General features: G+C 69.8%; 49 protein-coding genes (1 of these 49 cut by a window edge). 17 read left to right on the top strand and 32 right to left on the bottom strand.

The window, feature by feature from the left end; all coding sequences use genetic code 11:
* Positions 1 to 149: 149 nt before the first annotated feature.
* A complete protein-coding gene (locus VXJ25_RS01180; protein WP_330957376.1) occupies positions 150 to 1,112 on the top strand; it encodes a 3'-5' exonuclease in 963 nt (320 codons plus the stop codon).
* 197 nt (positions 1,113 to 1,309) lie between these two features.
* Here VXJ25_RS01180 and VXJ25_RS01175 read toward each other — a convergent pair whose 3' ends face one another.
* On the bottom strand, positions 1,310 to 1,549 hold the full coding sequence (locus tag VXJ25_RS01175) for a hypothetical protein (protein ID WP_330957375.1): 240 nt from the start codon (positions 1,547 to 1,549) through the stop codon (positions 1,310 to 1,312).
* Positions 1,550 to 2,169: 620 nt separating this feature from the next.
* Here VXJ25_RS01175 and VXJ25_RS01170 point away from each other — a divergent pair.
* The 3 genes from VXJ25_RS01170 to VXJ25_RS01160 all read left to right on the top strand — a co-directional run bounded on the left by VXJ25_RS01170 (position 2,170) and on the right by VXJ25_RS01160 (position 6,029).
* Complete coding sequence (locus VXJ25_RS01170) at positions 2,170 to 3,114, top strand: DegV family protein (RefSeq protein WP_330957374.1); 945 nt, start codon at positions 2,170 to 2,172, stop codon at positions 3,112 to 3,114.
* A gap of 502 nt (positions 3,115 to 3,616) precedes the next feature.
* Positions 3,617 to 4,531: a hypothetical protein gene (locus tag VXJ25_RS01165; protein WP_330957373.1), complete on the top strand. Its 915-nt coding sequence runs from the start codon at positions 3,617 to 3,619 to the stop codon at positions 4,529 to 4,531.
* Between the two features lie 799 nt (positions 4,532 to 5,330).
* Positions 5,331 to 6,029: an HAD family hydrolase gene (locus VXJ25_RS01160; RefSeq protein WP_330957372.1), complete on the top strand. Its 699-nt coding sequence runs from the start codon at positions 5,331 to 5,333 to the stop codon at positions 6,027 to 6,029.
* Positions 6,030 to 6,111: 82 nt separating this feature from the next.
* On the opposite strand, the gene htpG is transcribed toward VXJ25_RS01160, so the two are convergent.
* Entirely contained in the window at positions 6,112 to 8,079 is a 1,968-nt protein-coding gene (gene htpG, locus VXJ25_RS01155) for a molecular chaperone HtpG (RefSeq protein WP_330957371.1), read from the bottom strand.
* 373 nt (positions 8,080 to 8,452) lie between these two features.
* On the opposite strand from htpG, the gene VXJ25_RS01150 reads away from it, so the two are divergent.
* Entirely contained in the window at positions 8,453 to 9,175 is a 723-nt protein-coding gene (locus VXJ25_RS01150; protein WP_330957370.1) for a DUF554 domain-containing protein, read from the top strand.
* Positions 9,176 to 9,246: 71 nt separating this feature from the next.
* On the opposite strand, the gene VXJ25_RS01145 is transcribed toward VXJ25_RS01150, so the two are convergent.
* The 10 genes from VXJ25_RS01145 to rsxC all read right to left on the bottom strand — a co-directional run bounded on the left by VXJ25_RS01145 (position 9,247) and on the right by rsxC (position 19,250).
* A complete protein-coding gene (locus VXJ25_RS01145) occupies positions 9,247 to 10,482 on the bottom strand; it encodes a phenylacetate--CoA ligase family protein (protein WP_330957369.1) in 1,236 nt (411 codons plus the stop codon).
* A gap of 26 nt (positions 10,483 to 10,508) precedes the next feature.
* On the bottom strand, positions 10,509 to 11,144 hold the full coding sequence (locus VXJ25_RS01140) for an indolepyruvate oxidoreductase subunit beta (protein ID WP_330957368.1): 636 nt from the start codon (positions 11,142 to 11,144) through the stop codon (positions 10,509 to 10,511).
* Positions 11,141 to 13,030: an indolepyruvate ferredoxin oxidoreductase subunit alpha gene (iorA, locus tag VXJ25_RS01135; protein ID WP_330957367.1), complete on the bottom strand. Its 1,890-nt coding sequence runs from the start codon at positions 13,028 to 13,030 to the stop codon at positions 11,141 to 11,143. Before iorA ends, VXJ25_RS01140 begins: the two co-directional genes overlap by 4 nt.
* Positions 13,031 to 13,155: 125 nt before the next feature.
* Positions 13,156 to 13,851 (bottom strand): 2-phosphosulfolactate phosphatase, encoded by a 696-nt coding sequence (locus tag VXJ25_RS01130; RefSeq protein WP_330957366.1) that lies wholly within the window; start codon positions 13,849 to 13,851, stop codon positions 13,156 to 13,158.
* A 38-nt stretch (positions 13,852 to 13,889) separates the two neighbouring features.
* The gene (locus VXJ25_RS01125) at positions 13,890 to 14,708 is read right to left on the bottom strand and encodes an RnfABCDGE type electron transport complex subunit B (RefSeq protein ID WP_330957365.1); all 819 of its coding nucleotides are present in this window, start codon (positions 14,706 to 14,708) and stop codon (positions 13,890 to 13,892) included.
* Between the two features lie 11 nt (positions 14,709 to 14,719).
* On the bottom strand, positions 14,720 to 15,310 hold the full coding sequence (locus tag VXJ25_RS01120; protein WP_330957364.1) for an electron transport complex protein RnfA: 591 nt from the start codon (positions 15,308 to 15,310) through the stop codon (positions 14,720 to 14,722).
* On the bottom strand, positions 15,310 to 16,218 hold the full coding sequence (locus tag VXJ25_RS01115) for an electron transport complex subunit E (RefSeq protein ID WP_330957363.1): 909 nt from the start codon (positions 16,216 to 16,218) through the stop codon (positions 15,310 to 15,312). Before VXJ25_RS01115 ends, VXJ25_RS01120 begins: the two co-directional genes overlap by 1 nt.
* Positions 16,218 to 16,796, bottom strand: a complete 579-nt coding sequence (locus VXJ25_RS01110; RefSeq protein WP_330957362.1) for an FMN-binding protein — start codon at positions 16,794 to 16,796, stop codon at positions 16,218 to 16,220. Before VXJ25_RS01110 ends, VXJ25_RS01115 begins: the two co-directional genes overlap by 1 nt.
* Complete coding sequence (locus tag VXJ25_RS01105; RefSeq protein ID WP_330957361.1) at positions 16,789 to 17,901, bottom strand: RnfABCDGE type electron transport complex subunit D; 1,113 nt, start codon at positions 17,899 to 17,901, stop codon at positions 16,789 to 16,791. The genes VXJ25_RS01110 and VXJ25_RS01105 overlap by 8 nt, the downstream gene beginning before the upstream one ends.
* A 5-nt stretch (positions 17,902 to 17,906) precedes the next feature.
* The gene (gene rsxC, locus VXJ25_RS01100) at positions 17,907 to 19,250 is read right to left on the bottom strand and encodes an electron transport complex subunit RsxC (protein WP_330957360.1); all 1,344 of its coding nucleotides are present in this window, start codon (positions 19,248 to 19,250) and stop codon (positions 17,907 to 17,909) included.
* 542 nt (positions 19,251 to 19,792) lie between these two features.
* Here rsxC and VXJ25_RS01095 point away from each other — a divergent pair.
* The gene (locus VXJ25_RS01095; protein ID WP_330957359.1) at positions 19,793 to 20,998 is read left to right on the top strand and encodes an iron-containing alcohol dehydrogenase; all 1,206 of its coding nucleotides are present in this window, start codon (positions 19,793 to 19,795) and stop codon (positions 20,996 to 20,998) included.
* 82 nt (positions 20,999 to 21,080) lie between these two features.
* Here VXJ25_RS01095 and VXJ25_RS01090 read toward each other — a convergent pair whose 3' ends face one another.
* The 3 genes from VXJ25_RS01090 to VXJ25_RS01080 all read right to left on the bottom strand — a co-directional run bounded on the left by VXJ25_RS01090 (position 21,081) and on the right by VXJ25_RS01080 (position 22,815).
* The gene (locus tag VXJ25_RS01090; RefSeq protein WP_330957358.1) at positions 21,081 to 21,860 is read right to left on the bottom strand and encodes an SDR family NAD(P)-dependent oxidoreductase; all 780 of its coding nucleotides are present in this window, start codon (positions 21,858 to 21,860) and stop codon (positions 21,081 to 21,083) included.
* A 163-nt stretch (positions 21,861 to 22,023) separates the two neighbouring features.
* Complete coding sequence (locus tag VXJ25_RS01085) at positions 22,024 to 22,242, bottom strand: hypothetical protein (protein WP_330957357.1); 219 nt, start codon at positions 22,240 to 22,242, stop codon at positions 22,024 to 22,026.
* 9 nt (positions 22,243 to 22,251) lie between these two features.
* Positions 22,252 to 22,815 (bottom strand): flavin reductase family protein, encoded by a 564-nt coding sequence (locus VXJ25_RS01080; RefSeq protein ID WP_330957356.1) that lies wholly within the window; start codon positions 22,813 to 22,815, stop codon positions 22,252 to 22,254.
* A 123-nt stretch (positions 22,816 to 22,938) separates the two neighbouring features.
* Between VXJ25_RS01080 and VXJ25_RS01075 the strand changes: the two genes are divergently transcribed.
* Entirely contained in the window at positions 22,939 to 24,153 is a 1,215-nt protein-coding gene (locus VXJ25_RS01075) for a glycerate kinase (protein WP_330957355.1), read from the top strand.
* Here the strand turns inward: VXJ25_RS01075 and VXJ25_RS01070 are convergent.
* Entirely contained in the window at positions 24,134 to 27,295 is a 3,162-nt protein-coding gene (locus tag VXJ25_RS01070; protein ID WP_330957354.1) for a VaFE repeat-containing surface-anchored protein, read from the bottom strand. The two genes, VXJ25_RS01075 and VXJ25_RS01070, sit on opposite strands and share 20 nt — an antisense overlap.
* 342 nt (positions 27,296 to 27,637) lie before the next feature.
* Here VXJ25_RS01070 and VXJ25_RS01065 point away from each other — a divergent pair, with 342 nt between their 5' ends.
* From VXJ25_RS01065 to VXJ25_RS01035, 7 genes are all read left to right on the top strand, one after another.
* Complete coding sequence (locus tag VXJ25_RS01065; RefSeq protein WP_330957353.1) at positions 27,638 to 29,410, top strand: FAD-binding protein; 1,773 nt, start codon at positions 27,638 to 27,640, stop codon at positions 29,408 to 29,410.
* Between the two features lie 60 nt (positions 29,411 to 29,470).
* Entirely contained in the window at positions 29,471 to 30,844 is a 1,374-nt protein-coding gene (locus tag VXJ25_RS01060) for an L-cysteine desulfidase family protein (protein ID WP_330957352.1), read from the top strand.
* Positions 30,845 to 30,850: 6 nt separating this feature from the next.
* Positions 30,851 to 31,474 (top strand): hypothetical protein, encoded by a 624-nt coding sequence (locus VXJ25_RS01055; protein WP_330957351.1) that lies wholly within the window; start codon positions 30,851 to 30,853, stop codon positions 31,472 to 31,474.
* A gap of 151 nt (positions 31,475 to 31,625) precedes the next feature.
* Positions 31,626 to 32,558: a CobW family GTP-binding protein gene (locus tag VXJ25_RS01050; protein ID WP_330957350.1), complete on the top strand. Its 933-nt coding sequence runs from the start codon at positions 31,626 to 31,628 to the stop codon at positions 32,556 to 32,558.
* Between the two features lie 84 nt (positions 32,559 to 32,642).
* Positions 32,643 to 32,882: a thioredoxin family protein gene (locus VXJ25_RS01045; RefSeq protein ID WP_330957349.1), complete on the top strand. Its 240-nt coding sequence runs from the start codon at positions 32,643 to 32,645 to the stop codon at positions 32,880 to 32,882.
* Positions 32,883 to 33,896, top strand: coding sequence for a permease (locus VXJ25_RS01040; RefSeq protein ID WP_330957348.1), 1,014 nt, complete (start codon positions 32,883 to 32,885; stop codon positions 33,894 to 33,896).
* Between the two features lie 60 nt (positions 33,897 to 33,956).
* On the top strand, positions 33,957 to 34,253 hold the full coding sequence (locus VXJ25_RS01035; protein ID WP_330957347.1) for an ArsR/SmtB family transcription factor: 297 nt from the start codon (positions 33,957 to 33,959) through the stop codon (positions 34,251 to 34,253).
* 66 nt (positions 34,254 to 34,319) lie between these two features.
* Here VXJ25_RS01035 and VXJ25_RS01030 read toward each other — a convergent pair whose 3' ends face one another.
* Positions 34,320 to 35,096 (bottom strand): radical SAM protein, encoded by a 777-nt coding sequence (locus VXJ25_RS01030; protein ID WP_330957346.1) that lies wholly within the window; start codon positions 35,094 to 35,096, stop codon positions 34,320 to 34,322.
* A gap of 241 nt (positions 35,097 to 35,337) precedes the next feature.
* Here VXJ25_RS01030 and VXJ25_RS01025 point away from each other — a divergent pair, with 241 nt between their 5' ends.
* Both VXJ25_RS01025 and VXJ25_RS01020 read left to right on the top strand, forming a co-directional pair.
* Positions 35,338 to 35,952 carry a GIY-YIG nuclease family protein gene (locus VXJ25_RS01025; RefSeq protein WP_330957345.1) on the top strand — a complete coding sequence of 205 codons (615 nt, stop codon included), beginning with the start codon at positions 35,338 to 35,340 and terminating at the stop codon, positions 35,950 to 35,952.
* A 163-nt stretch (positions 35,953 to 36,115) separates the two neighbouring features.
* Positions 36,116 to 36,976, top strand: coding sequence for a 4Fe-4S binding protein (locus VXJ25_RS01020; RefSeq protein ID WP_330957344.1), 861 nt, complete (start codon positions 36,116 to 36,118; stop codon positions 36,974 to 36,976).
* 67 nt (positions 36,977 to 37,043) lie between these two features.
* Here VXJ25_RS01020 and feoB read toward each other — a convergent pair whose 3' ends face one another.
* The 4 genes from feoB to yedE form a co-directional block, all read right to left on the bottom strand.
* Entirely contained in the window at positions 37,044 to 39,449 is a 2,406-nt protein-coding gene (feoB, locus tag VXJ25_RS01015; protein ID WP_330957343.1) for a ferrous iron transport protein B, read from the bottom strand.
* Between the two features lie 356 nt (positions 39,450 to 39,805).
* Complete coding sequence (locus tag VXJ25_RS01010; RefSeq protein WP_330957342.1) at positions 39,806 to 40,060, bottom strand: DUF3343 domain-containing protein; 255 nt, start codon at positions 40,058 to 40,060, stop codon at positions 39,806 to 39,808.
* Positions 40,061 to 40,062: 2 nt separating this feature from the next.
* Positions 40,063 to 40,269: a sulfurtransferase TusA family protein gene (locus tag VXJ25_RS01005; RefSeq protein ID WP_330957341.1), complete on the bottom strand. Its 207-nt coding sequence runs from the start codon at positions 40,267 to 40,269 to the stop codon at positions 40,063 to 40,065.
* A 58-nt stretch (positions 40,270 to 40,327) separates the two neighbouring features.
* Positions 40,328 to 41,422 carry a YedE family putative selenium transporter gene (gene yedE, locus VXJ25_RS01000; protein ID WP_330957340.1) on the bottom strand — a complete coding sequence of 365 codons (1,095 nt, stop codon included), beginning with the start codon at positions 41,420 to 41,422 and terminating at the stop codon, positions 40,328 to 40,330.
* A gap of 254 nt (positions 41,423 to 41,676) precedes the next feature.
* Here yedE and VXJ25_RS00995 point away from each other — a divergent pair, with 254 nt between their 5' ends.
* The gene (locus VXJ25_RS00995; protein ID WP_330957339.1) at positions 41,677 to 42,831 is read left to right on the top strand and encodes an aminotransferase class V-fold PLP-dependent enzyme; all 1,155 of its coding nucleotides are present in this window, start codon (positions 41,677 to 41,679) and stop codon (positions 42,829 to 42,831) included.
* Positions 42,832 to 42,971: 140 nt separating this feature from the next.
* Here VXJ25_RS00995 and VXJ25_RS00990 read toward each other — a convergent pair whose 3' ends face one another.
* The 11 genes from VXJ25_RS00990 to VXJ25_RS00940 all read right to left on the bottom strand — a co-directional run.
* The gene (locus tag VXJ25_RS00990) at positions 42,972 to 43,679 is read right to left on the bottom strand and encodes an ABC transporter ATP-binding protein (RefSeq protein ID WP_330957338.1); all 708 of its coding nucleotides are present in this window, start codon (positions 43,677 to 43,679) and stop codon (positions 42,972 to 42,974) included.
* Entirely contained in the window at positions 43,679 to 44,566 is an 888-nt protein-coding gene (locus VXJ25_RS00985; protein WP_407941890.1) for an ABC transporter ATP-binding protein, read from the bottom strand. Before VXJ25_RS00985 ends, VXJ25_RS00990 begins: the two co-directional genes overlap by 1 nt.
* A complete protein-coding gene (locus VXJ25_RS00980) occupies positions 44,559 to 45,701 on the bottom strand; it encodes a branched-chain amino acid ABC transporter permease (RefSeq protein WP_330957337.1) in 1,143 nt (380 codons plus the stop codon). Before VXJ25_RS00980 ends, VXJ25_RS00985 begins: the two co-directional genes overlap by 8 nt.
* A 10-nt stretch (positions 45,702 to 45,711) precedes the next feature.
* Entirely contained in the window at positions 45,712 to 46,587 is an 876-nt protein-coding gene (locus tag VXJ25_RS00975) for a branched-chain amino acid ABC transporter permease (protein WP_330957526.1), read from the bottom strand.
* 175 nt (positions 46,588 to 46,762) lie between these two features.
* Complete coding sequence (locus tag VXJ25_RS00970) at positions 46,763 to 47,953, bottom strand: ABC transporter substrate-binding protein (protein WP_330957336.1); 1,191 nt, start codon at positions 47,951 to 47,953, stop codon at positions 46,763 to 46,765.
* 227 nt (positions 47,954 to 48,180) lie between these two features.
* A complete protein-coding gene (locus tag VXJ25_RS00965; RefSeq protein WP_330957335.1) occupies positions 48,181 to 48,684 on the bottom strand; it encodes a VanZ family protein in 504 nt (167 codons plus the stop codon).
* A gap of 3 nt (positions 48,685 to 48,687) precedes the next feature.
* Positions 48,688 to 50,265, bottom strand: a complete 1,578-nt coding sequence (locus VXJ25_RS00960; RefSeq protein WP_330957334.1) for a hypothetical protein — start codon at positions 50,263 to 50,265, stop codon at positions 48,688 to 48,690.
* Positions 50,266 to 50,487: 222 nt separating this feature from the next.
* Positions 50,488 to 52,470 carry a transcription termination factor Rho gene (gene rho / locus VXJ25_RS00955; protein WP_330957333.1) on the bottom strand — a complete coding sequence of 661 codons (1,983 nt, stop codon included), beginning with the start codon at positions 52,468 to 52,470 and terminating at the stop codon, positions 50,488 to 50,490.
* Positions 52,471 to 52,760: 290 nt separating this feature from the next.
* Entirely contained in the window at positions 52,761 to 53,438 is a 678-nt protein-coding gene (locus VXJ25_RS00950) for a MarR family transcriptional regulator (protein ID WP_330957332.1), read from the bottom strand.
* Between the two features lie 424 nt (positions 53,439 to 53,862).
* Positions 53,863 to 55,707 (bottom strand): arginine--tRNA ligase, encoded by a 1,845-nt coding sequence (gene argS, locus VXJ25_RS00945; protein WP_330957331.1) that lies wholly within the window; start codon positions 55,705 to 55,707, stop codon positions 53,863 to 53,865.
* 82 nt (positions 55,708 to 55,789) lie between these two features.
* Positions 55,790 to 56,504 carry the final stretch of a nicotinate phosphoribosyltransferase gene (locus VXJ25_RS00940; protein ID WP_330957330.1) on the bottom strand. The gene runs 773 nt beyond the window's last position, so the window shows 715 of its 1,488 coding nt (coding positions 774–1,488); its start codon lies off the right edge, out of view; the stop codon is at positions 55,790 to 55,792.

The raw sequence follows: 56,504 nt of genomic DNA, 5'->3' as shown, positions 1-56,504 counted from the left end.
GTGGCGCCCGGGGCGCACGTCCTTGTCCGCCCGAGACGGCAGAGGACGCCCGACGCCAGCGCCGAGCGCGCCAAGCGCCGTCGTGCTACGCTTTAGGGCCGCTCCGCTTCGCGCGGGACGGCCCTACCGCTATCTCTTGGAGGCGCAGCATGGATCTGAGTCAGGCAATCGAGCAGGCGAGCGCCTTCGTGATTCCCGGCTTCCTCTCCGGCGACGAGGCGCTGACCGCCGAGCGCCGCAAGAACGAGGAGGCCATCTCCCTGCTGACCGACGCATGGATGAGCGCGCCCGCCGGCTCCGAGCCCTTCTCCTTCGACCTCGTGCGCAACCTGGCTGACAGGAACCGCGCCATCTGCGACAGCTTCGGCATCGAGCGGCTCCGCAACGAGAGCGGCACCAGCCTCGCGCGCCGGCTCTCCGACGAGGACCTCATCCGCTCGGTCGCCGTCCTGCAGCACCGTCCCGTCGAGGAGGTCCGTAGGAGCGCGGGCCCGCAGGCGCGCGACCTGAACGTCGCCTACGTCGAGGCGCCCGTCTCCGGCATGATCTGCGGGATCGACCTCGAGACGACCGACCGATACCCCGACCGCGGCTACATCGTCAACGTGGGCATGGAGTTCGTGAAACTCGCGCCGAAGGGCAAGGCGGAGCGCGGCTACGTCGCCTATTGCGGCCTGCCCGACATCTACGAGGAGAAGGGCGTGCCGCTGTCCGAGGTCCACCACATCTCGTGGGGCGACCTCGCTGGCAAGCTCCCCTTCCGCGAGAACCGCGACCTGCAGAAGGCGATTCTCAGCTCGCTGGAGACCTTCCCGTTCATGGCACACAACGCCGCGTTCGAGGACTCGTGGCTCATGCTCAACCTGGACGGGTACGCCGAGGGTAGGAAGGCGGGCCGAATCATCCCCATCGACACGCGCGACATCTGCCGCAGGATCGACCCCGAGTATCGGACGCTTCCGCACGACTCGCGGCCGGCAACGCTCGAGAACTGGGCCCGCAGGCGCGGCACGCTGAAGAAGGACGAGAAAGAGCGTCATCTCGGCCTCGAGGACGTCGACCTCATGTTTCGAACCGTCGAGGCGGAGTTCGCGGCGCGGAACATGTTCTGATCGCCTGGAGGGATATCATAGTGGAGCCGGGGTATTATCCCGGTTGCCCCGAGCGGCCGTCCGACCGTAGGCTGGGCTTACAGATGAGGGCCCGGGGAGCGACTCCCCCGGGCCCTCATCCTGTTTGGGCACGGCCAGCAATGGACGTGCCGGGTCGAGCGACTGCCACGCACTTCGCAGGCGGGAGCGTGCCGCCGCTACTTCTGCCAGGCCGCGGCCTCCTTGGCGGTGATCGGCTTGATGTCCTCGCCGTCGGCGTACTTGGACTCGGCGCCGCCCTTGCCGGTGAGGAAGAAGAAGCCGGAGCGGTTCTTGTAGAGGGCCTCCTCGTAACCAGCCGGATCGCCGAACTCGCCAAAGGTCTTGTGACCGAGCTCGACGCTCTTCTCAGTGTCGTAGACGTGACGCTTGCCCTCGAAGGTCTTGGTCTTGCGCATGATACGGACTCCTAACATACTGACTGCATGATTACAAGCAAATCTCGGCGGCAGGCAATCTGCAACCAAGCAAGCATTTTGCACGTGTTGAACATGAGGCGCAATACCCGTTCACAAAACTGTCGACTTTCTTGCTCGACATGTCGAGTTGGTTGCTCGACATGTCGAGTTCGTCGTTCGACATGTCGAGTTCGATTACATAGTCACTGGTCAGCGACTTGCGCCTACTCGACGCGTCTCTAGAACACGGGTGTCCGGCCAGGGTGGCCCGGCGAGGACGCGACTTCGGGAGCCCGGGGCCCGGGGCCCGGCTCCCGAGAAGCCCAGGGCTTGCGGCACGGGCGTCACGATGTCACGTGTTGAGAAATCGTTCGTGTTGGGCCCAACTAGGCCGGGGCACGCGAACGAAGACTCACCATTCGTTGGGTATGCACCGCACGGGGCGGCAGCCGCACGAGGTGCCAGCGTTTACCGCCATGCGCCGTACCTGAGTGGAGGGTCGCTCGGCGAGATGCGGTATCTTAGGTCACGTTCGATGAGTCCGCGAGACTGTACTTCTCATAAGGGAATTCGGCCCATGCAAGCCGCGCCGCAGGACGCGCGGCGACCAAGGAGACCAAATGGCGACCAAGTGCAACATCATGACCGATTCGTGCTGCGATTTCTCTGCCGAGGAGGTCGAGGAGGCCGGCATCGCCTGGATTCCCTACACCTACACGGAAGCAGGCAAGGAAGACGGCCTCTCCGGCTACGACGACCTCTTCCAGTCGCGCAGCGCGCACGAGTTCTACGCGGCCATCAAGGGTGGCGCCTGCCCAATGACGTCGCAGCCGTCACAGATTGCTTACGAGCAGGCCTTCGAGCGAGTGCTCGCGACGGGCGTGCCGACCGTTCACTTCTGCCTGTCCAGCGGGATCTCCGGTTCGTACAACGGTGCCGTCACCGCGCTCGATCGCGTCCGCGAGAAGCACGGGGGAACGCTGCCCACGCCGATCTACGTTGTCGACTGCCTCATCGGCTCGACCACCCAGAACCTCTTCATCCATCGTGCCGTCCAGAAGCGCGACGAGGGCCTCACGGCCGAGGAACTGGTCGCGTGGGCCGAGGACGCGCGCTTCCACGTGCACACCATCTTCATGGTGGACAATCTGGACGCCCTGCACCGTGGAGGCCGCATCCCCAAGTCGGTCGCGGTCGTCGGCGGCATGCTGGACGTGAAGCCCCTCCTTACCTTCAGACTCGACGGCTCGCTCGCCGTCATGGGGGTGGCGCGCGGACGCCGCAAGGCGATGCGGAAGATGCGCGACTTCTACGAGGCGCTCCATTTGCCCACCTGCGAGGAGAACGCCGTCGCCATCGGCGATGCGGACTGTGCGGGTGACGGCGACTCCCTGAGGGCCTCCCTCTTGGCGGGAGATGGCGACCTCAAGGTGTACCGCTCCACCATCGGACCGACGATCGGCTGCCACGTCGGTCCCGACATGCTGTCATGCTGCTTCTGGGGCGAGGACCGGCGCACGCCTGGGTTCGACGACTCCAAGAGCAAGGGCAAGGCCTCGAAGTAGCCGGCGGAAGCACTGCGGCCCTCGGCCAAGTACGCCGCTCGGATCACGTTCGGGACGCCGCGTGAGGTGCCACGCGGCGGAAAGGTGAGGTTTCGTTCGCTCGTGCACGTACTTGTCGCTCGAAGGCGAACGAAAGCTCAACAGATGGAGTGCGGAGCAAGCGACGAGGCGTCGAGGGCACCGGCCCAGTGGTGATACGAACAACCGTTCGCCGATTGCGATGTTTCGCCACCCAGCGGCCACGCCAGCAGTAGTACCCTTCTGCCCACCTTCCATCGCTAGAGGGAGCGCGGACGGGAGATGAGCCATGGGTGGCCGGGATGTGCTGGAGATACGGCTTGACCAGGCGGTTGCGTGTGGAACTTGCCTGCGCGCGCAAAGTGACGCCGAGCGTCAGCGCCTGCGCCGCATGGTGAGGCGCGGCACCGTCACGTCGCCTGCTCGAGGGCTCTTTGTCCGGACCGAGGCGTGGACCGCACTCAACCCGCGCGCACGCGCGCTCATGCTCATTCGCTCCATCGCGGCCCTGCATCCGGACTGGGTGTTCTGTGGCGTCAGCGCCGCAATCGTGCACGGGCTCGCCGTGTCCTTCCACTTGCTTGGGCAAGTGCACATAGCCGTGCCCCGTACACGCCACGGCAGGAGCACAAGGGTGGTCGTCCGGCACGCGATCGGAGAAGTTCCGACCGTACGAGTCGACGGCATGCTCGTGACCTCGCTTCCCCGCACCGTCGTCGACTGCTTGAGGCACCTGAGCTTCGCCGAGGGGCTCGTCATAGCAGACTCCGCGCTGCGTGCAAGCAGGATGTCTGCGGAGCCGTTCCGGGAGCTCGTCAGAAGCGCCGGCCGCGGACTGCGTGGGATTCGTCATGCCATCTCGACCATGTCTTGGGCCGACGCCAGGAGCGAGAGCGGGGGCGAGTCGCTCGCGAGGGCCGTCATGGCCGAGCTAGGATTCCGATTGCCTGAACTCCAGGTAAGCGTCATGAGTGCCTTGGGCGATGGTCACATCTACAGGCCCGACTTCACATGGAGACTCCCGACCGGCACCGTCTACGGCGAGTTCGACGGCAGGGCAAAGTATTCAGATCCTGCGATGACCCACGGTAGGTGTTCCGTCGACGTGCTGGCAGACGAACGCATTCGAGAGTCTCGGCTCGCAGCGAGCGGGCGCGTGCTGCGCCTCTCCTACGCAGACCTTCGCCCGGACCGACTGGCGAGGGTGCTGGACGCCTTCGACATACCGCATGACCGCCCGATGACCTCGCTCGACCTTCGCCCAGCATCGCTTCGCGATCACCGTAGTCCAAGCTGCCGCACGCTACGGGACGCCAACGCCCGCGCGAGCAAGCCGAGGCGGCGCAGTACCAGCCCTGCTGCAGCGTCACGACAGGAGCGCCCGTCGCCATCGCGATGACACGCCGCCGACAGACGAGCGCGGTCCATGAAGCCCGGCTAGCCGATGTGAATCTGAGCTAGGCTTGCCTGGGCGACCACCGCCCCGACTCCACGGGCTGGCACCACTGCGGCGCGGCCATCACGGTGGCGCCAGCGCCACTGCGTGCAGCCATCACGGCGATGCGGACATCACGACAACGTAACAAGTGCATGCGACATCTGCGGGCATTCATCTTCGGCTTCGAGCAGGAATAACAGGACGACTCCGCTCACAAGACATCAAGATAGTCTGGCCTCAAGAGGGTCGGTTGCCAACTGCAGCCGGTTGCCAACTGCGGCCGGTTGCAAACTACAGTTTGCGTCGCATCGGGCGGCCCACATACCGCAACACTCGTCTATGGAGAGATATCGTTCGTCTTGGCCTGATCTGAGCGGTTCGAAGCAATCGGAATCTCACCGTATCGCCGGATCGCTGCCCGGTTGGCCTCCGAAGACGTGCCACGAGCCTCGGTCCGAGAGACCCCGCTTCATGACGCCCGGCGAATCGTAGGCACCTTGCGGGCAATGCTAGAATCACCCCGATGGAGGAGGGGCTTTCCGGGGGACGTCCCAGCTGCGACCGGACGTCCCAGCTGCGACCGGGCGTCCCAGCCGCGATCGGGCGTCCCAGCTGCGACCGGACGTCGGGCGTCCCGGCGAAGTGAAATAGCCCGCCAGGAAGCCCCGACACCACCCGGCGGCCGTGCCCGAAGCCCCTGCCGCCAAGCCCGCAGCGCCCGCCCGCCTCGTCGCGAGACCGACCACAAGGAGAACAGCCCATGCCCGAAGCCACTGACCAGACCTCACCTGCACCCGTCCTCGACGGCGTCATCTTCGACATGGACGGCCTGATGGTCGACACCGAACCAATCTGGACCAGAGCCTGGGCGCCGACGCTCGAGGAGTTCGGCATCCATGAGGTCCCCGAGGGGCTTCCGGACGCCTGCCGCGGTACGGCCGGAAGCTCCACTGCCGAGCAAATCGAGCGGTACCTCGGGAATGGCGTCGACGCCCTCGCCATCTTCCGACGGCTCGACGAGGTCGGCAGCGAGCTCACCCTCAGGGAGGCCACCAAGAAGCCGGGGCTCGACGAGATTCTCGCCTACCTGGAGAAGAGAGGCATCCCGACGGCGGTCGCCAGCTCCGGCGGAATCGACAGGATCATCGCCCAGCTCGAGAGGCTCGGCCTGCGCGAGCACTTCGCAACAATCGTCAGCGGCCAAAACCTCGAGCACCCCAAGCCGGCACCCGACGTCTTCCTGCTTGCCGCAGGCCAGTTGGGGGTGCAGCCCGAGAAGACCATCGTGCTCGAGGACGCCCCTGCGGGCATCACCGCGGCGCATGCAGGTGGCTTCGTGCCGATCATGGTCCCAGACCAGGTCGCCCCTACGCCAGAGATCAGGGAGAAGGCCTTCGCCGTCTGCACCGACCTCCTCGCGGTACGCGACCTCATCGACCGGACTTGGCCCGAGCGCTAGCCACGCGAACCGCCCGACACCTGGGAGCACGCCGGATGGCGGCTCCCGGTGCCGGGCGTGACGGGCGGACGCCGCCCGGTGGCTACATGAGCTGCGTGACGTCCTTCGCGAACTCGACGGGGTCGTCGATCGGCAGCCCCTCGACGAGAAGCGCCTGGTCGTACAGGATGTGCCCGTAGAGCTTGAGCCTGTCGGCGTCGTCCTTCGCCGCCTGCAGCTTGCCGAAGACGGGGTGCTTGGGGTTGAGCATGAGCACGCGCTCGGCCTTGGGGGCGTCGCCCATGCCCGGCTGGCCCTGCAGGCGGCGCTCCATGTCGAGCGAGACGGGACCGGCGGCCGAGACCGTCGCGGGCGTGTCCGCGTCGAGGCTGGCGGAGACCTTGACGTCGGTCACCTTGTCGTCCAAGGACTCCTTAATCGCCGCGAAGAGGTCCTTGTTCTCGTCGTTGAGCCTCTCGGCCTCCTTCTTCTCGTCCTCCGTCGCGAGGTCGAGGTTCGCGTCCGCGACGTTGGCCAGCTCGACGTCGCGCGCCTCACTCCCCTTGTGCTCGGAGTCGCCGGCGACGGCGTCGACGTGGTAGCTGCGCATGAACTGGAACATGAACTCGTCCACGTCCTCGGTGCATACGAGCACGTCGTAGCCGTGCGCCAGCGCGCCCTTGACCGCGGGCGTCTGCTCGACGAGCTCGCGCGACTCGCCCGAGGCGTAGTAGACCTTGTCCTGGCCGTCGGCCATCGAGTCCACGTACTCCTTGAGCGTCACCATGCTCTGGTTCTTCGCGGACCAGAACAGCAGCAGGTCGGCGAGCTCGGAGGCCTTGGAGCCATACGAGCTGTAGATGCCGAACTTGAGGCCGCGCCCGAAGTTCTCGAAGAACTTCTCAAACGACTCGCGGTCCTTATCGCGCATGTCCTCGAGCTCGGAGGTGACCTTCTTCTCGACGCGGCGGGCGATGGCGCGCAGCTGCGCGTTCTGCTGGAGCGTCTCGCGCGAGATGTTGAGCTTCACGTCCGGGGAGTCCACGATGCCGCGCACGAAGTTGTAGTAGTCGGGCAGCAGGTCGGCGCATTTCTCCTGGATGAGGACGTTGCTGGTGTAGAGCGCGAGGCCCTTCTCGTAGTCCTTGCTGTAGAGGTCGAACGGCGCCTGGCTGGGGATGAAGAGCAGCGCGTCATAGGAGAGCGTGCCCTCGGCGTGGAAGCTGATCGTGCGCAGGGGGTCGGCGAAGTCGTGGAAGGTGGACTTGTAGAACTCGTCGTAGTCCTTCTGCTCCACGTCGCCGGAGCGCTTCTTCCAGATCGGCGTCATGGAGTTCAGCGTCTCGAGCTCCTGGTAGTCCTCATACTCGGGCTTGTAGTCGTCGCCCGCGTCGGCCGGCTTGGGCTTCTGGCGGCTCTTGGTCACCATCATCGTGATCGGGTGACGCACGTAGTTGGAGTACTTCCTGACGAGGTCGCGCAGCCCCCACTCGGAGAGGAAGCGGTCGGTGTCATCGGCGTCCGTGCTCTTGCGCAGGTAGAGAATCACGTCGGTGCCGTGGTCGTCGGCTCCGGAGCGCTCGCCCTCGGCCGCGGGCTCGATGGTGTAGCCCTTGACGCCGTCGGACTCCCAGGCGAAGGCCTGGTCGGCGCCGAAGGCGCGACTCACGACACGGACCTTGTCCGCCACCATGAACGCGGAGTAGAACCCGACGCCGAACTGGCCGATGATGTCCATGTCATCGCCCTGGTGCTCGGCGTTCTCCTCCTTGAACTGCTCCGAGCCGGAGTGCGCGATGGTGCCGAGGTTCTTGTCGAGCTCCTCCTCGGTCATGCCGATGCCGTCGTCCGAGACGGTGATCGTGCGCGCGTCCTTGTCGAAGGACAGGCGGATCGCGAGCGCGGCCTGGTCGACCTTGATGTCGGGGTTGGTGAGGCTCTCGAAGCTCAGCTTGTCGATGGCGTCCGACGCGTTCGAGATGAGCTCCCTCAGGAAGATCTCCTTGTTGGTGTAGATCGAGTTGATCATGAGGTCGAGCAGCTTCTTGCTCTCGGTCTTGAACTGCTTCATCAGGCAGCGCTTCCCTTCTGTACGACGTGAACAGATTTCCTTGTACCCGGTCAGATAACCTCTATGCGTCGTCAAGAGAAAATCTCATGCATAGCCGCTTAGATGTCTTTAGGCCTCCGTGCGAGAAGGACCGGCGCCCGCGACGGTCCGGTGCCGGCGGCCCGACGTCCGCGGTGCCCTGCGCCCGGCCACCCGACGTCCGCGGTGCCTGGCGTCCCGGCGTCCGTTGCCGTATCGAAACGCCGCGCCCGAGCAGGCGGTGCGTCGTCTCCCGAAGCTGTACCATCTCGACCTGCCGCAGACGATAAGCCGCGCGCGAGAGCCGCGGGCGAGAAGGACGTCGGGCCCGAGGCAACGAGGGACGGAGGGTGCCATGCCGGGTGTGGGGACGATAGCGAACGTGGCGGGCGTCGCCGTGGGCGGCTGCCTCGGCGTGCTCGCGTCGCGCTGGATCACACCGCGCCTTCGCGAGACCCTCATGGTCGTGATGGGCGTGCTCGTGGTCTTCGTCGGAGTCTCCGGCACGCTGCAGCGCATGCTCGTCGTCGGTCCGGACGGCGGTCTCGCCACGACGGGCACGTGGATGGCCATCGTCTCCCTCGTGCTGGGCTCGACGGCGGGCGAGCTGCTCGACCTCGACGGTCTCGTGGAGCGCTTCGGCACCTGGCTGCGCGACCGGACGGGCAACGGGGGCGACGGCGAGTTCGTGGACGCCTTCGTGTCGGCGTCGCTCACGGTCTGCGTCGGCGCCATGGCCGTCGTCGGCTCCATCCAGGACGCCCTCTTGCACGACCCGAGCGTCCTTCTCGCCAAGATGGCACTCGACCTGGTGATCGTTATGGTGATGGCGGCGTCGATGGGCAGGGGCTGCATCTTCGCGGCCGTGCCGGTCGGCCTGTTCCAGGGTGCGATCGAGCTGCTCAGCGGCCTCGTGCGCCCCGTCATGACCACCGCTGCGCTCGCGGACCTCTCGCTCGTCGGCAACATGCTGATCTTCTGCGTCGGCGTGAACCTGCTGTTCGACCGCAAGATCCGCGTCGCGAACATGCTGCCGGCGCTCGTGGTCGCCGTCGCGTGGGCCAACCTGCTGGGCTAGGCGACCGCACCCCTGCGCCGGGCCGGACACGACCCGGCCTTCCCGCCAGAGCCGTGGCCGACGGCGCGCCCCTACTCGTAGCGCTCGTCGTACACGCGCCTGGTCTTCTTCTCGCTCCTCGGCAGGAGGCCCATCTCGACGACCTTGACGATCGGCGTGAACCCGATCCGGCTCTTGACCTCGTGCGCGACCTCGTCGCCGAGCTCCAGGAAGTTCTGCGTGCCGTCCGTCTCGACGTAGATGCGCATGGTGTCGCGCCCGTCGAGGTGACTGATGCGGATCTGGTACTCGCTCGAGAGCTGGGGGAACCTCTGGAGCACCTCCTCGATCTGCCGCGGGAAGACGTTGACGCCCTTGATCTTCATCATGTCGTCCGAGCGGCCCTGGATCTGGTCGATGCGCGGGTGCGGGTCCCCGCAGGGGCACGGGCCGGGGATGATCCGGCTGATGTCGTGCGTGCGGAAGCGGATCAGCGGCGCGCCCTCCTTCACGAGCGTCGTGTAGACGACCTCGCCCCACTCGCCGTCGGGCACGGGCTCTCCGGTCTTGGGGTCCACGATCTCGAGGTAGTTGAAGTCGTCCCAGGTGTGGATGCCGCAGCCGCACCTGCAGCTGATGCCCGTGCCGGGCCCGTAGACCTCGGTCAGGCCGTAGATGTCGTACAGCTCGATTCCGAGGAGCCCCTCGATGCGCGAGCGCATCTTCTGCCCCCAGCGCTCGGAGCCGATGACCCCGCGCCTGAGGTGTATCTGGTCCTGCATCCCGCGCTTCTCGACCTCCTCGGCGAGAAGGAGCGCGTAGCTCGAGGTGGCGCACAGGACCGTGGTCTCCATGTCGCACATGAACTTGAGCTGCTTCTCGGTGTTGCCGGGACCCATCGGGACCGCCATGGCCCCGAGCCTCTCGACGCCGGCCTGGAAGCCGACCCCCGCCGTCCAGAGGCCGTAGCCGACGGTGATCTGCACGCGGTCCTGGCGGGTGACGCCCGCCATCTCAAGGCAGCGGGCGAACTGCGTGGCCCAGTCGTCGACGTCCTTCTGCGTGTAGGGGATGATCACGGGCGTGCCCGTGGTGCCCGAGCTCGAGTGGATGCGCACGATCTCGTCCTCCGGCACCGCCATGAGCCCCAGCGGGTAGGCCGCGCGCAGGTCGGCCTTCTCCGAGAAGGGCAGGCGGCAGAACTCCTCCGCGGAGGAGACGCCGGTGACGCCCGCCTCCTTGAGGCGCCTGCCGTAGAAGTTGTCGGACTTGCGCAGGCGCTCGATCTGCCTGTTGACGAGGTCGAGCTGTCGGTCGGAGATCTGCATGGGCCTTCCTAACCTCGCGTCTTGTTCTAATCGTCCCGCGCCGGACCCGCGCCGCGCGCAGGCCCCGCCGTGGTCTCGCCCGCGCCGTGCGCGGCCGCCCAGCCGAGGGCGCGCTCGTTGAGCTCGCGGAAGCGCTCGGGGACGCGCTCCCCCACCGCCGCGCGCAGGTCGCCCTCGGTGAGCCCGGTCGCGCCCGCGCTGACGGCGGCGCCGAGGAGGACCACGTTCATGACCCTCGCCGTCCCGAGGTCTGCCACGGCGGCGTCGGCGTCGACCACCGTGAGGCGCCTCACGTGTGCGGCCAGGTAGGACATGATCGCCTCGAGGTCATAGGCGGGCCCACCGATGGTCGCCGTGACGGGCACCACCGGCCGCGAGCTCACCACCATGGCGCCGTCCGCGCGCAGGTAGGGCAGCTGGCGGAGCGCCTCCGCCGGCTCGAAGGCCACGACGAGGTCCGCCGTCCCCCGGGCGACGAAGGGCGACGCGGCGTCGGCGCCGATCCGCACGTGGCTGAAGACGCTGCCGCCGCGCTGGGCCATGCCGATCGTCTCCGCCGTCTTGACGGGCAGGCCGCGCCCCATCGCGGCCGAGGCGATCAGCTTCGAGGCGAGGACGGTCCCCTGGCCGCCGACGCCGCACAGGACGATGTTCTCGCTCACAGCCGCTCCCCTCCCGAGATGGCGCCGACGGGGCAGACCTGCTCGCAGAGGGTGCAGCCCGTGCACTGAGTCTCGTCGATCTGGACCTTGCCGTCGGGGCGTACGAAGAGCGCGGGGCAGCCGAGCTCGCCGACGCAGCGCCGGCACCCTATGCAGGTCGCGAGGTCCACTCGGCTCCTCGCCGCCGGCCTGGCGAGCACGACGCAGGGCGACCTGAAGATGATGGCCTTGACGCCCGGCTCCTCCGAGACCCGGCGCACGGTGCTGACGGCGAGTTCCTGGTCGAGCGGGTCGACCGTCTCGACGCAGGTGAGGCCTATACCCCTGAGCACGCGCTCGATGCTCACCCGCTCAACGACCTCCCCCATCGCGGTGCGGCCGATGCCGGGGTGCGGCTGGTGGCCGGTCATCGCGGTGGTGGAGTTGTCGAGCACGACGAGCGTGAGGTCGGCCTGGTTGTAGAAGGCGTTCACGACCCCGGTGATCCCCGACGCGAAGAAGGTCGAGTCGCCGACGAACGCGAAGGCGCGCGTGTCCGGCTCCACGTGGCGCACGCCCTGCGCGATGTTGATGCCGGCGCCCATGCACAGGCAGGTGTCGCACATGTCGAGCGGCTTCGCGTTGCCCAGCGTGTAGCAGCCGATGTCCCCGCAGAAGACCGTCTTCCTCCCCCTCATGGCGACCTTCACGGCATAGAAGCTCGCCCGGTGCGGGCAGCCCGCGCAGAGCACCGGCGGCCTCACGGGAAGCTGCGGCGCCAGGTCCCCCTTCGCGTCGCCCGGGGCGAGAAGGGCCTCGCGCCCCGGGCCGTCGGCGCCCGGCGCGCCGTCGTCAGGCGCGGACTCCACCGGCGGCAGGAAGGCGTCGAGGCAGCGGGCCACGACCTCCGGGCTCATCTCGCCCGACCGCGGCAGCGCCGCGCCTCCCATCCTGCCCAGCACCCGCACCCGGAGCCCATGGCGCCCGCAGACGTAGACGAGCTGGCGCTCGATGTAGGGGTCGAGCTCCTCCACGACCAGCACCGCGTCGAGGCCCTCGAGGAAGCGGACGGCGAGCTCCTCGGGGAAGGGGAACGGCGTGGCGACGCGCAGCAGCCTGGGGCAGGAGCCGTCTGCGCGCTCGGCGAGGCGGTCGCGCACGTAGCCGAGGCTCGCGCCCTGGGTGGCGACGCCGAGCCTGGCGCACGAGCCCACGCCGGGCTCGAGCAGGTTGCCCGCGTAGGCGGACAGCTCGCGCGAGAGCCGCTCGTTCCTCTCCTCGATGAGGGCGTGGTTGGCCGTCGAGAGCCTCGGGAAGATCACCCAGCGCGACGAGTCCTTCACGAAGCCCTCGGGATGCGTCTCGTGCCACTCCCCTGGGTCTATGACCTCGATCGACTCGTAGCCGTGGTCGACGCGCGTGGTCGGCCGCAGGATGACCGGGGTGTGCTCGCGCTCGGAGAGCTCGAAGGCGTCCTGGACCATCGCGTAGGCATCGGCGACGCCGGACGGGTCGAGCACCGGCACCTTGGCGAACATCCCGAAGGTGCGCGTGTCCTGCTCGGTCTGGCTCGAGATGGGGCCGGGGTCGTCCGCGACAACCACGACCATGCCGCCCTTGACGCCCACGTACTCCAGGCTCATGAGCGGGTCCGCGGCCACGTTGAGGCCGACCTGCTTCATGGTGACGAGCGCACGGGCCCCGGAGTACGCGGCGCCTGCGGCCACCTCCATCGCGGACTTCTCGTTGACGGACCACTCGACGTAGGTCCCCGCCTGCCTGCGGCGGGCGATGGTCTCGATGACCTCGGTCGACGGCGTGCCCGGATAGCCCGCGACGACGTCGACGCCGGCTGCGAGGGCCCCGAGGCCTATTGCCTCGTTGCCCATGAGGAATTCTCTGTGCATGGCCCTCCCCTGGCGCCCGTCCCCTACCGTGAGCCATAGCGGGCGCGACTCGGGCCATCTTCTCACATCAAATCAGCGCCCATGCCCCCGCGTCCGCCAACGTGACGCAGACGTAATGCGACAGGCTACCCGCGCAAGTCGAAGCGGGTGTTCACCAGGCGTCCCCCGGCGTCGGCGCCGACGCGGACCACGAAGTCGAACCGGTCGCAGTCCACGCAGAGCGGGAAGTCCGCCTCCGGGAACTCGGGGCGGGCGGGGTCGAAGAACTTCGCCCCGGCGCCCGTCGCGAGCGCCGCCGCCTCCGAGCGCACGTCGATAGGGTCGCCCTCGAGGAGGGACTTGATGTAGCGGGCGCACAGGACGTCCTCGGCGGCCGAGCTCACGCCCGCGTTGCCCATCGCCACGATCGACACCTCGCGCGGGTCGCGCGCCTCGATGTAGCGAGCGACCGCGCGGGCGTTCACCAGGGACGCGGTGACGACCTCGTCCGCGCCCGTGGCCCCGACCACGCCCTGCGTGCCGGCGCTGGTGGTGTGGATGCAGGTCACGCCCGTGAGGTCGAGTCCGGCGACCTGGGAGGGCGAGTTGCCGTAGTCGAAGCCGGCGACCTGCGCGCCGCCGCGCTCGCCGAAGGCGAGGTAGTCCGGGTGCTCGCGCTTGAGGGCGAGCGCCTCCTCGAGGGATCCCGTGGGATAGATCCTCTCGGCCCCCTGCGCGAACAGGTAGCACTCCAGGGTGAACGCGCGGAACACGTCGATGACGACCGTGAGGCCGCGCGCCCTTCTCGCGCCCTCGACGAGCTCCAGGATGTTGACCTCCATGTCTGCTCCCTCCGCCGCGTGACGGAGACGCGGCATCGCTACTCTACCTCAGCGCAGAACGGCATGGGGTGGATCACGCCGACGGGACACTGGTCGACGCAGACGAGGCAACCGGAGCACTTGGAGGTGTCGATGCGCGCGTAGTGGTCCTTGACCTCGATGCAGCCCTCCGGGCACGCCTTGGCGCACTTGCCGCAGCCGATGCAGACGTTCGAGCACGCCTGCTTGGCGCGCTTGCCCGTGTTGGGGTTCTGGCACTTCACGAACGCGGCCACCTGCGAGGCGCCCTTCTCGTGGACGGAGATGACGTGGCGCGGGCAGACGGCGGCGCACGCGCCGCAGCCCGTGCACAGGAGGGGGTTCACGACCGCGACGCCGTTCTCGTTGATGCGGATGGCGTCGAACTCGCAGACCTCGACGCAGTCGCCGAAGCCGATGCAGCCGTAGGTGCACGAGCGCGACACGTGGCTCATCGTGGAGAACACGCGGCAGCTCCTCGGGCCGTCGTAGATGAGGGCGCCTCGGATCCTGTCGGGGGCGCCGTTGCAGGCGACCATCGCGCGGCGGACCTTGACACCGCCCACCGTGACGCCCATGAGCTCCGCGAGCTCGCCGGCGACGCGGGAGCCCCCGGGCACGCAGTCGGTGCAGGGGGCGCCCTCCAGGATCGCCTGCGCGTAGCCCTCGCAGCCGGGGTGGCCGCACGAGCCGCAGTTGAGGCCCGGCAGGATGTCCACGATCTTATCGAGCCGCTCGTCCTCCTCGACGGCGAGCGCCTTGGAGGAGAAGGCCAGGATGACGGAACCGACGAGCCCTATGGCGACGACGAGCGCCACCGTCAACGCAATCGATTGCATGTCGGTGCCTCCTATGCGCCGAAGAGGTGGTCGATGACGCCCGAGAAGCCCATGAAGCTCATGGAGGTGATGGCGGCCGACACGAGCGTGATCGGCAACCCGCGGAAGACCTCGGGGGGCTCGGCCTCCTCCACCCGGCGGCGCACGCCGGAGAAGATGACCATGGCGAGCAGGAACCCGAGGCCGCCGCCGAGCGCGGCGACAAGCGACTGGGGGTAGTTGTAGCCGTCGTCGATGCACAGGATGGCGACGCCGAGGACGGCGCAGTTGGTGGTGATCAGGGGCAGGTAGACGCCCAGGGAGCGGTAGAGCGGCGGAAGGAAACGCTTGACGGCCATCTCGAGGAGCTGCACGAGCGTGGCGATGACGAGGATGAAGGTGATCGTCTGCAGGTAGCCGAGGCCCCAGAAGTCGAGGAGCTGCTGGAGCGGCCAGGTGACCGCCGTCGCGAGGACCATGACCAGGGTGACCGCGAGGCCCATGCCGACCGCCGAGTCGAGGCGCTTCGAGACGCCCAGGAAGGGGCAGATCCCGAGGAAGCGCACGAGGACGAAGTTGTTGACAAGGATCATCCCGAACAGGATGGACGCGTACTGTGCCATCACGCCTCACTCCCCTTCCCGCCGGCGAGCGCGCCGGCGTCAGGCCCCGAGCCCGAGCCTGCGCCCGCGGCGACGCCGGCTTGCGCGCGGTCACGCTCGAAGCGCTCCACCGCCTGCTCCATCCGGGCGAAGCGGTCCTCGTTGGCCTTGAAGGCGCAGCCCAGGGTGCAGGTTGCGCACACGTCGTCCGCGAGATCCACCTCCGCCTCGGGGCGGCGGCGGCGCTCGATCGCCACCGAGGCCGCCAGGATGACTCCGAGCGTCGCGAAGCCGCCCGCCGGGGTCACCATGACGAGCATCGGCTCGACGAAGCCGGGCAGGACCCTGACGCCCAGGAAGGTACCTGCGCCGAGGACCTCCCTCACGGCCGACATGAGCACGAGCGTGATGGTGAAGCCGATGCCCATGCCGAGGCCGTCCGCGGCGGACTCCAGGACGCCGTGCTTGGAGGCGAACGCCTCCGCGCGGCCGAGCACGATGCAGTTGACCACGATGAGGGACAGGTAGATGCCCAGCGCCGAGTCGAGCGCCGGCAGGTAGGCCTTGACCACCATCATGACGAGGGTCACGAAGCTCGCGATGATCGTGATGTAGGCGGGGATGCGCACCGAGTCGGGGATGAGCCTGCGCACGGCCGAGACGACCATGCCGGAGCACACGAGCACGAAGGTGGTCGCGAGCCCCATGCCGATCCCGTTGGTCACCGCCGTGGTGATGGCGAGGGTCGAGCAGAGCCCGAGCGCCTGGCGCAGCACCGGGTTCTCCCGGAGCAGCCCGGCCGCGAAGACCTCCCCAAGGCCGGCCGTCCCCGCGGCGCCCTCCGCCTGGGCCCCGGGGCAGGCCCCTGCCGCGGGCGCGGCGGGGGCGCCTTGCGCCGCCCGTGCGGCGTTCATGTCCTTCTCCTCCACTAGCGCACCTCCCCATATGCCTCGACGGCGACGTTGTACGCGGCGAGCGCGGCCTTCGAGGAGATCGTGGCGCCGCTGATGGTGTCTATGTCCGATACCTGGAGGGGCTCGGCCCCCCTGCCGCGGAACTGGCCGATGAAGGACTCCTCCGAGACCCTCTGACCGAGCCCGGGCGTCTCGCTGTTCTCCATGGCGACCACGTTCTCGGCGACGCCGTCCGCGTCGAAGGCCACGGCGATGGGGACCTCTCCCCCGTAGCCCTTGGACTGGGCGACTATCACGTAGCCGACGGGCGCGCCGGAGGCGTCGGTCGCGGCGAGCGCGGCGGTGCAGCCCTCCACGTCGCAGGGGACCTCCTCGAAGCTCGCGGCCTCGGGCATGAGCGCGGCGTAGGTCCGCTGGGCACGCTCGGCCTCCCGGGCCGCGGCGATGGGGGCGGTCACGTAGTTGGCGACGCCGAGCAGCACGCTCGAGATCGCGCAGATCGACACGAGCGCCACGACGGGACGCGCCGCGCCCGCGCGACGCGCTCGCCCCTCGCCCGCCGCGCGGGCGGCCTTGGTAGGATCGCTACTCATGGGCCCCTGCCCCCCTCTCCGTCTCTCCCCTGCCCGACGTGCGGCCGAAGAGGCGCCTCTTCGGGGCGCCGAGCGGCCTGGACGCGCACGTCGCGTCGATGTAGGGCACGAGCAGGTTCATGAAGAGGATCGAGTAGGCGCAGCCCTCGTTCATGTTGCCCCAGAAGCGAATCAGGCAGGTGATGAGCGCCATGCCCAGGGCGTAGACGAACTTGCCGCGCGCCGTGACGGGGCAGGTCGTGTAGTCGGTCGCCATGAAGACGGCGCCCAGCATGACGCCGCCGCTCAGGATCTGCGCCACGGGGTCGAGCCCCATGGCGGCCGAGAGGAGGAAGATGCAGCCCAGGTAGGTCACGGGCACGTGCCAGCTCACCGTCCTCGTGGCGAGCAGGAAGGCGAGGCCGAGCAGGATCGCGAGCGCGCTCGTCTCGCCGAGGACGCCCATCTCGGTCCCGAGGAACATGTCGAGCCACGGGAGCTTCTGCGCGGAGGGCGAGAGCATGGTCGCCGAGCTCACGGCATCCATGGAGGAGAGCGCCACGCGCGGCACGGGGTAGGCGGTCATCGCCGCCGGGAAGGCGACGGAGAGCATGATGCGCGCCACGATCGCAGGGTTGGCGAAGTTCTTGCCGATGCCCCCGAAGAGCTCCTTGACCATCACGATCGCGACGAAGCAGCCGATGACGACCATGTAGGGCGGTATGCCCGCCGGCACGTTGAAGGCGACGAGGAGGCCGGTCACGGCGGCAGAGAGGTCGCCGACCGTGCTGGGCGTCCTCCTCAGGCGGCACCACAGGTACTCGAAGAGCGCCGACGAGGCCACCGCCACCGCGCAGGTGACGAGCGCGGCGGCGCCGAAGATGACGACCGAGGCGACGAGCGCCGGGGCCATCGCCACGAGCACGTTGCGCATGATGTCCCTCGTCGTCCTCGGGCCCACAAGCTGGGGCGAGCACGAGAGCGTGAGGGAGCCGACGGAGTCGGGGTCCGCGAGCACCTGCGCGCGGACGGCAGGGCGCGCCTCGGCCGCCGGCGCGACGCCGGAGGGGCGCCCCTCGGCCGCACGCGGGCTTCCGGCGCCCCCGCTCTTGTCTTCTGCCGACATCATCCCTACCTTCCCTTCGCCTTGCGCTTCTCGGCCTTGAGGTCGGCGCGCGCGAGCCGCACGTTCTGGGTGAGCGGTTGTCTGGCCGGGCACACGTACGAGCAGGTCCCGCACTCCATGCAGAGGTCTGCCATGAGCCGGTCCAGGGCGGCCATGTCGCCGCGGCGGTACGCCTTCATGATCTCTATGGGCGACAAGGACATCGGGCAGGAGTTGACGCAGGTGCCGCAGCGGATGCACGCCGTCGTCTCGAGCTCGCGGGCGGAGGCCTCGCCGAAGGCGAGCAGCCCGCTGTTCTGGCGCACGATCGGATAGTCCAGGTCGACCTGGGAGACCCCCATCATGGGGCCGCCGGTCACGACCTTGTGGGGCTCCTCCCTGAGGCCGCAGAACTCCAGCACCTCCCTGATCGGGGTGCCGATGCAGACCTCGAGGTTCTGGGGGTTGGCGACGGCGTCGCCGGCGACGGTGACGCGCCGCTTGACCAGGGGCATGCCGTCCTCGAGGAAGCGGCCGATGCACGACATCGTGGTGACGTTGAAGAGCACGCACCCGACGTCGGTCGTGTGGCCCCCGCGCGGGACCTCGCGACCGGTCGCGTTGCGCACGAGCACGTGCGCCGCGCCCTGCGGGTAGCGGGTCGGCATGGCGAGGACGTCCACGCGCGGATCGTCCGCGAAGGTCCGCTCGAGGAGCTCGATCGCCTTGGGCTTGTTGTCCTCGATGCACACGATGGCGTGCGGCACGCCCGAGAGGTCGAGGCAGGTCTCGAGCCCCCTCCTGATCGTGTCGGGATGCTCGATCATCTCCCGGTAGTCGCTCGACAGGTAGGGCTCGCACTCCGCCCCGTTGACCAGCCAGGTGTCGATCGAGTCGACGTCGACGTCGAGCTTGAGCTCGGTCGGGAAGCCCGCGCCTCCCAGGCCGACGATGCCGCTGTACTTCACGGCGTGGACCAGCATCCGGTAGTCGGGCACCTCGGGGGGCCAGACGGACTCGTCCACGGTCTGCTCGCCGTCCGGCTCGATCACGATGGCAACGTCCGACTTGCCGTTGGCGTAGTAGATGTTGCGCACCTCCGTCACGGTGCCGGAGACGGAGGAGTAGATGTCGGCCGTCGTGCGCGCCTCTGCGTGACCCACCAGCATGCCCACGTTCACATGGTCCTTGCGCTTGACCAGCGGGGTGCACCGGGCGCCCACATGCTGCTGCATCGGCAGGATCACCTTGCTCGGGACCGGCATGGTCCGCGTCGGCATCTCCGCCGTCACCTTGTTGTGCGGCAGGTCGACGCCGCGTCGCTCCCTAAGGCTCCAGAACGGGCTCGTGATGCCCCCCAAGCATCCCATTGACCCTCCTCGTTTGGATCGTCCCTCCCCGCCCACAAGCCTCCGTCCCCGGCCGCACCCTGGCTTCGAGGCGGCCGGGTGCAGCCTGGCACCACGACCCGGAGGCCGACGGCGACGCAAGGTGACGGTCTTCGGTGTGTTTCGTTGCGGGCGGATTTTGAGCAATCAGTGTTTGTGTTATCGGGGCACAATATGCCATGGTCGTTTGCCACGACATGTAACCGAACTGTGTCCTGGGTACAAACGGCCGTTTTCGTCGCCAAGCGGACCCACGTCCCCGCGCGAACGACAGGCCTCCCGCTCGCGACGCCCAGCTTCCCCTCACCAACGAAACGCAGGTAAAGGGCTGCCCGGACCGGGTCGCCGCAGAGCCGCGTGTCGTCCGGCCCTGGGGTCCGATGCTGGGTATAGGACTTCTGTTTATTCGCGCCGCGCGCCACCGCCGGGCGGCGGCTTGCTACCCTAGAGCCGCGAGTACACGGGCGCGGGAAGGCCGGACGGGCCGAGCGGCGCCCGGGGCACGTCATCCGAAAGGAACCCCCATGAACGACTTCGTCTTCCAGTCACCCACCCGCTTCGTCTTCGGCAAGAGCGCCATCGAGCGCACCGGCGAGGAGGTCGCCGCCCTCGGCTCCAAGCGCGTGCTGCTCGTCTACGGCGGCGGCTCCGCCAGGCGCACCGGGCTGCTCAGCAGGGTCGAGGACTCCCTGGCGAAGGCGGGCGTCGCCTACGTCGAGCTCGGCGGGGTACGCCCCAACCCCGAGGTGGATCTCGTCCGCCAGGGCATCGAGGTCGCGCGCGCCAACTCCGTCGGCCTCGTGCTCGGCGTGGGCGGCGGCTCGGTCATCGACAGCGCCAAGGCGATCGCCTTCGGGGCGCCCGCGCCCTGCGACGTGTGGGACTTCTTCTCCGGGAAGGCAAAGGTCACCAAGTGCCTGCCCGTCGCCTGCGTCCTCACGATCCCGGCGGCCGGCTCGGAGGCGTCGAGTTCCTGCGTCATCAGCAACGACGAGCTCTGCCTCAAGAAGGGCACCAACGGCGACGCGTTCAGGCCCAAGGTCGCCATCATGGACCCGACGGTGACCTTCACGCTGCCCGCCTACCAGACGGCCGCCGGCGTCACCGACATGATCTGCCACGTCTGCGAGCGCTACTTCAGCGCCGCCGGCCCCGTCCCGGTCACGGACAGCATCTGCTGCGGCATCATCCGCTCGGTCATTGAGGCGGCGGTGCGCGTCAGCCACACGCCCGACGACTACGACGCGCGCGCGACCATCATGTGGGCGGGCACGCTCGCCCACAACGACCTCTGCGGCTGCGGCAGGGGCGCCTCCATCGAGAAGCGCGCCGGGGGCTGGGAGAGCCACGGCCTCGAGCACGAGGTCTCCGCCCACCGGCCCGAGGTGACCCACGGCGCCGGGCTCGCCGTCATCCTGCCCGCCTGGATGCGCTACGTCTGGAGGGCCAACCCCGACCGCTTCCTCGCCTTCGCTCGGGACGTCTTCGGGATCGAGCCCCGGGACACCACCCTGGAGGAGACGGAGAGGGTCGTCACCTCCGCGATCGGGAGCCTCCAGGACTTCTTCGCGAGCATCGGCATGCCGCGCGACTTCGAGGGCCTGGGCCTCTCGCCCGACGAGGTCGACGGGTGGGTAGAGACGCTCAGGGAGAACAAGGGCGAGCCCTTCGGCGAGTTCAGGCCGCTGACCATGGAGGACGCGCGGGCCATCTACCTCTCCTGCTTCTAGCAGAGAAGTCCCACCGCTCCGCGGCGGCTCAGCCTCCTGACGCCGCCCCGCGCCGCAAGGGCACGGGGCGGCGCTCCATGCTCTATAACCTCCTCAGCCCCTCCCAGGCCCACATGACGACCGGAGCGGGCAGCAGCTTGCAGAAAACGCGCATGAGAAGGCCGGTGACGCAGCAGGTCGCTATCGGGTAGTTGACCCCGTTGACGAGCAGCGACCAGCGCACGACGTGGCGTGCGCTCAGCACGGGGAACGGGTGTCGCACGGTCTGCCCGTTGCTCGTGTCGCGCGCGACGTCTATGAACTCCGTCGCGACCCAGAGGGGGCAGACCGCCGTCACGTAGATGCCCCTGCCACGCAGCTCGAAGCGCAGGGCACGGGTGTAGCTCCTCACGAAGGCCTTGCTCGCGGCGTAGACGTTGAGCCCCGGCAGCGGCTGGAAGCTGGCGCTCGAGGCCACCTGTATGATGCGCCCGCCCCTGCGCATGTGGGGCAGGACGACCTGCGTCAGCTCCACGAGGGCGCGGCAGTTGAGGTCGACCATGGCGTCGACCTCGTCGAGGCTGAGGTCAGCGTAGGTCCCGAACTTGCCCAGCCCCGCGGCGTTGACGAGCAGGCCCACCTCGAAGGGCCCCTCAGCCTCGCGGGAGCGCAGGAGGCCCGCCAGCCCGTCCACGGACGCCCTGTCCGTGAGGTCGAGCGGCACCGGAACGACCGAGGGCCCGAGCTCGTCCGCGAGCTCGCGCAGCCTCCGCTCCCGCCGGGCCACCACCCAGACCTCGTCGTAGGCGCCGCTCGCTACCGCTCGCCTCGCGTACTCGCGCCCCAGACCGCTCGAGGCGCCCGTTATGAGCGCAACCCGCATACCCTCACCTCGTCCCTCCTCGCCATCAGCCGGCGCGCCCGAGCGCCCGGAGAATCGCCTCCGCCAGCCGCCCCGCTTCCCGCGCAGAGTCGACCTCCAGGTCGGCCGGGCCGTCACCCGTCGAGAACCCCACCACGACGCACGGTCGCACGGTAGGGCCCCCTCAGCCGCAGCCCCGCACGACGAAGGTCCCCGCCTCCGCCGTCGCCACGTCCTCGAGGCGGAGGTAGGGATGCGGGAGGAAGTCGAAGCCCGCCCGGAGGTAGACGCCCCTCTCCCCCACCTTGGTGTCGGCGACGAGCTCGGCCACCTCGAAGTCGGCCTCGGGCACGCCGGCGGGAAGCTCCCTTCCGGCGAGGTAGGGCTTGAACCTGCGCTTCACCGCGCCCACCTACGCCTCGGCGACGTAGGCACCCACGATGCGCCCGAAGACCATGAGGTGCGGGTCGCGGTTGGAGCCGCACGCCGAGCCGTCCACGTCTGCGGGGTAGAACCGGGCGCGCAGCTCCTCGGGGAGCAGCGAGACGTCCAGGGCCTGCTTGCATATGACCCTACACTCCAGCGTGAGCGGCAGCTCCAGAATCCCGGGGACGCTCACCTCGCAGGACGGCACCGGCGTCAGTGCGGCCATCTCGAACTTGTCGCATTCGTCCCCATGGTGCGTGCCGCAGATGCCGACGGCCTTGCGCGTCCTCCTCCTCGCCTCCTTGCCCTCGTCGAGAGGGACGTTCACGGTGAACTCGGGGTTCTCCTCGAGCATCCTGGCGGTGTGGCGCCCCGTGCGGACAAAGGCCTCGAAGACCGGGACGGACCAGTTGGTGCCGAGCGCGCCCCAGCCGATGGTCATGGTGTCGAGCCTGTCTTGCGCCCTCGTCGTGAGGAGCACTCCCTCCGGTATCGCCCGGACTATCCGAGTGGCGTACTCGGTGTAGTCGACCTTTCGCGTCGTCGTCATGCGGCCTCCCTTGCCTGCGGCGGCACCCGAGCCGCCCCCGTCCGCCCGGCCACGGCCTCGCGGCCGCCCCGGCGCTATCTTTGTCTAGGTACCCACGTTGCAAGCGTAACCGAAAGGTAGGCCATGGACTCCTCCAAACCCCCTCGCGTCCTCGTCGCCTCGGACTCCTTCAAGGGCTCCGCCTCGAGCGCGCGCGTCAACGACCTCATCGAGCAGGGGCTACGTCGTGCCTGCCCCGACGTCCGCGTCCGGAAGGTCCTCGTCGCCGATGGCGGTGAGGGCACCGTCGAGGCCGTCGTATCCGCACGCGGCGGCACGATCCGCCACGTGGTCGTGCCGGGCCCCCTGGGTGGCAGCGTCGACGCGGCCTTGGGCCTCTTCGACGGCGGGCGCTCCGCCGTCGTCGAGATGGCCTCGGCCGCCGGCATCACGCTCTCCGACCGATCCCGCGAGAGCGCCCTCGCCGCGAGCACCAGGGGCGTGGGCGAGCTCGTCCTCGACGCGATCGACCACGGAGCGCGGCGCGTCTACGTCGGCCTGGGCGGCAGCGCCACGACCGACGGTGGGGCGGGGTTCGCGAGCGCCCTCGGCGCGAGGCTCCTCGACGACGCGGGGGCGCAGGTGGCCCCGGGCGCGGCCGGGCTCGAGCGCCTCGCGCGCGTCGACCTCTCCGGCCTCGACGCCCGCCTCGCCGGGGCGGAGGTCGTCGGGCTGACCGACGTCACCAACCCCCTCGCCGGCCCCGCAGGCGCCGCCGCCACCTTCGGACCGCAGAAGGGCCTCACGGCGGCCGACCTCCCCGCGGTCGACGCCTGGCTGGGGAGGCTGGGGAGGCTCCTCGGAGGCGCCGTCGGTGCTGACGTCGCCTCCCTGCCGGGCGCCGGGGCCGCCGGCGGCCTCGGCTGCGCGCTCGCCGCGCTCTGCGGGGCGCGCCTCACCTCCGGGATCGACTTCGTGCTGGACGGCGCCGGACTCGACGAGGCGCTCGCCGACGCCGACCTCGCGATCACGGGCGAGGGTCGCATGGACGCGCAGAGCGCGCGCGGCAAGGCGCCCGTGGGCATCGCGCGCAGGTGCGCCCGCGCGGGCGTGCCCGTCATCGCCGTCGTGGGGAGCCGCGCGGAGGACCTCGGGGACGTGTACTCCCAGGGGATCGACCTCGTCGTGCCCGCGCTCGTCGCACCTGCGACGCTCGAGGAGTGCGTGGCACGGGTGGCCCGCAACGTCCCCGTCGCCGCGGAGACCGCCTTGAGGGCGTTCCTGCTCGGGCGCAAGGCGGGCGCGGGGAGCCCCGTCGCCCAGGGCTCCCCCACCGCTCCTACGCCCCGTCGCGGGTGAGGCGGAAGGCGACCACGAGCAGGAGCATGCCCAGGGCCACGAGGCCCGCGCCGAGGGCGGGCGCGGCCGCGTCGGAGGTCGTGGGCAGGACGCCCCCCATGCGCGGCGCCGGGGGCTGGCCCTCCGGCCGCACGGGCTCGGGCCCCTCGACGGTCACGCTCTGGCCCTCGTCCCCGAGGTCGGCGTGCCTGGCCACGAGCCTGTCCGCGCGGTAGAGCTCCTCCGTGCACACGAGTCGCCTGCCGCCGAGCCCCGTCGCGTCGAGGGCCAGCTCCACGGTGCAGGAGCCGTCCGGCCGCTCCGCCACGAGCTCGCGGCTGGCGCGGGAGAGCTCCTCGCCGGACTCGGCGTCGACGAGCCTGCTCTCCAGGCGGTACGTCTCCCCCGTGGTGAGGTTGCGGTAGGCGACCTCATCCGCGACGCGCTGGCCGCCCGCCGCCTCCACGACCTTGTCACCGTCCGCGGCGTCGCTCGCGCGGGTCCCGATCGCCGGGAAGGAGACCGTCTGGTCCTCGTCATCGATGTCCGCGTGCACGGCGTACTCGCGCCCCTCGCGGCTCAGCGTCTCGAAGGCGACGACGGTCCGGCCGGCCACGAGGGACCCGTCGACGCGAAACGTCACGGTCGCGGTCCCCGAGGGGAAGTCCGGCGCGAGGTCGGCGCTGGCCCGGAGCGGCCCTCCGTCGGCGCCGGCGACCGGCTCGCCCGTCGCCTTGTCCATGAGCGTGCCGGTGAGCGTGTAGGCCTTGCCCGGCACGAGGTTCTCGTAGCTGACGGTGTCGACGATCGTGGCCTCGCCGTCGGCGAGCAGGTCCCGCCGCTCGCCCTGGGCGTCGGTGGCCTTCGTGGCGATGCTCGGCACGTACACGGTCTGCCCCTCGTCGTCCAGGTCCTCGTGACTCGCGACCAGCGACCCGCCGTCCAGCAGCCGTTCGAAGCAGACGAGCGCGTGCCCTCCGAGCGCCGAGGAGTCGAACGCGAAGCGCACGTTCTGCTCGCCCGACGAGAGCCTGGGCGTGAAGGTCGCCTCGGAGGTGACCGGGCGGCCGTCGACGTCGAGCAGCGCCGAGGCGGTCTGCCTGTCCATGAGTGTGCCGACCAGGTGGTACGTCCTGCCCGGCACGAGGTTCTCGTAGGAGACCTCGTCGACCAGGGCGACCATGGTGCCGGCCGCGACCAGGTGCTCGCCGCCCTCGTCGGTGAGGCTCGTGCCTATGCGCGGGCCCGCCTCGTCCTCGACGGTTCCTCCCTCAACGACGGTCGCGTCCCTGTCGACGGTCACCTCGAAGCCCACGAGGCTCAGGCCCGCGTTGGCGGCGCAGGGGAGCTCCTCGACCCGATAGGTGTCGAACGGGAGTGCGCCGAGGGTGTCGTCGGCGGACGGGCCGCCCTCCGCCGCACCGGAGAACCACGTCCCCGCGTGCGCGTCGAGCCTCGGCACGTCCACGGTCGCGCCGTCGTACGCCTGGTCGTTGGCGTTCGTCGCGGAGGTGTGCGGCACGTTGGCGGACGAGGTGTCGACCCTGCCGTTGGCGTCGCTCACCACCACGTGGGCCTCTCCCGTCGACCGCGCGGTCAGGAGGAAGGGGATTCCCGCGAGGCGCGCCTTCCCCTCCCCCGCAATCTTCACGAAGCTGAGGTCGCCGCGCATCACCTGCTCCGGGAAGGCCGGCGCCGCGTACGTGGAGACCGTCTCCGCGTCGCCCTCGGGCGTCACGCGCACGACGCGCTCCTCCCCGTCGGCGAGGTAGCCCGCGGGGGCCTTGACCTCGCGTATCGCGACGGTGCCCATGGGGATGCCGACCTCCCCGCGGCTGTCATGGTAGAGCGGGTCCCCCTGCGCGTCGGCGAGCCTCGCGCGGCCGTCCTCGCCGGTCGTGACCCGCCAGGTCCTCGTCGCCTCGTCCGGCAGGCCGCCCTCGTCGTAGTAGCCCGCGAAGAAGCGCACCTCGAACTGGGCCCCCTCGAGCGCGGCGGCGCCGAGCGGGGAGGCGCCGCCGGTCTCGCGGTCCAGCTTCTGGAGCACGACGTCGACCGGGCTCAGCTGCGGCACGTCGGTGACGCTCGCCCGCGCCGCCACCTGCGATCCGACCTCGACGCGGATGGCCTCGTCGCTTCTGGCGAAGCCCGCGGGGGCCTTGGTCTCCCTCAGCCAGTACGTCCCCAGGGCGAGGCCCCCGACCGACCCCTCTCCCCGCTCGTCCGTCGTGATGGTAGCCACCGCGTCCGTGCACGCCTCGTCGGAGTAGACCGCATACACCGCCCCCGCGAGAGAGTAGCAGGCGTTCCCGTCCACCACCTCGTGGTTGGCCGAGGTCTTGCCCAGGCGTATCTCGCCGCGCGGGAGCACCTCGACGACGCTCTGCACGAGGCCGCCCGGCGCGTACCAGATCCTGCTCGCGCGGTCCCACGGCCCCGCCTGGCCGGCGTGCGCGCGGGCCTCGGCGACGAGGTCCTGGATCCTCTGGGAGTCCGCCCTGTCGCAGCGGCCGCCAGGCCCCTCGAAGAGGTTGCTCTGCATGCCGTTAACCAGGACCGCGCCCGTGTCGAAGTCCATCTGCGCGCCGAGCAGCAGCCAGGCGGAGGCGACGGTCGCCGCGTCCGGGCTCGCGAAGCCCAGGGGGTTGCCCGGCGCCGCCCGCCACAGCAGGTAGGCCATCGCGTGCGCGTCCCAGGGCGTGCCGGTGGTCTCGCCCACGTAGTCCCACCTGTCGAAGGTGACCCCGATCGGGTCCTTGAGCCCCGGCGATATGCAGTAAGCCGCGGTGCCCGCGTCGGTGTTCATGCGGAAGTAGCCCCACGGGTCCACGTCCGAGGAGACGACCGTCATGCTGCCCTCCCGCGCCTCGGCGGCCACGGGCGCGAGGGCGCCCAGCAGCTGCCCCAGCAGGAGCGCGAGCGCCGCCAGGGCGCCCACCGCCCTGCGGAGGGGCCCCGGCGCGGACCTCCGGCCGCCTCCGGCCGCCGCCCTCGCAGGTGCGCGCAGCCCCCTCGCCCGCGCCCTTCTCGCCCTGTCCTCGCCACGACCGTCCGGCCGCGGGCCGACGTCCGCCCGCGCCGCCCCCGCACGGCCGGCGGCCTCATGGCCCCCGCCACCGCGCAGGAGGCCCGCCAGCGTCTCCCATGCCCTGCCCTTCAGCATCAGCTCTCCTCTCACGATCCGTCCTCTCCTCGCGCCCCGGGGCGCTCAGACGAGCATGCGACGGACCGGACGGGCCGCGACCGGGCCGGAAGGAAACCGCCTCCGGCCGCATGCGGCAACCTCGCAGCCACCTCGCCGCAGGCGGCGACGGAGCCGGTGGGCGCCCCGCGCGAGAAGTCCATCGAAAGCCGTCGATCCGACACCTCGACGGGAGCGCCACAAACCCAAGCGCCCCCACACGGCCGAGGGCGGCTATCATTTCTCGCACCGCGTGACCCGGCGGCGCCGCACGCACCACCTGGCGGGCCGGACGGGCGGCGGGCTCGCGAGCGAGGAGGAGACATGGGAACCCTCGAGGTAGACGTAATCGTGCTGGGGTCGGGGCTTGCGGGCTCGGCCGCCGCCATCTGCGCCCGGAGGAGGGGGCGGACGGTCTGCCTGCTCTCCGAGGGGCCGACCTGCTCGGGGTCGAGCTTCTCAGGAAGGACCTGGGGCCTCGGCTTCGTGACGCCCGGCGGGCCAGGGCCGGCAAGCCTCGCGCGCGAGGTGTCCCGCGTGGGTCGCGGCATGAACGACCCGCGGCTCACCGCGGCGCTCTGCGAGGGCGCCGAGGGCAGCGTCGCCTTCCTCGAGTCGCTCGGCGCGCGCCTCGAGACGCCGCGCGACCCCGGACAGCGCGAGTTCGTCCCCTGCTTCGACTCCAGGGCGCGCAGCTGGCACGGGTTTCTGCCCGGCACCTGGGCGCCCCTGCTGCGCAAGGCGCTCGAGGGGGAGGCGCACGGGCAGGCAGCGCCCCTCGCGCCCGTCGCCCTCCTGCCCCGCGCGCACGCGCTCTCCCTGCTCGCGGACGCCGGCGGCCGCGTCTCCGGCTGTCTCGCGATCGACGGGCGCGGACGCCCCGTCGCCGTCCTCGCGCGCCAGACCGTCGTGGCATGCGGCGGCTACGCCGGGCTCTGGGGCTCGCACCTGTGCGCGGACGAGGACCGGGGCGTCTGCCACGCGCTGGCCGCCGACGCGGGCGCGCGCCTCTCGAACCTCGAGTTCGTGCAGCTCATGCTCGGGGCGGACGCGAACGGCAGGCTGGTCGTGCACAACGAGAAGGGCTTCCGCTGGACGAGGCTCACGGACGCCGAGACCGGCCGGTCGGTCTTCTCGGAGATGGGGGTCGACGAGGGGCGGGCCCGATCGGCGCTCGAGGCGCACGCGGGCCACGGGCCCTTCACCTCCCGGCTCCCCAGCTCCCTCGTCGAGGTGACGCTCGCGCGCTTCCGCGAGGCGCACCCCGGGCGCGCCTGCGTGGCCACGCTCGACGAGGGGCTGCTCAGGCAGGGGGCGCGCCCCGAGTTCGTGGAGTCCTACCTCGCCTGGCTCCGGGACTCCTGCGGCGTACCGGCGGGGGCGCCCCTGCCCCTGCGCGAGTGCGCCCACTCCTGCAACGGCGGGGTCGCGATCGACGTCGGCTGCCACACCGCGGTCCCCGGCCTCCTCGCCTGCGGGGAGGCCGCCTGCGGGGTCCACGGCGCCGACCGCATAGGGGGCCTCGCGAGCGTGACGGCGGTGACCTTCGGGCGCATCGCCGGAGAGACCGCCGCCGCGGAGGCGGGACCCCTGCCGACCCCGCCGGGCGGCCGGCGGCTCCTCCTCGCCTCCCCCCTGCTCCTGCCTCGCGACGCGCCCGAGGGCCCGGCGAGGGCGCGTGCCTGCGCACCGGCGGACGAGCGGGGCGAAGGCGCGACCGGTCGCCCCGACCTCGAGTCCGGCTGGCGTGCGATCGGCCGCGCCCTGGACGCCGGCTGCCTCGCCGTCCGCACGGACGAGGGGCTCCGCCGCGCGGACGAGAGGCTGTCCCTCCTCCAGGGTGCGCTCGAGGAGGCGGGCCGCGAGTCGCCCCGGGAGCTGGGACGCGCCCTCGCCGAGCTCGACGGCATGGACGCGCGGAGGCTGCGGGAGGCGGCGCGGGCGAGCGAGATGCTCCTCGCGACGAGGCTCGCGCGCGCCGTCGCCTCCGCCATGCGCGCCCGGACCGAGAGCAGGGGCTCGCACTTCCGCGCGGACTTTCCCGCCGAGGACCCCGCGCAGGCGCGCCCGGCGCAGGCCTCCTGGGGCGTCGGCTAGAATCTCCTCTCGATAAGGACGCGAACCCGCCCCGGCCACCGGGGCCCCTAGGAGGTGCCCATGATCACCAGGAAAGAGATGCTCGACCTGCTGCACGCAGACGTCGTGCCCGCCGTCGGCTGCACGGAGCCGGTCTGCGTCGCGCTCGCCGCGGCCGACGCGGCCGCGGCGGCGGCCGCGGCGCAGGACGGGGCCGGGGGCACAGGCCCCTCTCGCCCCGCCGCGCCGGTGGGGTCCGTGAGGGTCACGGTGAGCCCCAACGTCTACAAGAACGGGATGTCCGTCTCAATCCCCGGCTACCCCGGGGTGGGCCTCGACGCCGCGGCGGCCCTCGGCGCGCTGCTCGCCGACCCCGCGCCCGGCCTCGAGCTCCTGGCCGGCCTCACGCCGGAGGTCTCCCGCCAGGCAGGGCGGCTCTGCGCCGAAGGTCGCGTCCGGGTGGGCATCGACGCGGGCGAGCGCGGCGTCTTCGTGCGCGCGGAGGTGGAGGCCGGCGGCAGGGTGGCGACGACGACCATCCGCGGCGGCCACACCGACGTCGTGGAGCGCACCGTGGACGGCGAGGTCACCTTCCGGGCCGAGCCCGGAGGCGACGCGAGCTCGGGCGGCGACGTCCTCGGGCGGCTGCGCTCGATGCGCGTGGCAGAGATCCTCGACCTCGTGCGCCAGACGGACGAGCAGGACCTCGAGTTCCTGCTCGACGGAGTGGAGATGAACGAGGCCGCCGCTGACTTCGGCGCGAGCCACGACGTGGGGGTGGGGATCGCCCGCACCATGGGCGAGGAGCTCGGCTCGCCCCTCCTCGGCGACGGCCTCCTCGCGCGTTGCATGCTCCGGGTGGCGTCGGCGACCGAGGCCAGGCTCGGGGGCGGCATGCTGCCGTGCATGAGCAGCAGCGGCGCGGGGACGAAGGGCCTCGTCGTGATCCTGCCCGTGAGCGAGCTCGCCCGCGAAGTGGGCGCCTCCCGCGCGCGCACGGCGCAGGCGCTCGCCTTCGCGCACCTGCTCAACCGCTACGTCAACCTGCACATCGGCAAGCTCGCGGCGGTCTGCACCTGCGTCATGGCCTCGGCGACGGCCGCCTCGGCCGCGATGGCGTGGCTCCTCGGCGCGAGCGACGTGGAGGTCGGCTACGCCATCCGCAACATGGCCGGCACCACGACGGGCATGGTCTGCGACGGCGGCAAGGTCGGCTGCGCGCTCAAGGTGTCGACCGGCTGCGCTGCGGCGCTCAACTGCGCCATCCTCGCGGCGCACGGCGTGGCGCTGCCCGTGAGCGACGGCATCTGCGCCGAGACGCCCGAGCAGTGCATCGAGAACATGACGAGGGTCGGCGACCCCGGCATGCTCAGGGCGGACGAGGAGATCCTCGGGATCATGCTCGAGAAGTCCCGCCCCGAGGACGCGGGCGCCGCGTCCGTAGAGGAAGGCTAGGAACCCATGGGAAGCGACGCAGACGAGCTCGACGAGAGGCACCCCGCCCGCGTGATGGCGCGCGAGAACCGCGTCTTCAGCGGCATGGTGGTGCGCGCCCAGGACCACGTCCGCCAGGCGCGGGAGCTGCCCGACGACGAGCTCGACCCCACGCTCCTCGACCTGCTCAAGGACGACCTGGCCTTCCTCTCCAAGGTGTCCCTGCACTATCGCCGCAAGGAGGAGCTGCTCGTGCCCGTCCTCGCCGACCACGGCGAGACGAGCCTGCCGCGCCGGGTGCAGGAGGACGACGACCGCGTCCGCACCTGCCTGTGGATGGCCTCCTCCCTCCTCGACGGCGCGGAGGGGCGCCCGAGCGGCTCGAACCTCGAGTCGGCCGCCGAGCAGCTCGCAGGCGCCTGCGACGCGATCGACCTCGTGGCCGAGCGCGAGGACGACGGCCTCATCCCGCTCGCCCTCGAGGTCCTCGGAGACGACGAGTGGGCGCTCGTCGCCCGCCGCTCGGAGGAGCCGGCATACGTCGCCGGCGACGGCGCCCCGGCGCTCTGGACATCTCCCATCGAGCGCGCCGAGGCGGCGGTCAGGCGCGCGATCGACGCGGGCAGGCTGCCTGGCGCCTCGGGCGCCTAGGCGCCCCCGCCCCGCGCCGGCCGCGGCCCCCACGCGGCCGCTCGCCCCCGCGCTCCACGTCACATTGACGTATGTGAATATGTGAATTACAATCGGGGGCGAACGGGGTCAGTCTGGTCGCGGACGTCCGCGACGGTTCCAAGGAGGGACGATGGACGGCAAGATCAAGCTCTACGTGCTCACGGGGTTCCTGGGGTCGGGCAAGACGACCTTCCTGCTCGACGCGCTCAAGCACCTCGAGGGGAGGCGCGTCGGCGTCATCCAGAACGAGTTCGGCAAGATCTCCGTCGACGGGGAGATCCTGAGCGCCGGCAACGTCGAGATGCGCGAGCTCAACAACGGCTCCATCTTCTGCACCTGCCTCAAGCTCAACTTCGTCCAGGCGCTGGCGGAGATGAGCGACCACGACCTCGACTGCCTCTTCGTCGAGAGCTCGGGGCTCGCCGACCCCTCCAACCTCGCCGAGGTGCTCGAGGCCGTGGACGTCCTGCGCCCCTCCGCGCCCTACGAGCTGGCCGGCACCATCTGCCTCGTCGACGCCGTCGCCTTCCTCGGCGACGCCGCCGAGCTCGAGACCGTCGTGCGCCAGGTGGTCCACTGCAACATCGCCCTGATCAACAAGTGCGACCTGGTCGACGCCGAGCGCATCGAGGAGGTCAAGCGCCAGGTGCGGGAGCTCAACCCCCACTGCCTCGTCGTCGAGACGTCCCAGGGCAGGCTCGACCCCGCCCTCCTCGACCAGGACCTCTCCACGTACGAGTGGGCGCCCTCGGAGGACACGACGAACTCGGCCGACACCAAGCCCAAGACCTTCTCCATCGAGTTCGACGACGTCCCCCGCGAGAGGATGAGCGCCTACCTCGCCTCGCTCGCCCCGAGCTGCTACCGCATCAAGGGCTTCGGCAAGCTGGACGGCAGCTGGCAGCAGATCGACGTCGCGGCGGGCAGGATCGACTACAAGCCTTGCCCGGACGAGGGCACGAGCCACCTCGTGTTCATATCGCGCGTGGGCATACGCCTGATCCGCCAGATCAAGGACGACTGGGACAGGATCGTGGGGCTGCCCGTCACCCTGCACAACTAGCGAGAAGGACGTCCGCGCCGGGCCACGACCGGCGGGCGAGACGCGTGCCGGCGGGCCCGGCGCGGCCCTTCGAAGGAGGAGAGCATGGACATCAAGGTGATAGGCGCCGGCTGCGACAAGTGCGACGCCATGTACGACGCCGTCGGGCGCACGGTCGCCGACCTCGGCCTCGACGCCACGGTCGAGAAGGTCGAGGACCTCGTGGAGATCGTGCGGCTCGGGGTGATGCAGTCCCCCGCGCTGATGGTCGACGGCAGGGTCGTCTCGGCCGGCAGGGTGCTCAAGCCCAAGGAGGCCAGGCGCCTCCTCGAGGGGTGCAGGTAGATGGCCGCACTGGAGGCCGCCGGCTCCTTCGTGCTGGACCAGCTCCTCAAGATGCTGTGGCTCTCGGACCTCACGGGCGCCCTCCTCGGGGCGCTCGGCGTCGACGTAGGGTCGCGCTGGGGCGCGACCGCGCACTTCTTCGTCTACGACACGCTGAAGATCACGATCCTGCTCTGCGCCCTCATCTTCCTCGTGAGCTGGGTCGAGAGCTACTTCCCGCCCGAGCGCAGCCGCAAGATCATGGGGAGGTTCAAGGGCCTCGGCGGCAACGTCGTCGGTGCGCTGCTGGGCACGGTGACCCCCTTCTGCAGCTGCTCGTCGATACCCATCTTCATCGGCTTCACGCGCGCCGGCCTGCCGCTCGGCGTGACCTTCTCGTTCCTGATCAGCTCGCCGATGGTGGACGTCGGGTCGCTCGTGCTCATCATGAGCATCTTCGGGCCCGGGGTCGCGCTCGCCTACACCGCCGTCGGCCTGCTCGTCGCCGTCGCGGGCGGCGGCATCATCGAGCGCCTCCACATGGAGGACCAGCTCGCGGACTTCGTGCGCGGGGAGGTGCCCGCCGACGTGGACGCCCCCGTGCTCACCCGGGCCGACCGCGCCCGCTACGCCGCGGGCGAGGTCGCCTCCACCCTCCGCAAGGTGGGGCCCTACGTCCTTCTCGGCGTGGGCGTCGGCGCGATCATCCACAACTGGATCCCCGAGGGGCTCGTGCTGGCGACCCTCGGCGGAGACAACCCGCTCGCCGTCCCCCTCGCCACGCTCGTCGGGGCGCCCGTCTACGCAGACGTCTTCGGCACGATCCCCATCGCCGAGGCCCTCTTCGGCAAGGGGGCGGGCCTCGGCACGGTGCTGGCGTTCATGATGAGCGTCACCACCCTTTCCATCCCCTCGCTCACGATGCTCTCCCGCGCCGTCAAGCCCCGCCTGCTCTGGACGTTCGTCGCCATCTGCCTCGTCGGCATGATGCTCAGCGGCTTCGCGTTCAACGCCCTTCAGCCGCTCGTGGCGTAGGATGGGCGGCACCGCCCGCGCCCGGCCCGTGGCGCCCCGGCCCGCCCGATTGGAGGAAGCATGAACCTAGCAGAGTCCTTCAAGGCGCTCGGAGACGAGAAGCGCCTCGCCCTGCTCCTCGCCATAGCGTCCCACGACGACGTCTGCGCCTGCCACCTCGCGGACAAGGTCGACGTGACGCAGTCCACCCTCTCGCACCACCTCTCGATCCTGGCGCGCGCCGGGCTCGTGAGGACGCGCAAGGAGGGCAAGTGGGTCCACTACACCGCCGACCGCGAGGCGCTGCGCCAGCTGGCGGACGCCCTCGTCGCCCTCGCCGAGAACGACGGCGCCGCGGCGGGCGCGGACTGCTGCTAGAGGCGGCGTGGGGCGCAGGGCGCAGCTCCGGGGCCGACGCCCTGCGCCCCACGCCGCGTACCGGCGCTAGTACGCGGCGGTGCAGGCGATCCCGAGGGCGCGCACCCGAGCGCAGATCGCGTCGATTGCCTCGCGCGGCGCCTTCTCGACGCCTGCCACAGGCACGTCGCGGGCGACGGTGTAGACCGTGACGGCCTCGGGCCCTATCCGCCGGAGCGCCTCGAGCCAGGGCGCGACGTAGCGCTCCTTCGTGTTGTCGAGGTCGAACCCGCCCACGCTCCCCGTGACGAAGATCGTCTGTACGATCACGTGCCCGTGGAAGGACGCCAGCGTCTCGACGACGCGCCCCACGTCGTAGGGCACCTGCGGCCGGTCCAGCAGGCGGACGTAGGCGGCGTCCACCGTGTCGAGCTTCAGGATGTTGTCGTCCACCCGCTCGAGCGCGGCGTGGACCCTCGGCCTGTCCGCCATCGTGGCGTTTGAGAGCACGGCGATCCTGGAGGAGGGCGCGAAGCGGTCCCTCAGGGCGCACGCGACGTCCACCACCTCGCAGAACTCGGGGTTCAGCGTCGGCTCGCCGTTGCACGCGAGGGTGATGACGTCGGGCAGGCGGCCCTCCCCCGCCATCTCGGAGAGCCGCGCCTCGAGGGCCGCGCCGATCTGGGCGCAGGTCGGCAGCGGGGTGGTCGTGCGCCGCTGCTCGTTGAGGCCGTTCTCGCAGTAGAGGCAGTCGAAGGTGCAGCGCTTCCCGTCCGAGGCGTTGAGGTTGACCCCCAGCGAGAGCCCCAGCCTCCTGCTCAGCACAGGCCCGAACACGCACCCCTCGTTCAGAAACGTCGGCATCGCCGCTCCTCCCCCCCATGGCCGGCGTGCGCGCAAGGGCGAGTCCCCTGCCGGCGGCGCCGGGTGCCGCACGTACGCGGCACCACGCCAGTCTAGACTTCCCCCGCGCGTCTGCAAGCGATGGAGACGCGACGTGTGAGGCTACGGCGCGACGCCGTCGGCTAGAGTTGACCTGGAGGCGCGGCCCCTTGCCGCGCGACACCACGGCTCAGGGCTTCTGTAGGGGGCGGGCGACAAGGACATGGGCTCACTAGCGCACAGGCGGCGCGTGCGCCGCCACGCCGCGAGGACGGCGCTCGCCCGGCTCCTCGTCTTCGTCGCGCTCCTCGCCCTCGTGGCGGCGGGCGCCGGCGGGTCGGGCGCGCGGGTCCGCCCCCTCGTCGCGAGCGCGCTCGAGCGCGCGCCCCGGGTCGCGGTCTGGGCCCTCGCCGCGCTCTTCGCAGCCTTCGTCGTCCGCTCGCTCGCCCGTGGCTGGCGCGACTGGCGCCTCGCCGCCCGGATCGACCGGCTCGCCTCGGGCTCGGAGTCCATGACCCCCGAGCAGTTCCTGGACCGGCACAACGACCTCATCCGCGCGGGCGACTTCCCGGGCATCTACGTCCTACACAACACGACGCGGGACCGCTACTACGTCGGGCAGGGCAGGCGGGTCCTCTCGCGGCTCCTGCAGCACTTCTCCGGGCGCGGCAACGGCGACGTCTACGCGGACTGGCGCTACGGGGACGAGTTCCGGATCCGGACGCTCAGGCTCGAGGGCAGCGGGTACCAAAGCCTCGACGACCTCGAGCGCGACGCCATCGAGCGCTACGACGCCTACGGGAGCGGCTACAACAGGAACCGCGGCATCGGCGCGTGAGCGGCACCGCGGCCTGCCGCAAGCCACGGCCGGGGCCGCACCCGCCTTCCCCGACCGCACGCACGCCCGCCCGCGCCACCGCCGTCCTTCTCCCCTCCCCCCGCCCTCCCGTCGGCTACCCTGGTGCCAGGGTGCGTACCCCGAGGCGACGATTGGACGGGCCATGGACGTGAGGGAGATCGAGTCGCTACTGGGCGACTACGTCGAGTCGGCGGAGGGAAACCGGGTGCAGGGGTCCTATGCGCTCGACCAGGCCCTGGTGGGCACCACGTACTTCAAGCGGCCGCTCGTGCGCTGCGCCGCCGCCGACGACCCCCTCTTCCGGCGCATCCGCGACGACGAGCGCGTGCTGGGCCCCAAGTTCAGGCTCCCCTCCGAGTGGTTGCCCGGAGCAAGGAGCGTCGTCTCCGTGTGCTTCCCCATGTCGGACGAGGTGTGCCGGAGCAACGTCGACGACCTCGAGAGGCCCTCCGACCTCTGGCTCCACGCCCGCATCGAGGGGCAGCAGTTCATAGCCGAGACGACCCGCCTGCTCGTGGGCTGGCTCGAGGAGCGGGGCTTTTCCGCCGTCGCGCCCTCGCAGAGCCCCGACTTCGAGGCCGTGCGCCAGGACCGGCGCGCCCCCGGGGCGCCGCTCTACGTGAGCCGCTGGTCCGAGCGACACGTCGCCTTCGTCGCGGGCATGGGCACCTTCGACCTCTCCGCCCACCTCATCACGCCCGCGGGCAAGGCGATGCGCCTCTCGAGCGTCGTGACGGACGCGCGCCTGGAGCCGACCGAGCGCCCCTACGGCGAGGACCCCTTCGCCTACTGCACCAGGTGCGGCGCCTGCGTCGCCCGCTGCCCCGTCGGAGCAATCTCGCTTCCGGGCGGCAAGGACGTCGCGCTGTGCTCGGAGGTGGTCGCCCGGAGCAAGGAGCGCTTCAGCCCCAGGCTCGGCTGCGGCAAGTGCCAGCTGGGCGTCCCCTGCCAGAGCCGCATCCCCGAGCCGCGCTTCTCGCACGTGAGGGCCTACCTCGCCTGAGCCGGCGCGGCGCCACGCCGCGCGCCGGGCCGTCCCCCGGTGGCGCAAGGCCTCGCGAGTGGACGGCCTAGGCGAATCCGAGGGCAAGGCCGACGAGGCGCACCAGGAAGGCCACGACCCACGCGGTCACGCACTGGAACACGACCGTCGCCATGGCCCACCTGCCCCCGAGCTCGCGCTTGATCGCCGCGATGGCCGCGATGCAGGGCGTGTAGAGCAGGCAGAAGACGAGCAGCGAGACCACGGAGAGCGGCGTCAGGGTGGCCACGAGCTCGGCCGTGGAGCCGAAGAGCACCGAGACCGTCGAGACCACGACCTCCTTCGCCATGAAGCCGCAGATGAGGGCCGTGGTGATGCGCCAGTCCGCGAAGCCGAGCGGCGCGAAGACGGGGCTCACGACGGTCGCGACGGAGGCGAGCATGGACTGGCTCGCGTCGTCCACCATCTCGAGGCCGGGGCTGAAGGTCTGAAGCAGCCAGATCACCACGGCCGCGAAGAACACGACGGTGAAGGCCCTGCTGAGGAAGTCCCTCGTCTTGTCCCAGATCAGGTGCACGACGCTCCTGGCGCTCGGCATGCGGTAGTTGGGCAGCTCCATCACGAAGGGCACGGCCTCCCCCTTGGCCACGGTCTTGTGGGTAACGAAGCCGGTGAGGACGCCCACGAGGATGCCGAGCAGGTAGAGGCAGACCATCACGAGTCCGGCGTGGTCCGGGAAGAACGCGGCCGAGAAGTACGCGTAGATGGTCAGCTTGGTCGAGCAGCTCATGAAGGGCGTCAGCATGATGGTGAGCTTGCGGTCGCGCTCCGAGGGCAGGGTGCGCGCCGACATGACGGCCGGCACCGTGCAGCCGAAGCCGACGAGCATGGGCACGATCGAGCGCCCCGAGAGGCCGATCTTGCGCAGGAGCTTGTCCATCACGAAGGCGACGCGCGCCATGTAGCCCGTGTCCTCGAGCAGCGACAGGAAGAAGAACATCGTCACGATGATCGGGCAGATGGGCAGCACGGTCCCGACCGCGTTGAAGACGCCGTCGATCACGAGCGAGTGGAGGACGGGGTTGGCGCCCGCCTGTGTCAGCGCGGAGTCGGCGGCGGCCGTGAGCGCGTCCACGCCCGCGGCCACCGCGTCCTCGAGGAACTTGCCGACGACGTTGAAGGTGAGGAGGAATACCGTGCCCATGATGAGGACGAAGAGCGGGATGGCGGTCCACTTGCCGGTGAGCAGCCGGTCGACCCTCTGGCTGCGCTCGCGCTCGCGGCTCTCGCGCGGCTTGGTGACGCAGCTCGCGACCACCCGCTCGATGAACGAGTAGCGCATGTCGGCGATCGCGGCGGCGCGGTCGAGCCCGCGTTCGGCCTCCATCTGGCGCACGATGTGGCCCACGGCCTCCAGCTCGTTGTCGTCGAGGGCGAGCCGCTCGATCACGTGCTCGTCGCCCTCGATGAGCTTGGTCGCCGCGAAGCGGATGGGGACGTGGGCGCGCTCGGCGTGGTCCTGGATCAGGTGCATGACGGCGTGGATGCAGCGGTGCACCGCGCCTCCGTGGTCGGCCTCGCTACAGAAGTCCTGGATGCCCGGGCGCTCCTGGTAGCGCGCGACGTGGAGGGCGTGGCGCACGAGCTCGTCGACGCCCTCCCCCTTGACCGCCGAGATGGGCACCACCGGGATGCCGAGCAGGTCCTCCATGCGGTTGACGTCGACCGAGCCCCCGTTGCCCTGCATCTCGTCCATCATGTTGAGCGCGAGGACCATGGGGACGTCGAGCTCCATCAGCTGCATCGTGAGGTAGAGGTTGCGCTCGATGTTGGTGGCGTCCACGATGTCGATGATTCCACGCGGGTTCTCGTCGAGGATGAACTCACGCGAGACGAGCTCCTCGGAGCTGTAGGGCGAGAGCGAGTAGATGCCGGGCAGGTCGCACACGTCGGTGTCGGGGTGTCCCCTGATGACGCCCTCCTTGCGGTCGACCGTCACGCCCGGGAAGTTGCCCACGTGCTGGTTGGATCCCGTGAGCTGGTTGAAGAGGGTGGTCTTGCCGCAGTTCTGGTTCCCGGCGAGCGCGAAGGTGAGGGTGGTGCCCTCCGGCACGGGATGGGAGTGATCGCTGGTGCGCTCGTCCACCTCACGGCGCTCGCTCTCCTCGCCCAGACCGGGGTGGCGCCCCGTGACGACCCGCGCGCCCGCATCGGTTGCGACAGGTGCGGCCTGGGTCTCGGAGACGCGCCCGGGGCGCGCGACCTTCTCGACCTCGATCTTGCGGGCGTCGGCCACGCGCAGCGAGAGCTGGTAGCCATGGAGCGAGAACTCCATGGGGTCGCCCATGGGCGCGTACTTCTCGAGCGCTATCGTGGCCCCGGGGATGACGCCCATGTCCAGGAAGTGCTGGCGCAGGGCCCCCTCGCCCCCGACGCGCACGATCCGCGCGCCCTCCCCTATCTCGAGCTGGCTCAGGTCCAAGGTGTCCGACATCTCGCTCCCCTCACGGCGCAGGACCCGCCCGCTCGGCGCCCCCCAGCGCCGAGGGACGGTCCGTCCTGCGCCCGCGTTCCTTCTGGTGCCCTCCAAGATACACGCAAAGCTACTTGAAAGTTAGCCAAGTGCAGAGGTTTCGAAAGCAGACCACCAGGGGCGACCGACGTCCATCGGGGATTGGCACGAGGGGAAACTGACGCCCTGTTGGCACACGCCCCATTGAGACCCCAACGTAACGCCATGGCTCCTCATGATGCCCAGGCTGCGCAAGGATGGGCCCGCCGGACGAGCGGTCGTCCGACGGGTCCCTGTCGTGCCCTTAGTACGCCGGCCTCCCGGCGTAGCCCCAGGCGCTACCCCTCGTGCTCCCAGACGGTCACGTAGCGGCCGTCCTCCTCCCTGGCGACGAGCTCGAGCTCGTCCAGGTGGACGCCTCCCGGGGGGAAGAGCTCGCTTGCGGGAGCCTCGTAGCGGACGCAGGTGCCGCAGCTGCTGCTCAGGGCACGCGGGACGGGCATGAGCCGCGCGTCCCAGCCAGCGGAGGCGCACTGCCGGCAGAAGCGCATGGCGCCGAAGTGCGACACGAAGGTGGCGGTCAGGGCGTCCATGCCTACTTCCTGATGGTCAGGCGCCAGCCGTCGTCGGTCTCGGCGACGTCGACGGAGTAGCCCTGGTTGGTCGCGAAGCGGGTGACGTTCTCCTTGGGCGCGAAGTCGGAGACGAGAACCTCGAGCTCCGTCGCGCCGTCGCGCAGGGCGTTACGGGTGAGCACCACGGGCTCGGGGCAGGACAGCCCGCGGGCGTCTACGGTCTTCATTCTTGCATCCTCCTCTATAGAAGCGTGCGGCCCTAGGGGCCCTTGCGTGCCGTCGGCACTACTTGGCCGCGGCCCTGCCGCCGAAGGTGTTGGCACAGGCGATCGCGAGCACCACGACGATGCCGATGACGACGGCGACCATGCCGTTGGCCGTCGGGCCCGTCCCGCTCGAGGCGAGGCCGAAGTTGTGGCAGAAGGCGGCGCCGGCGGCGAGGCCGAGGATGGTCACGGCGCTGTCGGAGTTGCCCTCGCCGGAAAGGACGGTCTGGCGCAGCGGGCAGCCGCCGAGCAGGACGCAGGCGAAGCCGAGCAGGAAGGTGCCGAGCGTGTTCCACAGGCCGTCGGTGTGCGCGATGGGCTGCTCCGCGAAGCCGAGCTTGAAGAAGGCGTGGCCGGTGGCCGCGGTCAGCACGAGGTTGGTGACCAGGGCCGCGGCGAAGACGGCGACGAAGCCGAGCAGGAGCTTGTTCTCGCGGAAGAGAACGAGGTCGCGGATGCCGCCGACCATGCACATACGGGTCCTCTGCGCGATCGCGCCGACGACGAGCCCGGCGCCGAGGCTCAGGACGAGGGCGGCGTGCATGGCGCCGGGGCCCTTGCCGGCCTCGGTGAAGTGAATGAAGTCGGGCGCGACGACGAGCAGGACGAGCAGGACGATGGCGACGACGGGCATGAAGGAGCCCTCGAGCGCGGAGAGCTTGTGGGTGCGGGAGAGGCTGTAGCCCCTGTTCAGGAAGAACACGCCCGCAAGGATGCCGAGGACGAAGCCCACCAGGCCGAAGACGGCGTTGAGGTCGCCGCCGGCGAGACGCAGCACCATGCGGAAGGGGCACCCGAGGAACATGAGGGCGCCGACCATGGCGAAGAAGCCGAGCACGAAGCGCGTGATGGGGGCGCTGCCGCCGCGGGGCGAGAACTCCTTGAAGGCGAGGGCCATGATCGTGCTGCCGAGGATCAGGCCTATGATCTCCGGGCGGATGTACTGGACGGCCGCCGCCGAGTCGAGGCCGAGGGCGCCCACCGTGTCGCGGATGAAGCAGGCTATGCAGAAGCCCATGTTGCCGGGGTTCCCCAGGAAGACCAGAAGTGACGCGATGACGCCTATGACGGCGCCCCCGCAGATGATCGCCACTCTCTCCTTGCCTTGGTTCATGGCACTCCCTTCCAGAGTAGATGTCACGAGCTTGAGGTTCTTATCCTCGAGGCTCCACTAACTCTCCGCATTATGCTCTGAGATTTCAGAATTATTAAATATTGGGAATGGTAATCGCGACTTTTGCCATCGGCATCGCCTGCGGCCCCGCTCGGGGATTGGCGGCGCGCCCGCGGGCCCGGGGCAGGGACAGTTGGTGCAGGGCGGGCCCGGGCGGGCCCTCCCAAGGGGCCCTCCGACGAAGGGAGCACGAGATGTCCCGCTACCTCGACAACTGCAGCACGTCCTTCCCGAAGCCCCCCTGCGTGGCCGAGGCGCTCTACGAGTACATGACCGAGGTGGGCTCCAACGTTGGGCGCGGGCGCTACCAGGACGCCTACAGCGTGGAGGAGAAGGTCATGAGGTGCCGCGAGCGCTTCGCCGACCTCTTCGGTGCACCGGACGCGAGCGGCGTCGCCTTCACGAAGAACGTAACCGAGGCCCTGAACGTCCTCCTCAAGGGCTACCTGCGTCCGGGCGACCACGTGATCGTGAGCTCCATGGAGCACAACGCCGTCATGCGCCCCCTCGTCCAGCTCGAGGAGAGGGGCGTCACCTTCACTCGCGCGCGCTGCACCGACGAGGGCGACCTCGTGCTCGAGTCGCTCGAGGACTGCCTCAGGCCCAGCACCCGGGCCGTGGTGATGACGCACGCGAGCAACGTGTGCGGCACCGTCCTGCCCATCCGCGAGGTGGGCGCCTTCTGCCGCGCGCACGGGCTCCCCCTCTTCCTGGACAGCGCCCAGAGCGCGGGCGTCCTCCCCATCGACATGGCGCGCGACAACGTGGCCGCCGTGTGTTTTACGGGCCACAAGGGTCTCATGGGGCCGCAGGGCACGGGCGGCCTCGTCACGGACCCCGAGCTCGCCCGCTCCCTGGAGCCGCTTGTGGCGGGCGGCACCGGGAGCCGCAGCGACAGCGAGCAAATGCCGGACTTCCTCCCCGACCACCTCGAGGCGGGCACCCTGAACCTTCCGGGCATCGTCGGCCTGGAGAGCGCCCTCGCCTGGATCGACGAGGTGGGCGTCGACGCCATCCACGCGCGCGAGTCCGCGCTCACCGCGAGCCTACTCGACGGGCTCTCCGAGCTCGAGGCGGTCGGGGTCCTGCGCGTCGTGGGGCACCGCGGGACCGAGGGGCGCCTCTCCGCCGTCTCCGTGCAGACGCCCGGGCGCGACGAGGCGGAGGTCGCCGACGGGCTCTCGCGCGAGTACGGCATCATGACCCGCGTCGGCCTGCACTGCGCGCCCTCGGCCCACAAGACGCTCGGCACCTTCCCCGAGGGCACGATCCGCCTGTCGCTCGGCTACTTCAACACCGCAAACGACGTCGACGCCGCCGTCACGGCCCTCGAGGAGCTCCTGGACTAGCGCGAAGGTCCTTCGGGCCGCCGCAGGCGCCATCGCGGCCCCGACAGGGATGCTCGGCACGAGAGGGGCGGGGCCCGGCGCGAGCGCGCCGGGCCCCGCCCCATCGAAGCGAGGAGAATCGTCGTTGCCGTGGGCCCCGGCTATCCGCCGAGGTAGGCCTTGCGGACGTCGTCGTCGTGCAGGAGGTCCTGGCCAGTGCCGGTCTTCACGATCCTGCCGGTCTCGAGCACGTAGCCGCGGTTGGCGATCGAAAGCGCCATCGACGCGTTCTGCTCGACCAGGAGGATCGTCGTGCCGTGCTCGTTGAGCTGCTTGATGATGTCGAAGATCTCCTCGACCAGGATGGGCGCGAGGCCCATGGAGGGCTCGTCGAGCATGAGCAGCTTGGGGCGGCTCATGAGGGCGCGACCCATCGCGAGCATCTGCTGCTCGCCGCCGGAGAGGGTGCCTGCGACCTGGCCGGCGCGCTCCCTCAGGCGGGGGAAGTGCTCGTAGACGACCTCGAGCTCCTCCTCGTTCTCCTGGGCCGTGTGCAGGTAGCCGCCCATGTCGAGGTTCTCGTCGACCGTCATCTGCGCGAAGACGCGCCTGCCCTCGGGGCAGAGGGCTATGCCCCTGTCCACGATCTGGTGGGCCTTGATGCCCACGATGGACTGGCCGTCGAACTCGATCTGACCGGACTCGGGCTTGATGAGGCCCGCGATCGTGTTCATGGTCGAGGACTTGCCGGCGCCGTTGGCGCCGATCATGGTCACGATCTCCCCCTCGTTGACCTCGAAGGAGATGCCCTTGACCGCCTTGATCGCCCCGTAGGAGACGTGCAGGTCGCTGACGCTGAGAAGAGCCATCACTTCACCCCCTGCTTGCCCAAGTAGGCCTCGATGACCCGCGGGTCGTTCTGGATGTCCTCGGGCGACCCCTTGGCGATGATCTTGCCGTAGTCGAGCACGCCGACCACCTCGCAGATGCCCATGACGAGGTTCATGTCGTGCTCTATGAGCAAAATGGCGATGTGGAGGTCGTCGCGGATCTTGCGGATGTTGTCCATGAGCTCTTCGGTCTCGTTGGGGTTCATGCCCGCGGCGGGCTCGTCGAGCAGGAGCACCTTGGGATGCGTGGCCAGCGCGCGCAGGATCTCGAGGCGCCTCTGCGCGCCGTACGGGAGGTTGCCCGCCCGTTCGTCCGAGAGCCCTTGCATGTCGAAGATGCCGAGAAGCTCCTGGGCCTTCTCGTGGAACTCGGCCTCCTGCCTCCAGTGGCCCGGGAGGCGGAAGATGTCGGTCACGAGGTGCGAGCTCATCGAGTTGGTGAAGCCGACGAGGACGTTCTCCTCCACCGTCATCTGCGAGAAGAGCCGGATGTTCTGGAAGGTGCGCGCGATGCCCATCTTGTTGACCTGCACCACGCTCTTGCCCGCCGTGTCGTAGCCGTCGATCAAGACGGTGCCGCGCGTGGGCTGGTAGACGTTGGTCAACAGGTTGAAGATGGTGGTCTTGCCCGCGCCGTTGGGGCCGATCAGGCCGGCGATCTCGGTGGGACCCATGGCGATGTTGAAGTCGTCCACGGCGGTGAGGCCGCCGAAGTCGATGCCGAGGTGCTGGGCCTGCAGGACCGGCATCTTGCCCATGTCGCGCTCGGTGACGAGGTTGGGCTCCTCGACCTGCACCAGGACGGGCCTGCGACGCTTCTCGGGCTCGGGGGCGACGTCCGCCCGCTTGCTGGTCTCGTTAGGCATTCTCCTGCACCTCCTTGGCAGCCCTCTTCTTCCAGGGGTAGTCGTGGTTCATGACGCGCTCGATGACGCGGGAGAGCGAGAAGTCGTAGGTGCCGAGCAGGCCCTGCGGACGGAAGATCATCACGAGGATCAAGACGATGGCGTAGACGACCATGCGGTAGTCGGAGAAGGCGCGCAGCGCCTCGGGCAGGATCGTGAGGACCGTCGCGGAGAGGACTGAGCCGAGCATCGAGCCCATGCCGCCGAGGACGACCATGACCAGGATCTCGATCGACTTCATGAAGCCGAACTTGGAGGGCGCCATGACGCCGATGCAGCCCGCGTACAGGCCGCCGGCGACGCCGGCCCAGAAGGCGGAGACCACGAAGGCCATCGTCTTGTAGTAGGTGGTGTTGACGCCGGAGGCCTCGGCCGCAATCTCGTTGTCGCGGATGGCGAGAATGGCGCGGCCGTGGCGCGACTTCATCATGGTGTGGATGAGGAAGAGCGCGATGGCAACCACGACGAACGTGTTGAGGAAGTTGGTGTAGCCGGGGATGCCCGTCAGGCCCTTGGCGCCGCCGGTGAGCTCGAAGCCGAGCACGCCGTCGATGTTGAGCATCACGACGCGGATGATCTCGGCGAAGCCGAGGGTGATGATGGCGAGGTAGTCGCCCTTGAGGCGCAGGGCGGGGATACCGATGATGAGGCCGGCCAAGGCCGAGCAGGCGCCGCCGAAGAGCAGGCCGAGCGCCACGAGCAGCACGACCTCGGGACCACCCGCGGAGATGGTGCGCGAGGTGAGGCCGAACACCGGGGCCATCTTCATGATGAAGAGGGCGCAGGAGTAGCCGCCGACGCTCATGAAACCGGCGTGCCCGAGGGGAAGCTGGCCGAGGTAGCCGGTGGCGATGTTGAGCGAGACCGCCATGATGATGTAGACGCCGACCTGCTCGAGGACGGTGGACTGGTAGCGGTTGATCGCCCCGCCGTCGATCATGAGCTCGCCGACCACGAGGAAGAGCAGGACCAGGCCGGCGTTGATCGCGTAGCGCACCGGCATGGAGAGCGTCTTGCGCTCGTGATCACCCTTGTCGCGCCTGGAGGCGGAGGTGGTGATGTAGGGCTTCTTCTCAGCGTTCATGTCTTCTTCCATGGTCAGCCTCCTAGACCTTCTCGTTCATCGTGCGGCCGAGGATGCCCGTGGGCCTGAAGATGAGGACGACGATGAGCAGGAGATAGACGACGGCGTCCTTCCACACGGGGAAGCCCAGGGCGGAGACGAGGACCTCGGCCATGCCGACGAGCAGGCCGCCGATGACGGCGCCGGGGATCGACCCGATGCCGCCGAGGACGGCCGCCACGAACGCCTTCGTACCGAGCATGATGCCCATCGTCGGCGTCGCCTGCGTGTAGGCCATCGAGTAGAGCACGGCGCCGATGCCGGCGAGCGCGGAGCCCACGGCGAAGGTGAAGGAGATGGTGTTGTTGACGTTGATGCCCATGAGGCGGGCGGCGCCCATGTCCTCGGAGACCGCGCGCATGGCCTTGCCGAGCTTGGTCTTCTGGACGAGCAGGTTGAGCACGATCGTCGAGACCGCCGTCACCGCGATGGTGAGGATGGCGGTGAAGTAGAGCGTGACGTCGCCGACCTGGATGGTCGTGATGTCCGTGAACGCGGGGACGACCTTGGCGTCGGCGCCGAAGACGAGCTGGGCGCCGTTCTCGAGGAAGTACGAGACGCCGATTGCGGTGATCAGGATCGAGAGCCTCGGGGCGTTGCGCAGGGGCGCGTAGGCCACCTTGTCGATCAGGACGCCGAGCAGGGTGCAGCCCGCCACAGCCAGGATCGCCGCCACTATGGGATGGAGCCCCAGCTGGGCCAGGGCGATCCAGGAGATGTAGGCGCCGACCATGATGATGTCGCCGTGGGCGAAGTTCAGGAGCAGGATGATGCCGTACACCATCGTGTACCCCAGGGCGATGAGCGCGTAGACGCTACCGAGCTGCAAGCCGTTCAGCAATTGCGCCAGCACAGTCACTGTGAACACTCCCTCCGATTTGGTACAGGGACCGACCGTTACGAGAAACGTGCCAGGCTTCGCACTGACTCCGAAGGTACCTGGCACGTGGAATTCTAAGAGAGGGGCGTCCGAGCCTCCCGGACGCCCCCGTACCTTCTTCGTGGAGAGTGGCCAGGGACTCGCCGTCCCGGCGCTAGGCCTCGATGGAGCCGAAGACCACCTCGTTGCCGTCCGCGTCGAAGGAGATGATCAGGGACGACTTCTCCGGGTCGCCCGTGCCGTTGAAGGAGATGTCGCCGGTGACGCCGGAGACCTTGTTGCCCGCGATGCCCGCGACGGCCTTGTCGACGAAGTCCTTGTCGTCGGGCTTGGCGCCGCCGTCGAGGGCGACCTTGATGCCCTCGGCCAGGACCATCGCCGCGTCGTAGCCGAGCGCGCAGAAGTTGGTCGGGGTCTCGTTGTACTTGGCCTCGTAGTCGGAGACGAACTTCTTGACCTTCTCGTCGTCGTTGTTGGCGATGAAGGAGCAGCAGTAGTAGCAGTTCTGCAGCTCGCTGGCGGTGGCGTAGCCGCCCGAGGCGATGTTGGACCAGCCGTCGACGCCGAAGACCGGGCCGGTGTAACCCTGCTGGCGAGCCTGGGAGATAATCTTGCCGTCGTCGGAGTAGTAGTTGGGCGAGAAGATCGCGTCGACCCCGGCGGAGATGATGGTGGTCAGCTGCGTCTTGAAGTCGACGTCGCCGGCGGAGTAGCCGAGCTGCAGGTTATCGGGGGTGGAGACGCCCTTGGCGGCGCACTCCTCGACGAAGGCCTTCTGGACGCCCGTGGAGTAGTCGTCGCCGGAGTTGTAGATGGAGCCGACGGTCTTCCAGCCCTGCTTCGCGGCGAAGTCCGCGATCAGCTTGCCCTGGAACGGGTCCGTGACGCAGGCGCGGAAGGTGTTGTCGCCGAAGGTGACGACGTCGGCCGCCGTGGCGGACGGGGTCACGCAGGGAATGCCGTCGTTGGCAGAGGCCTGGGCGACCGCGATGGTCGGCGTGGACGTGACGTCGCCGACGATGCCCACGACGCCCTCCTGGGACATCTTGTTGTAGGCGTTGACGGCCTCGGTGGCGTCGCCCTTCTCGTCCTGCTCGTTGAGCTCGACGGTGTAGTCGCCGATCTTCGGGTTCTGCTCGAAGTACAGGTCGGCGCCGTAGCGGCAGGCGAGGCCGTACTGGGCGACGTCGCCGGAGTAGGGGCCGAGGACGCCGATCTTGATGGTCTTGTCGCCGTTCGAGGAAGAGGACCCGCCGCAGCCGGCAAGAATGGAGGCACCACCCATTCCTGCAGCAGCGAGGCCTGAGAACTTGACGAAACTGCGCCTTGAGACGTTGCGAGCCATATGCACTTCCCCCTTCGTTGAAGTCCGTATTCGTATGCACTCCTGTGAAATGCAAGGCTTACTCTAGGCTCTCGCATTCGCGCGGCTGGCAAGCTTCCCTTCAAGTTATCTGGGACGTAACAAAGGGCCTCGCTACGGCTCGACTCACAAAAGCAGGCTTCCCGGTGGCCATCGTCGGAAAACTCTGCATATTGAGGTCCCCGTAACACATGAGAAATGTAATTGAACTAGGAGGAGCGCCCTCGGCGGCGCGCAGAGAGCCTCTCTGCGAGAATGCATACCCCAAGGCCCGTCAGCGCCCCCGCGAAGTCGATGGCGACGTCGCGCGGCGACGCGCTGCGCCCGGGCACGAAGAGCTGGATCGCCTCGTCGGCGGACGGTATGGCGAGCGCGGCCGCGAGCCAGGCCACGCGTCTGCCCGGCCCCTGCGCCTTTCGCAGCAGGAGGCCCAGGACGGCGTACTCGAGGAAGTGCGCCGACTTGCGTACGGCGAAGGTCACGACCGTACGGTCGCTCACGCCGAGGTGGGCGAAGAGGCCCTGCAGGAGGAGCGCCACGCGGTCGCTCTCGGCGGTGGAGGCGGGACCGGGCACGAGCGAGTGCCCCCAGATGAAGCAGGCCCAGGCGACGAGGAGGGCGGCCCAGACGGCACGGGAGCGCGCCCGAGCGTCGCGCGGCCTCGCTCCCCCGTCGCCCCGTAGGTGACGCGGGCCACTCGGCAGCCGGCCCAAGGCCTAGGCCATCCGCTTCTTGGGGTCGGTCTTGAGGTGCTTGGGCCTCTTGGCCTGGCGGCGCGCCTCGCCGAGGTCGCTCGTGCCGCCGTCGATGACGCGCAGGCCCGCGCGGCGGGTCCCGGCGCGGCGCTCCCGGGCGTTGCGCTCGATCTCCTCCTGTACGATGAGGTCGGCGTGGCGCACGGCGTCGAAGCCGTCGGACGCCCCCGGGAGGGGCGCGGCAGAGCCGGAGAGCACGTTGCCCGTGAGCATCTCCGCGGCGGCCTCTGGGACGACGAGCGCGTCGGCGTCGTCGGAGGTGCGCACGCTCATGTTGGGGAGGCTCTCGTCCATCGCGCTCAGCGCCTGCTCGAACAGGTCCCCCTCGGCGTCGGCCTTCGCCTGGCGCGGGGCGGGTGCCCCCACCTCCGGCACGCGGACGTCTGCGCGCCGGCGCTTCTCGGGGCGCGCCGGCGCCGGCACGCAGGCCGCCTGCCCCGTCGGGCTCGCCTTCCCGCGTGGCTGCGCCTCGCGCGCCTCGGGGGCGCCGAAGCCGGGCAGGCTCTGCGCCAGGGCCTGCGCGCGCTCGTGGCGGCGGGAGACGTCCTGGGTGGCAAGCCGGTCCGCAAGCGCGCGGTCGACCTCGAGCTCCGAGGTCTCGTCCACCGGGCGCATGCCGATGCGAGCGGAGTCCTCCGCCGACGTGGTCCCGAGGTGCGTGATGGTGCCGCTCAAGGTGTTCTCCCACCAGGCCGTCCCCACGTCGCCCACCGTGCCGTCGGCACGCTGGATGACGGGCAGGCCCTCCATGAAGAAGTTGTTGCCGATGCGCTCCGAGAGGAGCGAGCGCACGCCGCGCGCACGCCTCTGCGAGCGCTCCGCGTACGAGTTGGGGTTGGGCGCGCCCTGAGGCCGCGCGGCCTGGGCCGCCGGCGCACCGTCGACGCGCACCTGCTCCGGCGCGGCTGCTACGGCGTCTCGGGCGTCCTCTGCGGACGCAGCCCCCACGCCTGCGGACGCGCCGGCCGTCCGGGCGGCGGGGCGCGCGTCCCGCTCGAAGGTGGGGTCGTCGAGCCGCGGCAGCATGGCGTCAAGGCGCGCGGAGACGCCCGCCCGGCGCGGCGCCAGACCCGCGGCCCCCACGGGCTTCTCGCCCGCCAGGTCCGCGAGCGGCTCAAGGGCGGCTGGGGGCTCGGAGGCCACGGGCGCGGGGGTCCCGGCGGGGACCGGCGCCTCCTCCACCTGGGGCGACGGCGCCGGGCGGGCCGGCGCGGGCGAGGAGGCCACGGTGCCGTAGCCGAGCGACGCGAGGATGCTCCTCGCCTCGTCCGCCGAGATGCGGGCCTCCAGCGCGGCGGCGCGCACCTCCTCGAGCTCGGCCTCGGCGGACGCGCGCTCCTTGTGCACGACGTGGGCCGCGATCGCGCCCGTGACGGCGGCGCCTGCGAGGGTGCCCGCCGCCAGGTAGGCCCACGGGGACGCGAGCAGGTCGTCGATGGTGAGGGTCAGGGTCTGCGCCTGCGCGGTCTCGGGGAGGACGAGAAGGGCGCCCCCCACGAGTCCTGCGAAGATGGCAGGGCTTCTCCTAGCCTTGCTCATTGAGACACGCACCCCCCGCTCGAGACCGACGGTCCTGGAACTTCCGAAGCTTGTATGACAATACCACCCGCCCGCGGGGCGTCGCCGGACTTTGTTCCCATTTGGCCGCGAGGCGCCAGATTCGAGAAACACACCACAGAGCCAAGGGGCAGGGCGCGCCCCCGGGCCGCCGAGCCTGCCCGCCCGGGCGCCTGACCGTGCCGGCACCCGGGCGCGCCGGCCCTAGAGGTAGTCCACCTGCTGCGCCTTCTTGGCGGAGCGGATGAGGAACTCCTCGTTGTCCTTCGTCGCGCGCAGGCCCTTGACCAGGGCGGTCGCGGCGCGCTCGGTGTTGTTCATGTTCGCCAGCACCCTGCGAAGGCCCCAGATGAACGGCGTCAGCTGCGCGTCGAGGAGCAGCTCCTCGTTGCGGGTGCCCGACGCGACCGGGTCGATCGCGGGGAACACGCGCCTGTCGGCGAGGTCGCGGTCGAGCTTGAGCTCCATGTTGCCGGTGCCCTTGAACTCCTCGAAGATGACCTCGTCCATCTTGGAGCCGGTGTCCACGAGGGCGGAGGCCAGGATGGTGAGGGAGCCGCCGTTCTCGATGTTGCGGGCGGCGCCCAGGAACTTCTTCGGCGGGTAGAGCGCCGCGGAGTCGACGCCGCCGGACAGGATGCGGCCGCTGGCGGGGGCGGCGAGGTTGTAGGCGCGCGCCAGCCTCGTGATCGAGTCCAGCACGACCACCACGTCCTCCCCCATCTCGACGAGCCTCTTGGCGTGCTCGATGACCAGCTCGGAGACGGCCGTGTGGTTGGAGGCCGGCATGTCGAAGGTGGAGGCGACGACCTCGCCCCTGATCGAGCGCTCCATATCGGTCACCTCCTCGGGACGCTCGTCCACGAGCAGGCAGAAGAGGTGCACCTCGGGGTTGTTCGCGGCGATGGACTGACAGATGTTCTTGAGCACCGTCGTCTTGCCGGCCTTGGGCGGCGAGACGATCAGCCCGCGCTGCCCCTTGCCGATCGGGGCGACGAGGTCGATGGCGCGCCCGGTGATCGAGTCCTTGCCGTGCTCCATGACGAGTCGCTCGTTCGGGAAGATCGGGGTGAGGTCACGGAAGCGCGGGCGCGACCTGGCGAGCTCGGGGTCCTGGTCGTTGACCGCCTCGATGCGCCCGAGCGGCGGGAACTGCTTGTTGGACCTGCCGGGGCTCATGGTGCCCTTGACCTTGTCGCCCGTCCTGAGCCCGTACTGGCGGATGAGCTGCTGGTGGACGAAGGCGTCCTCGTCGCCCTGCATGTAGTTGCCGGTGCGCAGGAACCCGTAGCCCTCGCTCTGGATGTCGAGGATGCCTTCGACGGGGCGGAAGCCCTCCGCGATCGCGGCGGCCTCGTAGACGGCGTGGGTGAGCTCGGCCTTGCGCAGGCCGACGTACTCCACCTTGAGCTCGGCCGCCTTGCTCCTCAGCTCCGCGACCTTCATCTCCCCCAGGGCCTCCATGGTGAGGGTCGGCTCCGGGGCGCGCTCGGGCTGAGTGGGACGGCGGCTGTTGCGGCGGCGGCCGTTGCCGCCCTGCGTCTGCTGGGAGCCGCCCTGCGGCTGCTGGGCGTGCACGTTGCGGTTGCGGTTGCGGTCCCTCGTGTGGCGGCGGTGCCGGTTGTTGCGGCCCTGGTCGTCGTCGTGAGCGAAGGCCTGCTCGTCCCCGCGCGCCGCGTCGGCAGGCTCGGCGGACGCCTTGGCGCCCTCGTGCGCCGAACCCCTCGGCTCGGCGGTCTCGCCTCCCTTCGCCCTGCCGCCATCAGAGGAGGACACGCGCTCCGGGTCGGGCGCGGGTGCCGACGTTGCCTCCGCGCCTCCCTTGGCGGCGGGCGCCGCCTGCTCGCCCTCGTCCTTCTGCGCGGCCTTGCGCGGCCTGCCCCGACGGCGCGGCGCGGGGGCCTCGCCCTCCTCCCCCGCGGCGGCAGCGCCCTTGCGCGCGGCCCTGCGGCGCTGGGGGCGCGCCTCCGTCCCGCCGTCCTCGCCGGCCTTGGCGGCAGGTGCCGTGGCCTCGGCCGGACTGCCCGCGGCCCCGAGCGGCAGCGTCGGCTCCTCGCTCGCCTTGGCGCTGCGCCTGCGTCGCTTCGGCTTTGCCTCTCCGTCCGGCTTGGCGCCGGCGTCGGCCGCGGGGGCCGGCGCCGCGCCCGACTGGGGGTTCGGCTCGGAATGGGTGGTGTCTTCTGCCATGTACGTCTGCCTTTCTCGGCATGGTGCGCCGACGCACGCCACCCTCCCGGCGACGCAGCGGGCGCGTAACATCCATCAGACCTCCTGCCCCTCGGGACGAGGAAAGGTCTGTATCACGCGTTAGGAGCTGTATGGGAATCGCGAATGGGGCCAAGCGGAAACGACACGCCCGAGCCCCGTGGCAATGAACTCTTACGGTATGGTAGCACCACCGTCTGCCCCTTGGCGTGGCAAACATACATCACAGAATATGACCGGCCCCGAGGGGCCGGTCCGCTGGAACCCTACGCCTACTCCGCCACGTCGGGCTTCGGGTGACGCGACCGCCTGTGAACGACCAGCTGAGAGATCCTGTCCGCGACCGCGTTCGCGTGCTCGTAGCCCTCGTCCGTCAGGCGGACGCACAGCGAGCGCGCCGAATAGGGGTTGGACTTCTCGCGCGTCACCAGGCCCTCCTTCGCCAGCGCCGAGACGGACATGGAGACCGTCGGCTGGAGCAGCCCGAGCTTGTCCACGAGCCCCGTGACCGTGCTCGTACGGTCCTTGCTGCCGAGCAGGCCGAGCAGGACGAGGTCTCCCGCGGCGCAGTACAGCGAGCCCATCGCGTCGGCGTACTTGATGATGCGCTCGGGGTTGGTGCGCGCGAGCGACTGCCCCGACGCGATGCAGGCGCAGGTGCGCGCCGCGAGGTCGTGCACGTACTCGCTGCCCGCGGCAGAGATCGAGCACACGATGTTGCGGCGGTCGGTCGGGCCCTCGCCGCGCTCGATGAACCCGAGCTCGGCAAGGTGGTTGGTCCTGTGCGTCATCGTCGGGCGCAGGGCGCCCTGGTAGTCAGCGATGTCCGAGGTCTTTACCGGGACCTCCGACACCTCGAGGTGACATAGTATCGAGAACCCCTCGAACGTCAGGCGCCTCGACGGCTCCACGCTCTGCCGTACCAGGTTATATGCTCGTCGAATTGACATGAACTCTCGAAGTTCCACGAGCCCTCCCGTAGATGGAATGCTATCCACGACTCATTGGTGCGCTTCAACGTATGTTGTCGTCCAACATACTCCGGTGTCAGTGGATATATACTATAAGCTATCAGTGATTTACAAAGTGTACAATTTCGATTAACGGCGTCCTTCTGAGCGCTCTTCCGCAACGTTCGCGGGTCCTGGGCTCTTCCCATCCAATGTATTCCCAGCGTATTGGGTACATTACTTGTTCACAATATGCGCAGGGCCCCGGGATGAATTCGGGGCCCTGCGCATACCTTCATAAAAAGCACGCAATTCAAACTTCTATTTACGCTGCTCAGGAAATCTTAAGCTTACTGAATATATATATAATCAATGGTTACCTATTTGGCTGCATATCGGGGCGCCGCCCTGTCGGCGCGGCCCGCTACATCGCCGTCGGCGCGGACACGCCGATGAGCGACAGCGTGAGCGCCAGCACGGAGCGCACCGCGTCGCAGGCGGCGAGCCGGGCGCGGGAGAGCTCCGGCGAGAGGGGCCTCCCCTCGCTCGGAAGCACCTGGCAGCGCTGGTAGAAGCTGTGGAACTCCGCCGCGAGCTCCTCGGCGTAGTGCGTGAGCCTGAAGGGTGCGCGGTCGCGGGCGCAGGCGGCCACGAGCTCGGGGAACTCGGCGACCTTGCGCGAGAGCGCGAGCTCGGCGGGGTCGACGAGCAGCGAGAGGTCCACGTCCGCCCCCGTCGCTCTGCGGCCGACCTCAGCCATGCCCAGCTCGTCCGCCCTCGCCCTATCGAGGCCGGCGGCCCTCCTCAGGATCGAGCAGACCCTCGCGTGCGCGTACTGCACGTAGTAGACCGGGTTGTCGGCGCTCTGGCGCTTCACGGCCTCGATGTCGAAGTCGATCATCTGGTTGGAGCTCTTCGAGATGAGCGTGTAGCGGGTCGCGTCCACGCCGACCTCGTCCAGGAGCTCGTCGAAGGAGACCATGGTGCCCTTGCGCTTGCTCATGCGCACCGGCTTGCCGTTGCGCAGGAGGTTCACCAGCTGGCCGAGAAGGACCTCGAACCCGCCCTCGTAGCCGAGGGCGCGGCACGCCGAGTCGACGCGCTTCACATAGCCGTGGTGGTCGGCGCCCCAGATGTCGATCACGTGGTCGACGCGCTGGAACTTGTCGTAGTGGTAGGCGATGTCGGAGGCGAAGTAGGTGTACTCGCCGTTGGTCTTCACGAGCACGCGGTCCTTGTCGTCGCCGAAGTCGGTCGAGCGGAACCACAGGGCCCCGTCGTCGGTGCGGTAGAGGTAGCCCATGCGGTCGAGCTTCTCGAAGGCGCGGCCGACCGCATCCTTGCCGTCGGCGTCGCGCTCGTAGAGCGAGCGCTCGGAGAACCACACGTCGAAGTCGCAGCGGGCCTCGTGGCAGGTCTCCTTGATGGAGGCGAGCATCATCTGGTAGCCGCGCTCGCGGAACTCCAGCTCGCGCTCGCGCCCGTCCGCCGCGACCCAGCGGTCGCCGTCCGACTTGGCGAAGGCGAGGGCGAGGTCGATGATGTAGTCGCCGCCGTAGGAGTTCTCCCCGAGGCTTGCCATGAAGGCGTCCTGGTAGGGATGGGAGTCGGGGCGCTCGTCCGCCTCGTCGTCCACGTAGGCCCCACGGTCTGCGACGAGGGTGGCGTAGGCCTCGTCGAGGCTAGCCCCCCTCTCGGCCACCACCTGCCAGAGCTGCAGGTAGCGCTCGGCGACGGAGCTGCCGAAGACGTCCATCTGGCTGCCGTGGTCGTTGATGTAGTACTCGCGCTCGATCCGGTAGCCGGCGTGCTCCATCACCCGGCACAGGGAGTCGCCGAGGGCGGCCCAGCGGCCGTGGCCGATGTGCATGGGGCCGACGGGGTTGGCGGAGATGAACTCGACCTGGCACTTGAGGCCCGCGCCCTCGTTCGAGCGGCCGAAGTCCATGCCCTGCTCGCGCGCGAGGCGCAGCACCTCGTTGTTGCTCGCGGCGTTGAGGTAGAAGTTGACGAAGCCGGGACCTGCCACCTCGACCCTGCTCACCGCGTCGTCTGCGGCGAGGTGAGCCACGATCGCGGTCGCGATGTCGCGGGGGCTCCTGTGTGCGAGGCGGGCGGAGCGCATGGCGACCGTCGAGCTCCAGTCGCCGTTCGAGGTGTCCGCGGGACGCTCGAAGCCGAGGTCGGCCACCTCGAAGGGCGGCAGGTCGCCCGCCTCCTGCGCGGCCTTGAGGGCCTCTCGTACTAGCTTCTCGAGTTTCTCGGGCATGTCTCGGTGCTCCTTCTTCTCTTCTTCTGGGTGCTTCGTCGGGCCCTCGGAGGGGCCCCGGTCGGGCCTGGGCCCAGTGCTCCTAGAGCCTCGCCCTGCCGGACCCGGCGTGCTCGGCGCGCGCCAGCCTCTGCCTCAGGTCGGCGAGGCCGCGCTCCATCCCGACCGGGTAGGCCTGCGGGTTCAGGAAGCGCTTGTAGCTGGGGTCGAGGCGCATCAGCGACTCGCGGCAGCGCTCCTTGGCGACCTCGATCGAGTCTGGCTCCTTGGCGCGCGCGCCGTCGACGACGACGCACTCGAGCAGCTCGTGCGCCTCGAGGCCGCTCATGTCGTAGGTGGTGACCGGGTCCAGGATGTCCACGCTCAGGCTGTGGTCGCCCGTGTCGTAGGCGTCGTCCAAGATCATGTCTCCCGCGGGCGAGCCCGCGGGGTCGCAGAAGCGCAGGACGTGCTGGATGCCGGGGATGGTGCGCTTGTACATCTGCTCGGAGAGCTTGATGGTGGGGACCCACTCCCCCGAGCCCGCCGGCCTCATGGCCGAGAGCTTGTAGACCCCGCCGAGGGAGGGCTGGGGGTCGCAGGTCGCGAGCTTGGTGCCCACGCCGAACGAGTCGATCGGGGCGCCCTGCGCGAACAGCGACTGGATCGTGTACTCCTCGAGGTCGTTGGAGACAGAGATCTTGACGTAGGGCAGCCCCGCCTCGTCGAACGCCTTGCGGGTCTCCTTGGAGAGCCTGGCGAGGTCGCCGGAGTCGATGCGGATGGCGGCGAGGCGCTCGCCGGCGGCCTCCATCTCC

It is taken from the genome of Olsenella absiana (genome assembly GCF_036408855.1).
GTDB lineage: Bacteria > Actinomycetota > Coriobacteriia > Coriobacteriales > Atopobiaceae > Olsenella_K > Olsenella_K absiana.
The sequence above is the reverse complement of the archived record's forward strand: the minus strand, read 5'-3'. Positions and strand labels throughout refer to the sequence as shown.

Coding starts and splice junctions, on each gene's coding strand:
- VXJ25_RS01180 (WP_330957376.1), top strand. CDS start 150: ATGGATCTGAGTCAGGCAATCGAGCAGGCGAGCGCCTTCGTGATTCCC.
- VXJ25_RS01175 (WP_330957375.1), bottom strand. CDS start 1,549: ATGCGCAAGACCAAGACCTTCGAGGGCAAGCGTCACGTCTACGACACT.
- VXJ25_RS01170 (WP_330957374.1), top strand. CDS start 2,170: ATGGCGACCAAGTGCAACATCATGACCGATTCGTGCTGCGATTTCTCT.
- VXJ25_RS01165 (WP_330957373.1), top strand. CDS start 3,617: ATGCTCATTCGCTCCATCGCGGCCCTGCATCCGGACTGGGTGTTCTGT.
- VXJ25_RS01160 (WP_330957372.1), top strand. CDS start 5,331: ATGCCCGAAGCCACTGACCAGACCTCACCTGCACCCGTCCTCGACGGC.
- htpG (WP_330957371.1), bottom strand. CDS start 8,079: ATGAAGCAGTTCAAGACCGAGAGCAAGAAGCTGCTCGACCTCATGATC.
- VXJ25_RS01150 (WP_330957370.1), top strand. CDS start 8,453: ATGCCGGGTGTGGGGACGATAGCGAACGTGGCGGGCGTCGCCGTGGGC.
- VXJ25_RS01145 (WP_330957369.1), bottom strand. CDS start 10,482: ATGCAGATCTCCGACCGACAGCTCGACCTCGTCAACAGGCAGATCGAG.
- iorA (WP_330957367.1), bottom strand. CDS start 13,030: ATGCACAGAGAATTCCTCATGGGCAACGAGGCAATAGGCCTCGGGGCC.
- VXJ25_RS01130 (WP_330957366.1), bottom strand. CDS start 13,851: ATGGAGGTCAACATCCTGGAGCTCGTCGAGGGCGCGAGAAGGGCGCGC.
- VXJ25_RS01125 (WP_330957365.1), bottom strand. CDS start 14,708: ATGCAATCGATTGCGTTGACGGTGGCGCTCGTCGTCGCCATAGGGCTC.
- VXJ25_RS01120 (WP_330957364.1), bottom strand. CDS start 15,310: ATGGCACAGTACGCGTCCATCCTGTTCGGGATGATCCTTGTCAACAAC.
- VXJ25_RS01110 (WP_330957362.1), bottom strand. CDS start 16,796: ATGAGTAGCGATCCTACCAAGGCCGCCCGCGCGGCGGGCGAGGGGCGA.
- VXJ25_RS01105 (WP_330957361.1), bottom strand. CDS start 17,901: ATGTCGGCAGAAGACAAGAGCGGGGGCGCCGGAAGCCCGCGTGCGGCC.
- rsxC (WP_330957360.1), bottom strand. CDS start 19,250: ATGGGATGCTTGGGGGGCATCACGAGCCCGTTCTGGAGCCTTAGGGAG.
- VXJ25_RS01095 (WP_330957359.1), top strand. CDS start 19,793: ATGAACGACTTCGTCTTCCAGTCACCCACCCGCTTCGTCTTCGGCAAG.
- VXJ25_RS01090 (WP_330957358.1), bottom strand. CDS start 21,860: ATGCGGGTTGCGCTCATAACGGGCGCCTCGAGCGGTCTGGGGCGCGAG.
- VXJ25_RS01080 (WP_330957356.1), bottom strand. CDS start 22,815: ATGACGACGACGCGAAAGGTCGACTACACCGAGTACGCCACTCGGATA.
- VXJ25_RS01075 (WP_330957355.1), top strand. CDS start 22,939: ATGGACTCCTCCAAACCCCCTCGCGTCCTCGTCGCCTCGGACTCCTTC.
- VXJ25_RS01070 (WP_330957354.1), bottom strand. CDS start 27,295: ATGCTGAAGGGCAGGGCATGGGAGACGCTGGCGGGCCTCCTGCGCGGT.
- VXJ25_RS01065 (WP_330957353.1), top strand. CDS start 27,638: ATGGGAACCCTCGAGGTAGACGTAATCGTGCTGGGGTCGGGGCTTGCG.
- VXJ25_RS01060 (WP_330957352.1), top strand. CDS start 29,471: ATGATCACCAGGAAAGAGATGCTCGACCTGCTGCACGCAGACGTCGTG.
- VXJ25_RS01055 (WP_330957351.1), top strand. CDS start 30,851: ATGGGAAGCGACGCAGACGAGCTCGACGAGAGGCACCCCGCCCGCGTG.
- VXJ25_RS01050 (WP_330957350.1), top strand. CDS start 31,626: ATGGACGGCAAGATCAAGCTCTACGTGCTCACGGGGTTCCTGGGGTCG.
- VXJ25_RS01045 (WP_330957349.1), top strand. CDS start 32,643: ATGGACATCAAGGTGATAGGCGCCGGCTGCGACAAGTGCGACGCCATG.
- VXJ25_RS01040 (WP_330957348.1), top strand. CDS start 32,883: ATGGCCGCACTGGAGGCCGCCGGCTCCTTCGTGCTGGACCAGCTCCTC.
- VXJ25_RS01035 (WP_330957347.1), top strand. CDS start 33,957: ATGAACCTAGCAGAGTCCTTCAAGGCGCTCGGAGACGAGAAGCGCCTC.
- VXJ25_RS01030 (WP_330957346.1), bottom strand. CDS start 35,096: ATGCCGACGTTTCTGAACGAGGGGTGCGTGTTCGGGCCTGTGCTGAGC.
- VXJ25_RS01025 (WP_330957345.1), top strand. CDS start 35,338: ATGGGCTCACTAGCGCACAGGCGGCGCGTGCGCCGCCACGCCGCGAGG.
- VXJ25_RS01020 (WP_330957344.1), top strand. CDS start 36,116: ATGGACGTGAGGGAGATCGAGTCGCTACTGGGCGACTACGTCGAGTCG.
- feoB (WP_330957343.1), bottom strand. CDS start 39,449: ATGTCGGACACCTTGGACCTGAGCCAGCTCGAGATAGGGGAGGGCGCG.
- VXJ25_RS01010 (WP_330957342.1), bottom strand. CDS start 40,060: ATGGACGCCCTGACCGCCACCTTCGTGTCGCACTTCGGCGCCATGCGC.
- VXJ25_RS01005 (WP_330957341.1), bottom strand. CDS start 40,269: ATGAAGACCGTAGACGCCCGCGGGCTGTCCTGCCCCGAGCCCGTGGTG.
- yedE (WP_330957340.1), bottom strand. CDS start 41,422: ATGAACCAAGGCAAGGAGAGAGTGGCGATCATCTGCGGGGGCGCCGTC.
- VXJ25_RS00995 (WP_330957339.1), top strand. CDS start 41,677: ATGTCCCGCTACCTCGACAACTGCAGCACGTCCTTCCCGAAGCCCCCC.
- VXJ25_RS00990 (WP_330957338.1), bottom strand. CDS start 43,679: ATGGCTCTTCTCAGCGTCAGCGACCTGCACGTCTCCTACGGGGCGATC.
- VXJ25_RS00985 (WP_407941890.1), bottom strand. CDS start 44,566: ATGCCTAACGAGACCAGCAAGCGGGCGGACGTCGCCCCCGAGCCCGAG.
- VXJ25_RS00980 (WP_330957337.1), bottom strand. CDS start 45,701: ATGGAAGAAGACATGAACGCTGAGAAGAAGCCCTACATCACCACCTCC.
- VXJ25_RS00970 (WP_330957336.1), bottom strand. CDS start 47,953: ATGGCTCGCAACGTCTCAAGGCGCAGTTTCGTCAAGTTCTCAGGCCTC.
- VXJ25_RS00960 (WP_330957334.1), bottom strand. CDS start 50,265: ATGAGCAAGGCTAGGAGAAGCCCTGCCATCTTCGCAGGACTCGTGGGG.
- rho (WP_330957333.1), bottom strand. CDS start 52,470: ATGGCAGAAGACACCACCCATTCCGAGCCGAACCCCCAGTCGGGCGCG.
- VXJ25_RS00950 (WP_330957332.1), bottom strand. CDS start 53,438: ATGTCAATTCGACGAGCATATAACCTGGTACGGCAGAGCGTGGAGCCG.
- argS (WP_330957331.1), bottom strand. CDS start 55,707: ATGCCCGAGAAACTCGAGAAGCTAGTACGAGAGGCCCTCAAGGCCGCG.